This window comes from Faunimonas pinastri (assembly GCF_900110915.1).
Taxonomy (GTDB): Bacteria; Pseudomonadota; Alphaproteobacteria; order Rhizobiales; family Afifellaceae; genus Faunimonas; species Faunimonas pinastri.
The window spans coordinates 108,607-164,333 of record NZ_FOFG01000007.1; the positions used below are offsets into that span (position 1 = coordinate 108,607).

General features: G+C 66.1%; 50 protein-coding genes and 1 other annotated feature (1 of these 51 running past the window's edge). Of the genes, 23 read left to right on the top strand and 27 right to left on the bottom strand.

The genetic code is table 11. The annotated features are described in order from the left end of the window. The 6 genes from BMY25_RS10940 to BMY25_RS10965 all read right to left on the bottom strand — a co-directional run. A protein-coding gene (locus BMY25_RS10940) for an AraC family transcriptional regulator (protein WP_092496676.1) crosses the window boundary here: on the bottom strand, positions 1 to 532 show its 5' portion. The gene continues 353 nt to the left of window position 1, outside the view; only the first 532 of its 885 coding nucleotides appear in the window; it begins with the start codon at positions 530 to 532; its stop codon lies off the left edge, out of view. 305 nt (positions 533 to 837) lie between these two features. Further along, entirely contained in the window at positions 838 to 1,455 is a 618-nt protein-coding gene (locus BMY25_RS10945) for a YjbE family putative metal transport protein (RefSeq protein ID WP_092496677.1), read from the bottom strand. A gap of 95 nt (positions 1,456 to 1,550) precedes the next feature. Beyond that, entirely contained in the window at positions 1,551 to 3,179 is a 1,629-nt protein-coding gene (locus tag BMY25_RS10950; RefSeq protein ID WP_092496678.1) for an ABC transporter ATP-binding protein, read from the bottom strand. After that, positions 3,176 to 4,114, bottom strand: a complete 939-nt coding sequence (locus tag BMY25_RS10955) for an ABC transporter permease (RefSeq protein ID WP_428976956.1) — start codon at positions 4,112 to 4,114, stop codon at positions 3,176 to 3,178. Before BMY25_RS10955 ends, BMY25_RS10950 begins: the two co-directional genes overlap by 4 nt. Beyond that, the gene (locus tag BMY25_RS10960) at positions 4,111 to 5,025 is read right to left on the bottom strand and encodes an ABC transporter permease (protein ID WP_092496680.1); all 915 of its coding nucleotides are present in this window, start codon (positions 5,023 to 5,025) and stop codon (positions 4,111 to 4,113) included. Before BMY25_RS10960 ends, BMY25_RS10955 begins: the two co-directional genes overlap by 4 nt. 62 nt (positions 5,026 to 5,087) lie before the next feature. Further along, the gene (locus BMY25_RS10965; protein ID WP_092496681.1) at positions 5,088 to 6,557 is read right to left on the bottom strand and encodes an ABC transporter substrate-binding protein; all 1,470 of its coding nucleotides are present in this window, start codon (positions 6,555 to 6,557) and stop codon (positions 5,088 to 5,090) included. Positions 6,558 to 6,956: 399 nt separating this feature from the next. Here BMY25_RS10965 and BMY25_RS10970 point away from each other — a divergent pair, with 399 nt between their 5' ends. Continuing rightward, the gene (locus BMY25_RS10970; protein ID WP_092496682.1) at positions 6,957 to 8,159 is read left to right on the top strand and encodes a sialidase family protein; all 1,203 of its coding nucleotides are present in this window, start codon (positions 6,957 to 6,959) and stop codon (positions 8,157 to 8,159) included. 30 nt (positions 8,160 to 8,189) lie between these two features. Here BMY25_RS10970 and BMY25_RS10975 read toward each other — a convergent pair whose 3' ends face one another. Then, entirely contained in the window at positions 8,190 to 8,966 is a 777-nt protein-coding gene (locus BMY25_RS10975; protein WP_092496683.1) for an HpcH/HpaI aldolase family protein, read from the bottom strand. Then, on the bottom strand, positions 8,963 to 9,934 hold the full coding sequence (gene pdxA / locus BMY25_RS10980) for a 4-hydroxythreonine-4-phosphate dehydrogenase PdxA (protein WP_092496684.1): 972 nt from the start codon (positions 9,932 to 9,934) through the stop codon (positions 8,963 to 8,965). Before pdxA ends, BMY25_RS10975 begins: the two co-directional genes overlap by 4 nt. 236 nt (positions 9,935 to 10,170) lie before the next feature. Between pdxA and BMY25_RS10985 the strand changes: the two genes are divergently transcribed. Both BMY25_RS10985 and BMY25_RS10990 read left to right on the top strand, forming a co-directional pair. Next, positions 10,171 to 11,277, top strand: a complete 1,107-nt coding sequence (locus BMY25_RS10985) for a four-carbon acid sugar kinase family protein (protein ID WP_092496685.1) — start codon at positions 10,171 to 10,173, stop codon at positions 11,275 to 11,277. Then, positions 11,274 to 12,008 (top strand): FadR/GntR family transcriptional regulator, encoded by a 735-nt coding sequence (locus BMY25_RS10990; RefSeq protein ID WP_092496686.1) that lies wholly within the window; start codon positions 11,274 to 11,276, stop codon positions 12,006 to 12,008. Before BMY25_RS10985 ends, BMY25_RS10990 begins: the two co-directional genes overlap by 4 nt. Positions 12,009 to 12,031: 23 nt before the next feature. On the opposite strand, the gene BMY25_RS10995 is transcribed toward BMY25_RS10990, so the two are convergent. Genes BMY25_RS10995 through dapA form a run of 3 tightly spaced genes read right to left on the bottom strand, consistent with a single transcriptional unit; the run spans position 12,032 to position 14,966 of the window. After that, positions 12,032 to 13,081: an Ldh family oxidoreductase gene (locus BMY25_RS10995; protein ID WP_092496687.1), complete on the bottom strand. Its 1,050-nt coding sequence runs from the start codon at positions 13,079 to 13,081 to the stop codon at positions 12,032 to 12,034. Further along, positions 13,078 to 14,061 carry a phosphoglycerate dehydrogenase gene (locus BMY25_RS11000; RefSeq protein WP_092496688.1) on the bottom strand — a complete coding sequence of 328 codons (984 nt, stop codon included), beginning with the start codon at positions 14,059 to 14,061 and terminating at the stop codon, positions 13,078 to 13,080. The genes BMY25_RS10995 and BMY25_RS11000 overlap by 4 nt, the downstream gene beginning before the upstream one ends. Further along, entirely contained in the window at positions 14,058 to 14,966 is a 909-nt protein-coding gene (dapA, locus tag BMY25_RS11005; protein WP_092496689.1) for a 4-hydroxy-tetrahydrodipicolinate synthase, read from the bottom strand. The genes BMY25_RS11000 and dapA overlap by 4 nt, the downstream gene beginning before the upstream one ends. A gap of 334 nt (positions 14,967 to 15,300) precedes the next feature. Here dapA and BMY25_RS11010 point away from each other — a divergent pair, with 334 nt between their 5' ends. From BMY25_RS11010 to BMY25_RS11025, 4 genes are all read left to right on the top strand, one after another. Next, positions 15,301 to 16,425: an iron-containing alcohol dehydrogenase gene (locus tag BMY25_RS11010; RefSeq protein ID WP_092496776.1), complete on the top strand. Its 1,125-nt coding sequence runs from the start codon at positions 15,301 to 15,303 to the stop codon at positions 16,423 to 16,425. Then, on the top strand, positions 16,425 to 16,949 hold the full coding sequence (locus BMY25_RS11015; RefSeq protein ID WP_092496690.1) for an ureidoglycolate lyase: 525 nt from the start codon (positions 16,425 to 16,427) through the stop codon (positions 16,947 to 16,949). Before BMY25_RS11010 ends, BMY25_RS11015 begins: the two co-directional genes overlap by 1 nt. A 401-nt stretch (positions 16,950 to 17,350) precedes the next feature. After that, positions 17,351 to 18,511 carry a mandelate racemase/muconate lactonizing enzyme family protein gene (locus BMY25_RS11020; RefSeq protein ID WP_092496691.1) on the top strand — a complete coding sequence of 387 codons (1,161 nt, stop codon included), beginning with the start codon at positions 17,351 to 17,353 and terminating at the stop codon, positions 18,509 to 18,511. A gap of 384 nt (positions 18,512 to 18,895) precedes the next feature. Next, a complete protein-coding gene (locus BMY25_RS11025) occupies positions 18,896 to 19,411 on the top strand; it encodes a YciE/YciF ferroxidase family protein (protein ID WP_092496692.1) in 516 nt (171 codons plus the stop codon). A gap of 83 nt (positions 19,412 to 19,494) precedes the next feature. Here the strand turns inward: BMY25_RS11025 and BMY25_RS11030 are convergent, their stop codons facing one another. The 3 genes from BMY25_RS11030 to BMY25_RS11040 all read right to left on the bottom strand — a co-directional run bounded on the left by BMY25_RS11030 (position 19,495) and on the right by BMY25_RS11040 (position 23,315). Then, positions 19,495 to 19,893 carry a response regulator gene (locus BMY25_RS11030; protein WP_092496693.1) on the bottom strand — a complete coding sequence of 133 codons (399 nt, stop codon included), beginning with the start codon at positions 19,891 to 19,893 and terminating at the stop codon, positions 19,495 to 19,497. Then, a complete protein-coding gene (locus BMY25_RS11035; protein ID WP_092496694.1) occupies positions 19,844 to 22,039 on the bottom strand; it encodes a PAS domain-containing sensor histidine kinase in 2,196 nt (731 codons plus the stop codon). The genes BMY25_RS11030 and BMY25_RS11035 overlap by 50 nt, the downstream gene beginning before the upstream one ends. Positions 22,040 to 22,220: 181 nt before the next feature. After that, complete coding sequence (locus BMY25_RS11040) at positions 22,221 to 23,315, bottom strand: molybdopterin-dependent oxidoreductase (protein WP_092496695.1); 1,095 nt, start codon at positions 23,313 to 23,315, stop codon at positions 22,221 to 22,223. Between the two features lie 201 nt (positions 23,316 to 23,516). Here BMY25_RS11040 and BMY25_RS11045 point away from each other — a divergent pair, with 201 nt between their 5' ends. After that, entirely contained in the window at positions 23,517 to 24,548 is a 1,032-nt protein-coding gene (locus tag BMY25_RS11045; protein ID WP_092496696.1) for an LLM class flavin-dependent oxidoreductase, read from the top strand. A gap of 21 nt (positions 24,549 to 24,569) precedes the next feature. On the opposite strand, the gene BMY25_RS11050 is transcribed toward BMY25_RS11045, so the two are convergent. The 7 genes from BMY25_RS11050 to BMY25_RS11080 all read right to left on the bottom strand — a co-directional run bounded on the left by BMY25_RS11050 (position 24,570) and on the right by BMY25_RS11080 (position 31,923). Beyond that, complete coding sequence (locus BMY25_RS11050) at positions 24,570 to 25,331, bottom strand: SDR family NAD(P)-dependent oxidoreductase (RefSeq protein WP_092496697.1); 762 nt, start codon at positions 25,329 to 25,331, stop codon at positions 24,570 to 24,572. Then, the gene (locus tag BMY25_RS11055; RefSeq protein WP_092496698.1) at positions 25,321 to 26,814 is read right to left on the bottom strand and encodes a sulfatase family protein; all 1,494 of its coding nucleotides are present in this window, start codon (positions 26,812 to 26,814) and stop codon (positions 25,321 to 25,323) included. The genes BMY25_RS11050 and BMY25_RS11055 overlap by 11 nt, the downstream gene beginning before the upstream one ends. 62 nt (positions 26,815 to 26,876) lie before the next feature. Further along, complete coding sequence (locus BMY25_RS11060; RefSeq protein WP_092496699.1) at positions 26,877 to 27,854, bottom strand: aliphatic sulfonate ABC transporter substrate-binding protein; 978 nt, start codon at positions 27,852 to 27,854, stop codon at positions 26,877 to 26,879. A 25-nt stretch (positions 27,855 to 27,879) separates the two neighbouring features. After that, the gene (locus tag BMY25_RS11065) at positions 27,880 to 28,650 is read right to left on the bottom strand and encodes an ABC transporter ATP-binding protein (protein WP_092496700.1); all 771 of its coding nucleotides are present in this window, start codon (positions 28,648 to 28,650) and stop codon (positions 27,880 to 27,882) included. Next, entirely contained in the window at positions 28,647 to 29,414 is a 768-nt protein-coding gene (locus BMY25_RS11070) for an ABC transporter permease (protein WP_428976963.1), read from the bottom strand. The genes BMY25_RS11065 and BMY25_RS11070 overlap by 4 nt, the downstream gene beginning before the upstream one ends. A gap of 41 nt (positions 29,415 to 29,455) precedes the next feature. After that, the gene (locus BMY25_RS11075) at positions 29,456 to 30,493 is read right to left on the bottom strand and encodes a formylglycine-generating enzyme family protein (RefSeq protein ID WP_428976957.1); all 1,038 of its coding nucleotides are present in this window, start codon (positions 30,491 to 30,493) and stop codon (positions 29,456 to 29,458) included. Continuing rightward, positions 30,490 to 31,923 (bottom strand): sulfatase family protein, encoded by a 1,434-nt coding sequence (locus tag BMY25_RS11080; protein WP_092496702.1) that lies wholly within the window; start codon positions 31,921 to 31,923, stop codon positions 30,490 to 30,492. Before BMY25_RS11080 ends, BMY25_RS11075 begins: the two co-directional genes overlap by 4 nt. 236 nt (positions 31,924 to 32,159) lie before the next feature. Here BMY25_RS11080 and BMY25_RS11085 point away from each other — a divergent pair, with 236 nt between their 5' ends. Then, the gene (locus BMY25_RS11085; protein ID WP_092496703.1) at positions 32,160 to 33,245 is read left to right on the top strand and encodes a LacI family DNA-binding transcriptional regulator; all 1,086 of its coding nucleotides are present in this window, start codon (positions 32,160 to 32,162) and stop codon (positions 33,243 to 33,245) included. A gap of 19 nt (positions 33,246 to 33,264) precedes the next feature. Here BMY25_RS11085 and BMY25_RS11090 read toward each other — a convergent pair whose 3' ends face one another. Then, the gene (locus BMY25_RS11090; RefSeq protein WP_143061944.1) at positions 33,265 to 34,038 is read right to left on the bottom strand and encodes a GntR family transcriptional regulator; all 774 of its coding nucleotides are present in this window, start codon (positions 34,036 to 34,038) and stop codon (positions 33,265 to 33,267) included. Between the two features lie 180 nt (positions 34,039 to 34,218). On the opposite strand from BMY25_RS11090, the gene BMY25_RS11095 reads away from it, so the two are divergent. From BMY25_RS11095 to BMY25_RS11110, 4 genes are all read left to right on the top strand, one after another. Beyond that, on the top strand, positions 34,219 to 35,262 hold the full coding sequence (locus BMY25_RS11095) for an ABC transporter ATP-binding protein (protein WP_092496705.1): 1,044 nt from the start codon (positions 34,219 to 34,221) through the stop codon (positions 35,260 to 35,262). Between the two features lie 64 nt (positions 35,263 to 35,326). After that, positions 35,327 to 36,649, top strand: coding sequence for an ABC transporter substrate-binding protein (locus BMY25_RS11100; RefSeq protein WP_092496706.1), 1,323 nt, complete (start codon positions 35,327 to 35,329; stop codon positions 36,647 to 36,649). 66 nt (positions 36,650 to 36,715) lie between these two features. Further along, entirely contained in the window at positions 36,716 to 37,594 is an 879-nt protein-coding gene (locus BMY25_RS11105; RefSeq protein WP_092496707.1) for an ABC transporter permease, read from the top strand. A gap of 2 nt (positions 37,595 to 37,596) precedes the next feature. Beyond that, positions 37,597 to 38,499, top strand: a complete 903-nt coding sequence (locus BMY25_RS11110; RefSeq protein ID WP_092496708.1) for an ABC transporter permease — start codon at positions 37,597 to 37,599, stop codon at positions 38,497 to 38,499. 9 nt (positions 38,500 to 38,508) lie between these two features. Here BMY25_RS11110 and allB read toward each other — a convergent pair whose 3' ends face one another. Together allB and BMY25_RS11120 are read right to left on the bottom strand one after the other, a co-directional pair. Further along, positions 38,509 to 39,888, bottom strand: coding sequence for an allantoinase AllB (gene allB / locus BMY25_RS11115; protein ID WP_092496709.1), 1,380 nt, complete (start codon positions 39,886 to 39,888; stop codon positions 38,509 to 38,511). A 183-nt stretch (positions 39,889 to 40,071) separates the two neighbouring features. After that, on the bottom strand, positions 40,072 to 41,409 hold the full coding sequence (locus BMY25_RS11120) for an MFS transporter (RefSeq protein WP_092496710.1): 1,338 nt from the start codon (positions 41,407 to 41,409) through the stop codon (positions 40,072 to 40,074). A 318-nt stretch (positions 41,410 to 41,727) separates the two neighbouring features. Here BMY25_RS11120 and cyoA point away from each other — a divergent pair, with 318 nt between their 5' ends. The 10 genes from cyoA (at position 41,728) to BMY25_RS11170 (ending at position 52,625) form a co-directional block, all read left to right on the top strand. Beyond that, positions 41,728 to 42,927 (top strand): ubiquinol oxidase subunit II, encoded by a 1,200-nt coding sequence (gene cyoA, locus BMY25_RS11125; RefSeq protein ID WP_092496711.1) that lies wholly within the window; start codon positions 41,728 to 41,730, stop codon positions 42,925 to 42,927. Positions 42,928 to 42,987: 60 nt separating this feature from the next. Continuing rightward, a complete protein-coding gene (gene cyoB, locus BMY25_RS11130) occupies positions 42,988 to 44,988 on the top strand; it encodes a cytochrome o ubiquinol oxidase subunit I (RefSeq protein WP_092496712.1) in 2,001 nt (666 codons plus the stop codon). 5 nt (positions 44,989 to 44,993) lie between these two features. Next, on the top strand, positions 44,994 to 45,623 hold the full coding sequence (gene cyoC / locus BMY25_RS11135; RefSeq protein WP_238858283.1) for a cytochrome o ubiquinol oxidase subunit III: 630 nt from the start codon (positions 44,994 to 44,996) through the stop codon (positions 45,621 to 45,623). Beyond that, entirely contained in the window at positions 45,620 to 46,003 is a 384-nt protein-coding gene (gene cyoD, locus BMY25_RS11140) for a cytochrome o ubiquinol oxidase subunit IV (protein ID WP_092496713.1), read from the top strand. The genes cyoC and cyoD overlap by 4 nt, the downstream gene beginning before the upstream one ends. Positions 46,004 to 46,061: 58 nt before the next feature. After that, the gene (locus tag BMY25_RS11145) at positions 46,062 to 46,838 is read left to right on the top strand and encodes an SURF1 family protein (RefSeq protein WP_092496714.1); all 777 of its coding nucleotides are present in this window, start codon (positions 46,062 to 46,064) and stop codon (positions 46,836 to 46,838) included. A gap of 79 nt (positions 46,839 to 46,917) precedes the next feature. Then, positions 46,918 to 48,273, top strand: a complete 1,356-nt coding sequence (locus BMY25_RS11150) for an ATP-binding protein (protein ID WP_428976958.1) — start codon at positions 46,918 to 46,920, stop codon at positions 48,271 to 48,273. After that, the gene (locus BMY25_RS11155; RefSeq protein ID WP_092496715.1) at positions 48,263 to 48,796 is read left to right on the top strand and encodes a response regulator transcription factor; all 534 of its coding nucleotides are present in this window, start codon (positions 48,263 to 48,265) and stop codon (positions 48,794 to 48,796) included. The genes BMY25_RS11150 and BMY25_RS11155 overlap by 11 nt, the downstream gene beginning before the upstream one ends. 111 nt (positions 48,797 to 48,907) lie before the next feature. Then, positions 48,908 to 50,257, top strand: a complete 1,350-nt coding sequence (locus tag BMY25_RS11160; RefSeq protein WP_092496716.1) for an MFS transporter — start codon at positions 48,908 to 48,910, stop codon at positions 50,255 to 50,257. Positions 50,258 to 50,385: 128 nt separating this feature from the next. After that, positions 50,386 to 50,958 carry a hydrolase gene (locus tag BMY25_RS11165; protein ID WP_092496717.1) on the top strand — a complete coding sequence of 191 codons (573 nt, stop codon included), beginning with the start codon at positions 50,386 to 50,388 and terminating at the stop codon, positions 50,956 to 50,958. A gap of 81 nt (positions 50,959 to 51,039) precedes the next feature. Continuing rightward, positions 51,040 to 51,095: a sequence feature (sul1 is cis-regulatory element that is thought to sense ions involved in sulfur or methionine metabolism; They are found in Alphaproteobacteria), on the top strand. Between the two features lie 51 nt (positions 51,096 to 51,146). Continuing rightward, positions 51,147 to 52,625, top strand: coding sequence for a SulP family inorganic anion transporter (locus tag BMY25_RS11170; RefSeq protein ID WP_092496718.1), 1,479 nt, complete (start codon positions 51,147 to 51,149; stop codon positions 52,623 to 52,625). Between the two features lie 51 nt (positions 52,626 to 52,676). On the opposite strand, the gene acs is transcribed toward BMY25_RS11170, so the two are convergent. The 3 genes from acs to BMY25_RS11185 form a co-directional block, all read right to left on the bottom strand. Next, positions 52,677 to 54,650: an acetate--CoA ligase gene (gene acs, locus BMY25_RS11175; RefSeq protein ID WP_092496719.1), complete on the bottom strand. Its 1,974-nt coding sequence runs from the start codon at positions 54,648 to 54,650 to the stop codon at positions 52,677 to 52,679. 97 nt (positions 54,651 to 54,747) lie between these two features. Beyond that, positions 54,748 to 55,425, bottom strand: coding sequence for a class I SAM-dependent methyltransferase (locus BMY25_RS11180; RefSeq protein WP_092496720.1), 678 nt, complete (start codon positions 55,423 to 55,425; stop codon positions 54,748 to 54,750). A 25-nt stretch (positions 55,426 to 55,450) separates the two neighbouring features. Then, positions 55,451 to 55,672, bottom strand: a complete 222-nt coding sequence (locus BMY25_RS11185; protein WP_177176820.1) for a DUF3072 domain-containing protein — start codon at positions 55,670 to 55,672, stop codon at positions 55,451 to 55,453. Positions 55,673 to 55,727: the final 55 nt, after the last annotated feature.

Below are 55,727 nucleotides of genomic sequence, written 5' to 3' on the forward strand. Positions count from 1 at the left end.
AGGCGGAGGGATCGGGCTGGTAGCCGCAGCCGACCAGGGTCGCGGGGCGTGGGCCATGCAGCAGCGCATCGAGGATGCCCATGAACAGCGCGATCCGCCTCGGTCCCTGCGCGTCGATCAGTTCCGCCAGCCACGGCTTCACGATCTCGGCCGTCGCGGGGGAAAAGAGCAGCCCGCGCCGGCTGCGCTCCAGCATGCCTTCGAAGCAGGCGAGTTCGGGAAACGCCGCCATGCACGTCTGGATGAAGGCTTCGGGAAACTGGAGGATCAGCCCGCGCCGCTCGATGGTCGTGCCCTCCGGCACGTTGCTCACCCAGTTGTGCGGCAGGTTGGGCCCGGTCATCAGCAAATTGCCGGGCTCGAAATCGCCGATGAAGTCGCCGACGAAATAGCGGCCCGACGTCTCCACCACGAGGTGAATCTCGTATTCCGGATGGAAATGCCAGCGCACCGTGCGAAAGGGATAGCCATGCGACCAGGCCTTGAAGGACTCGCCCGGGCTGAGCTGAACCACCTCCAGATCGGGCTTCATGCTTCCCTCCCCCGATATGCGTTTTGTAACGTTCTTGGCCGGCCCTTCTTCTGGCCGACGCTTCTTTCGGGAAAGGATTAAGGATGCGGCGGCTGCCCCGCTACCGCGTTTCCGCTGTGGGGCCGATGGTTTTTTGATCTTCCGGGCCGCGAAATCCGCAAGCGTTCGGTTTCGTGCAGATCAGCCATGCTGCCGGTTCGAGACATGGCCATGAGGCGCGGCATTCACCGCGCCCCGGGGCGGTCGGGTTCAGGTGGCGAAAAGGCCATCCGGAACCGTGTCCGACGCTGCGGCTGGAGACTGGCTTAGCCTCCGCCGAAAAGAGCCATCTGCGTCGCGACTTCGTGGCTGCCGCGCCAGATCATCTCAAGCGCGACGAAAAGGATGATCGCCAGCCCGATCCAGGCGATGAAGCGGAAGCGCTGGAGGAGCCGGGCGATCAGGGTTGCCGCCGTGCCCATCAGGGCCACGGAGATCAGCAATCCTACGACGAGGACCTCGACGTGCTCCCGCGCGGCTCCGGCTACGGCGAGGACATTGTCGAGCGACATGGAAACATCGGCGAGGATGATCTGGAGGAGCGCGCGGCCGAACGTCTTTCGCCCCGCCTGGGCGTCGGCGTCCGCCTGCGCGTCCGCCGATGCGCCGCTCCCCGCCCGGATTTCCCGGTACATGCTCCAGCAGACGAAGAGCAGCAGAAGCCCGCCCGCGAGCGTCAGCCCGACGATGTCGAGGAGCTTCACGGCAACCACGGCCAGCAGGATGCGGAGGACGACGGCGCCGGCAATCCCCCACAGGATGACCTTGCGCCGGATCGAGGAATCCACCCCGGCGGCCGCCATGCCGACGGCGACGGCATTGTCGCCGGCCAGGACGATGTCGATGAAGAGCACCTGCAGGAGGGCGGAAAATTCCGCCAGCATGAACGACTGGGACAATCGTGGTTCCTTCCGCTCGGGACGCGGGTCAGGACTTCAGGGCGTCAGGCAGCGGCCGCGCGGTGGCGGTCCGCCTCACCTCAGAGCAGTGCGAGCGCCGGGGCCGCCCGGGTTTTGCGGCGGCTGGCCTGCACGTCCGGATCGGGATCGAGACCGGCCGCCAGCAGCGCGCGGGTATAGGGCTCCTTCGGCGTGTCGAAGATCTGCCGCACGGTGCCTTTTTCCACCAGCCGGCCGCCCTGCATGACGACGACGTGGTCGGCGAAATCGCGCACCACCGGCAGATCGTGGGCGATGAAGAGGAAGGCGATGCCCAGGTCGCGGCGAAGCTGGTCGAGGAGGGCGATAACCTGCGCCTGGATGGAGACGTCGAGCGCGGAAACCGCCTCGTCGCAGACGATGAGGTCCGGCTCCAGCGCCAAGGCGCGGGCGATGGCGATGCGTTGCCGCTGCCCCCCCGAGAACTGGTGCGGATAGCGGCGCGCGTGGTCGGGCGAGAGCCCCACCTGCGTCAGCAATTCCGCCACGCGCTCCCGCCAGCGCGCCTTGGGCAGGATGTCGGGATGGATCGCCCAGGCTTCGGAAATCAGCTGGAACACCGACATGCGCGGGTTCAGCGACTGGCTCGGGTCCTGGAACACCATCTGGATCTGCCGGCGAAGCGCGAACATGTCCCGGGTCGACATGGCGAGCAGGTCGCGGCCCTTCCAGAGCGCCCGGCCCCCGCTGGCATCCTCCAGCCGCAGCAGCGTGCGCGCAAGCGTGGATTTGCCGGAGCCGCTTTCGCCGACCACCGCCACGGTTTCTCCCGGCAGGAGATCGAAGCTGATGCCCTTCAGCGCTTCCACGGCGCCGTAGGATTTGGTGAGGTTCTCGATGCGGAGCAGCGGCTCGCCGGTGGCGACCGGCTCGTGCATGGCGCCCTTGCCGGGCGCGGCGCCGATCAGCCGGCGCGTATAGGGGTGGGCTGGATTGTGGTAGACGTCCCGCGCCGTGCCGGTCTCGACCACCTTGCCGGCATTCATCACGACCACCCGGTCGGCCACTTCCGCCACCACGCCGAGATCGTGGGTGATCAGCAGGAGGCCCATGCCGGTCTCCTTCTGCAACTCCTTGAGCAGCGCCAGCACCTCCGCCTGCACCGTCACGTCCAGCGCCGTGGTCGGCTCGTCGGCGATCAGGATGTCGGGCTTCATGGCGAGCGCCATGGCGATCATCAGGCGCTGCCGCTGGCCGCCGGAGAACTGGTGCGGATAGCGGCCGAGCGCGCCTTCCGGATCGGGAATGCCGACGCGGCGGAGAAGCTCCAGCGCTCGCTGGCCGGCGGCCGCGCGGGAGATCCCGTGGGCCGTCATCATCTCCGAGATCTGCCAGCCGACCGAATAGGTCGGGTTCAGATGCGCCAGCGGATCCTGGAAGATCATCGCGATGCGCTTGCCGTGGATGCGGCGGCGTTCCTCGCGGCTAAGCTTCAGCAGGTCGCGTCCCTCGAACAGCACGCTGCCGCGCGCGATCTCGCCCGGCGGGATATCGATGAGGTCCATCACCGCGCTGGCCGAAACGGACTTGCCGGAGCCGCTTTCGCCGAGGATCGCCAGCGTCTCGCCGCGGTCCAGATACCAGCTGACACCGTCCACGGCGGTCACCGGCCCGGCCGCCGTGTGGAAGCGGACGACGAGGTCGCGGACTTCGATCAGGTGTTCGCTCATGCTTCGGTTTTCCGCATTTCCAGGCGCCAGCGCTGCACGGGATCGAGTACGACCCGCATCCAGTTCGACAGGAGGTTGAGGGAAAGCGTGGTCAGGATGATCGCGAGACCCGGCCAGAAGGCGAGCCACCATGCGTTCGCCAGGTAGGAGCGGCCCTGGCTCACCATCAGGCCCCAGGTGATCTGCGGCGGCTGGATGCCGATGCCGAGAAAGGAAAGCGAGCTTTCCGCCAGCATCACGAAGGCGAAGTCCAGCGTGGCGATGGTGACGATGGTGGGAATCACGATCGGCAGGATGTGGCGAAGCACGATCCGCATGCGCGAGGCGCCCATCACGGTCGCCGCCTGCACGAACATGCGTTCGCGGATCTCCAGGACCTCGGCGCGAGTGGTGCGGAGATAGACGGGGATGCGGGTGATCGCGAGCACCACGATCAGGTTTCCGACCGAGGGCGCCAGCATGTAGAGGACGATCACGGCGAGCAGCAGCGAGGGAAACGACATGATGATGTCGGCCAGCCGCATGATGATCTGGCCGCCGCGTCCGCGCGAATAGCCGGCGACGAGGCCGAGCACCGCGCCGACGAGCGCCGAGCAGGCGACCGCCCCGCAGGCGACTGCCATGGTGTTCTGCGAAGCGACGATGATGCGCGCGAGCAGCGGCCGGCCGAGCGCGTCGGCGCCCAGCACCGCCAGCCAGCCATGCGCCAGGCTGAAGGGCGGCGCGTTGCGGGCGCGCAAATTCGGTCGGGTCGCGATGTCGTTGAGGAGGTACGGCCCGAACAGGGCGCAGGTAATCACGATCAGCAGGAAGATCCCGGCGCAGAGCGCGAGCTTGTCGCGGTACAGCATCCTGAGGACGCGGGTTGCCGCAGTGCCTCGGGGAACGGCGATCGCTTCGGGAGTTCCGACGATTTCGGTGCTCAGCATGGTCAATACCGGATGCGCGGATCGAGCAGGGCATAGCCGAGGTCGATCAGGATGTTCATGACGAAGATTGCCAGCGCGGTGACCATGATCGCGGCCAGGATGACGTTGAAGTCGCGCTGCAGGATGGAATCGATCATCAGCTTGCCGACGCCGGGAAAGCCGAAGATCGTTTCCACGACAACCGCGCCATTGAGGAGCGACGCGGCCTGATCGCCGATCACGGTGATGACCGGCAGCAGCGCATTGCGCAGCGTGTGGACGAAGATGATCGACTTGGTCCTGACGCCCTTGGCCCGCGCGGTCTTCACATAGGCCGAGCCGAGGGTGGAGAGCATGGACCCGCGCACCACCTGCAGGATCAGGCCGAAGGGGCGGATGAAGAGCACGCCGATCGGCATGATCCAGTGCCACAATGTCCCGGTGCCGGAGGTCGGCAGCCAAGACAGCTTCACCGCCAGCAGGGTGATCGCGACGATGGCGACCCAGAAGTCGGGCGCCGCCGCGCCGATCAGCGACAGAAGCGAGACGAAGCGGTCGAAAAGGCCGCCGGCATTGAAGGCGGCGAGCGAGCCGCAGACCACCGCCGCCAGCGTCACCAGCACCATGGTGATGACGGCGAGCTGGAAGGTCCAGACAAAGGCCTGCAGCACGACGTTGATGGCGGGGCGGGCCTGGCGGATGGACTCGCCGAAATCGAGGTGCAGCAGGTCCCAGACATAACGGCCGAACTGCACGATCAGCGGATCGTTCAGGCCGTGAAGCTGACGGAACTGCTCGCGCATCTGGTCGCTGGCATCGATGGGGAGGAAGAGATTGGTCGGATCGCCGGTCAGCCGGGACAGAAAGAACACCAGGACGATCAGGCCCACGAGCGAGATCAGGCTGGCGGTAACGCGTTGCCGCACGAATCTGAGCACGGGTTCCTCCCTTCAAACGCAATCACGGGGCGACAGCGCCGAAGCGCCGCCGCACCGCGCTTTTACTTGAACTTGATCTCGGAGAGCTGGAGCTGTCCGTTCAGCGCGATCGAGGGCTTGTAGTCGAGCTTCGGCGAGATCCGGGCGAAGCTCACCATGTGGAAGAGCTGGACATCGGCCACCACGTCGTCATGGAGGTAGGTGAAGAGCTCCGACCAGAGCTGGTTGCGCTTGTCGCCGGTGGCTGCCGTCGCCTGCTTGATCAGGTCGTCCACATGCGGGTCGGAGAGCGTCGACTGGCGACCGTCCGAAGCGTATTTCCAGAACATGGAGAAGACCGGATCGCCGCGGGCATTGTCGTGCTGGGCGGCGACGAGCTGGGGCGCGCGGCCCTTCTGGAAGGGCTTGGAGTAGATGCCCTCGAACTCGGCGACCTCGTGCATCTTGAGATCGACGTTGAAGCCCGCGTCCTTCAGCATTCCAAGCGTCGCTTCCATCACTTCCGTGACGTTGGGGAAGAGGTTGGTCCGGCCCACGAGTTCGAGCTTGGTATCGACGGGAACGCCGTCGGCCTTGGCTTCCGCCAGAAGCTTCTTCGCGCCTTCCGGATCGTAGGGGAACGGCTTCAGGTCCTTGGGCACGCCGGCCGTCGTGGAGGGCACCACGGTGGTGGCGATCTCCGTGCCCTCCGGCAGCAGCGAGCCGATAAAGGACTGGCGGTCGATCGCCATGTTCAGCGCCTTGCGCACCCGCTTGTCGTTGAGCGGCGGCATGGAGTCATCCGGCCGGATATAGAGCGTTTCCGAGTTCGGATAGGAGAAGTCGATGCTCTTGTCGGTCGCGTCCTCGGCGGAGATCGCCGGCGCGATATCGGCTTCGCCGGTCTTCACCATGGCCGCGCGGACGGCGGAATCGGAGCGGAACACGTAGGTCGCCTTCGCCACGGCGGGCTTGTCGCCCCAGTAGCCGTCTCGCTGCGTCAGCACGATGCGCTGACCGGGCGTCCATTCCGCGAGCTTGTAGGGACCCGTTCCGATCGGATTGCGCGTGAACTCGACCGGCGTTTCCGACGGTACGATCGTCAACAGCGACATCAGCAGCGGCAGCACGGGCTCTGCCGGGTCGGTCTTGATATCGATCGTGTGGTCGTCGACCACCGAGGGGGTGATCTTGGTGTCGCCGAAGTAGCGGGACGTTTCGCACGTGATCTTCGAGCTCATGCTGCGCTCGATGGAGTGCTTCACGTCCTCCGCGTCGAAGGTCGAGCCATCGGAGAAGGTCACGTTCTGGCGCAGGTGGAAGCGCCATGTCGTGGGATCGACCTGCTCCCAGCTCGTCGCAAGCCGGGGCTTCAGCGTGCTGTTGTTGCGCACGTCGATCTCGGTGAGCGTCTCCGAGATGTTTTGCAGGATGACCCGGCCGATATTCGACCGTGTCGCCATGCAGGGCTCGAGGAGATCGGTCTGTTCTCCCAGCACGATGGTCACGTCGCTCTTGCCCTGCGCCATCGCCGCGCCGGACCAGGCCAGCATCGACACGAACGCAATCCCGGCCAGTTGTTTCGCCTGTTTCAAAGGCACCTCCCGTTTCGACCGTCGTTCTTGATGCCGGCCTGGCAGGAGCCGAGCCGGCATTGCGGATGCGCAGGGCCCGGCGGTCGGCGGGCCTGCTGTTCTGCACCGGACATTGCGACCGGCAAGCCGCTCCCGAGGGGCGACCTTTGATCCGAGCTTGTCCCAGCCCCGGGATCTTGTCAACAGGTGTCAAATGATGGTCGGATATAGAGGGAATCACATCAATATTTGTTATCACAACTTATTGCAGATAAAGGGAAATCCTCCGAAATAGGCCTGCGGCAATCGAGTCGTGAACTTGCCAAATCGAATTGACCGTCGATGCTGCGCCGGGTGATGCGGGGCGGAAGAGTGTCGATGAATCCGGAAGAGATCGCCGCGGCCATGACGGGTCGGGTAGCCCCTGACGGGGAAGGGCGATCCGCTGCCTTCCTGCCCTCGCCGATGATCCAGAACCACGCGGCATTCCTGGCGTTCCTGCCGGCCGGGGTCTCTGACGGGGCGCTCGCCTGCGCATGGTTCGGCGGCACGCTGGAGGGGAAATCCGATATTTCGATCTTCGCCTCGGTCCTCTCGGCAGACGGCACGCAATGGTCGAAGCCGACGCAGCTGACGGACGATCCGGCGCGTTCCGAGCAGAACCCGGTCATATCGGTCAGTCCAGCGGGGGCGATCACGCTGTTTCATACGGCCCAGCCCGCAGGAAACCAGGACGAGTGTCTGCTGCGGCAGCGGCCCTTGTCACAGGCCGGGGAAGGGCTGGTTTCCGGCCCTTCGCACGACCTCGGCCTGCCGCGCGGGACATTCGTGCGCGCGCCGCTGCGGTTGCGCGACGATGGCGCATGGATGCTGCCGGTTTTCTTCTGCAACGCCCGGCCGGGCTGGCGCTGGACCGGCAGACACGACACGGCGGGCGTTGCCGTTTCGGCGGATGCGGGCGAAACATGGTCGCTCGCGCAGGTGCCGGGCTCGCTGGGCTGCGTCCACATGACGATCGTTCCGCTCGGTGACGGCTGGCTCGCGGCCTTCTTCCGCCGGCGTAAGGCCGATTCCGTGTTCCGCACCGAGAGCGGCGACGGTGGGCGCAGCTGGTCGATACCAGCACCCACGGATGTGCCGAACAACAATTCCTCCCTCGCCGCTATTGCGCTGGCGGATGGGCGCGTGGCTCTGCTCTGCAATCCGGTCTCCGCCGCCGATACGCCGGACCGGCGGCAGTCGCTCTATGACGAGCTCGACGAGGAGAACACTCGGCCGGACACTCGGTCGGATACGGGGCCAGACACCGGGCCAGATAGGGGCGGCGAGGCGATCTGGGGCGTGCCGCGCGCGCCGCTGGCGCTCTGCCTGTCCGAGGATGGCGGCCTGACTTTCCCGCTCAGGCGGATCGTCGAGGACGGGCCGGGCACGTGCCTTTCCAACAACTCGCTGGATGGCCGCAACCGTGAGCTCTCCTATCCGTCGATGGTGGAAGGCCCGGATGGGGCGTTGCACATGGCCTTCACCTTTCACCGCCGGGCGATCAAGTATGTCCGCCTGGCGCCGGGCTGGGCCGGTTGAGCCGCTCCTGCCGCTGAGGTCGGTGTCGGGTCAGGCGCGCGCGTCGCGGAGATGGCCGGCGGCGGCCTTATCCAGATGGTTCAGGTCGGAGGAGATCGAGGCGAAGGTGTAGCCTTGCGCCAGCCGCCGCGCGGCGACGGTGCCCTCATTGGTATGGATGCCGGCAGCGATGCCGGCCCGCTCCGCCACCTCGGCGATGCGGGCGAGCGTCGCCTCGAATTCATCCGCAAGCGCTTCGTCATTGGCCGTGCGACCGCCCAGCGAGAGCATCAGGTCGGCGGGGCCGACATAAAGCCCATCGACGCCTTCGACGGCGGCGATGGCTTCCAGATTGGCGAGCCCCTCGCGGGTTTCGATCATCACGACACAGGCGACCTCGTCGTTCATGTCGGCGGTGACCGGGCCGGAACGCAGGCTTGCGCGCATCGGGCCATAGGAGCGCACGCCCTTGGGCGGAAAGCGGCAGGCTTCCACGGCGGCCCGCGCCTGCTCCGGCGTATCCACCAGCGGCACGATCACCCCTTCCGCGCCGGCATCGAGTGCCTGGCCGATCACGCCGACATTGTTGGCGATCACCCGCACCAGCCCCGCGCACCCCGATTTGGAGAGGGCGGCGCCGGCATCCACGGCGATCAGCCCGTCCAGCAGCGCGCGATAGTCGAGAAAGCCGTGCTGTGCGTCGAAGCAGACATAGTCGTAGCCGTGGCGCGCCACCCGCTCCTGCACCGCCGGGACCGGCAGCTGGGACCAATAGCCGACGAGAGACTCGCGGGCGCGGAGCCGGCGGGCGAAGGTGCGGGAAATCATTGGGCTTCCTCCAGTTCCAGGCGACGCCCAGCCAGCCGCGATGCGTAATCGAGCGCGGACAGCATGTTGACGTGATTGGCCTTGCCAGTGCCCGCGATGTCGAAGGCGGTGCCGTGATCCACCGAGGTGCGGTCGATCGGCAGGCCCAGCGAGACGTTCACCGCCGTATCGAAGGCAACCAGCTTGATCGGAATGTGCCCCTGGTCGTGATACTGCGCCACGACGAGATCGAAGCCGCCCTGGAAGGCGCGGTGATAGACCGTGTCGGCGGAAATCGGCCCGACCACGTCGATGCCCTCTGCCTTTGCCGTTTCCACGCCCGGCCGCACGTAGTCGTCGTCTTCCGTGCCGAACAGGCCGCTTTCGCCGCAATGCGGATTGATGCCGGCGACCGCGATGCGGGGCTTTTCATAGCCGATGCGCTTCAGATGGTCGTTGCCGGCCCTGATCGTGGCGAGGATCCGTTCGGGCCGGGCGCGATCGATCGCGCCCTTCAGCGATATATGGGTGGAAACGTGGATCACCTTCAGCCGCTCGGAAGCCAGCAGCATGAAGGAGGATTTCGCGCCGGTAAGCGCCGCCAGCATGCCGGTATGGCCGTCATAATGATGGCCGGCGGAGTTCAGCGCCTCCTTGTTGATCGGCGCGGTGACGATCCCTGCGGCGGCGCCCGACTGGGCCATCTCCACGGCGGTCCTGATATATTGGAAGCACGCCTCGCCGCAGCGCGGGCTGAGGACGCCGAAGCGGTCCGGCAGGCCCTCCACCGGCACATGGACGAGGGCGACGCTACCTTCTCTGGAAAGTGTGCCGAGATCGTGGAACCCGAGGTCGATCGAGGTCGCTTCAGCGGCGCGTTCGAGAGTGTTGCGGTCGCCGACCACCACAAAGCCGGAACGCGAGGCGGCAGAGCAGCGGGCCAGCGCCTTCACAGTCACCTCGGCGCCGACGCCGGACGGATCGCCCATGGTGATGGCGATGGGGGCATGGTCCCGGTTTGGAGCGCTCACGGGTTCCTCCTCATGTTTTGGTGCGGTTTTGACTATGATCTTGGAAAGTTGTCAAATACAATCTCTTCCGAGACGATCGGGCAGCCCTTCGGTGGCCGTGAAAGATCAGGGAAATCGCGCCTTTGAGGAGCGGAAAGAAACGTGGGGAAGGAAGATGACAGATTGACCGGCTTCGTGCGGCGGGGGCTATCCACATGATCAGGGCCTTGCTGGTCGCGGACGATCTGACGGGCGCGCTGGACTCCGCCGTCGCCTTCGCAGAGCGCGGCCTGCGCACCGTTGTCGCCCGCCGCCCGTCCGGCCTGCGAGAGGCGTTGTGGGCGGCCCCGGACGTCCTCGCCGTCAGCACGGCCACGCGGGAGGGGAGCCGGGAAGCTGCCATCGAGGCCGTCCGGTCCGTGGTGTCGGCCCTGGAAGGCTCCCTGCCGCCGGTCATCTTCAAGAAGGTCGATTCCCGTCTCAAGGGTCACGTCGCGGCGGAAAGCGAGGCGCTGGCCCGCGCCACCGGCCGCGAAACCCTGCTGATCGCGCCCGCCATTCCCGATCTCGGGCGGATCGTACGGGAGAAGGCGGTTTCCGGTCACGGGATAGACGCGCCGATTTCCATTCCCGCAATCATGGGTTCGTGCGGGCTCGCCTGCGAGATCCCCGATGCGATGTGCGATGCGGATCACGAGGCGGCGCTGGCCGCGGCCCCGCCCTCCACGCTGCTGGTCGGCGCGCGCGGCCTTGCGATTGCGCTTGCGCACCGGCTATCGGGCACCGCGCCGGAAGCTCCTGCGCTTTTGTCCGCTCCGGTGGTGCTGGCGATCGGCTCGCGCGATCCGGTCACGCTGGAACAGGTGGCGGAGCTGCGACGGGAACGGGGAGTGCGCGAGATTCCGGCCCCCAACGGTCGCGTTCCGCCGCTTGGGGCAGACGTGAGCCGGGAAGCCGGCGGCGTGCTGCTGGTGCGGATGGTGCCGGGCCCTGTCGCCGTGACTGCGGGCGAGGCGGCCTCTGTCTTCGCAGTCAGCCTCGCCGATGCGCTTCGCCGGAACCCACCCGCGACGCTGCTTGCCTGCGGCGGCGAAACGGCGGATGCCCTCCTTGGCGAACTCGGCGTCGCCACGCTCACGATATCGGGCGAAATCCTGCCGGGCGTTCCGGTCTCCACCGGCCGGGTGGGCGGCCGGGAGGTCGCATTCGTGACGAAATCGGGTGGGTTCGGAACGCCGGACGTGTTTTCGCAACTTGTCAGCTTGATCGACAGGGCCGCAAAGGAGCGCCTCGATCCGACTGGAGCCATGGAAGTCCAATGACGACGGAAGATCTAGACCGGGAGAAGCCTGAGAGGCCGAGGAAATCGCTCGCCGATCGGACCTATCACCTCCTCTACGGCCGCATCACCAACGGCAATTACACGCCGAACCAGAAGCTGCCGCCGGAAACCCAGCTATCGCGCGAGTTCAACGTGTCGCGCCCGGTGCTGCGGGCAGCCCTGGAGCGCCTGCGCAACGAGGGGCTGATCTATTCCCGGCAGGGGGCCGGCAGCTATGTCCGGGCGGCGCAGGCCCAGGCGCTCGGCTTCGCGCGGGTCGAGACCATCGCCGATATCCAGCGCTGCTACGAATTCCGGCTGACCATCGAAACCGACGCCGCCTTTCTGGCGGCGCAGCGACGTAACGAGGCCCGGCTAAAAGAGATGGAAGAGGCGCTCGACCTCCTGAACACCGCGACGGGCTCCATGACGCATCGCGAGGACGCCGATTACGCCTTTCATCTCGCGATCACGCGGGCGGCGAACAACCAGTATTACGAGGCGTCGATGCGCGCGCTTCGCGAGCACATCCATGTCGGCATGAAGATGCACGGCCAGTCGCTGATGTCGGATGGGCCGAAGGGGCTGCGTGAAGTCTTCGAGGAGCACGGGGCGATCTTCGAGGCGATCCGGAACAGGGAGCCGGAGACGGCGCGACAGCTCATGCGCCAGCACATCGTCAATTCCCGCGACCGCCTGTTCGGTGGAGGCCTGATCGACCTGTCTTCCTGATCGTGGCGGGTCCCCGCCGTCGCTCAGAGCGGCGACGGCAGGGTAACACCCAGCCGGTCGGCATGCGGCTTCAGCCCATCCACGATGCCGGGATGCAACGTCACGCCGTCGGACAGCGCCTCGCGCTTGCGCCGCAGCGCCGCCTCGCCTGGCAGCCGGACGCGCTCGATGCCGGGGCGCGGTGGGTTGGCGCGACAGGCATCCGCCAGCCAGCCGGTCTGCCGCAGAAAGGCGTCGCGACCGCCGAAGGCTTCGGGATCGTAGACCTGCACGGTCACGGCGGCGTTGGTTCCCTTGGGTGCATCGGCGCGACCGTAGCCGGCGAGCCCCTGCGTCACCGCCTCGGCATGGAGCGCCATGCCGTAGCCCTTCTGGCCGTGGTCGTAGCCGCCGGTCGGCAGCAGCGTGCCGCCCTCCTGGATCGCCCTGGGGTCGCGGGTGGGTTTGCCATCCTTGTCCATCAGCCAGTCGTGCGGGAACTCCTGACCTTCGCGGATCAGCCGCTGGCTCATGTTCACCGTGGTAATGGAGGCGGAGATGTCGATCAGGATCGGCTCGCCCGGCGTGGGAATTCCATGGGCGACCGGATCGGGCGTGTAGAGGCCCTTCGTTCCGCCGAAGGGAGCGACCTGCGCGCCGGACGGGCTGGAACTCGCGACCGTCACCATCATCCCGCGATCGGTGGCGATCGGCAGGTAGGCGGCGAGACAGCCGACATGGTGGCTGTCGCCAATGACGACCGTTGCAGCCCCATGCGTGGCGGCGCGGTCGCAGGCGAGCTTCACCGCTTCGGACGTCAGATAGGCCCCGGGCAGGCGCCGCCCGCGCCAGGTGATTACCGCGCCCCGGTCGGCCACCACCTCCGGCTCGCCGGTCGTGGTCATCACGCCGTCAGCGATGCTGTCGAGGTACCACGCCGCCAGCGCCAGGCCATGCGTCGTGTGGCCCATCAGGTCGGCTTCGACGAGATAGCGGGCGACCGCGCGCGCCTTGTCGGCCTCCAGTCCGGCGGCCGCGAAAAGCTCCTCCGCCGCCCGTTCCAGCGCGGCGGGCTCATACCTGAAATCCGTCATGCGTGTTCAACCGATTCCGTCTGGAAGATTTCCGGATTGAGGACGCGCGTGGGCCGGCCGCCGGCGATCAGTTCCTCGATGTCGGCGATGTTCATCAGCCCGATCCGCTCCACCGCTTCCAGCGTGTCGCCGCCTGAATGCGGGGTGAAGACGACCTTCGGGTGCCGGAAGACCCGATGCGAGGTGTTCGGTGGTTCCTGCTCGAAGGCGTCGATAGCCGCGCCGCCCAAGCGTCCGGCATCCAGCGCGTCGGCCAACGCATCGAGGTCCACGATCTCGCCGCGCGCGAGGTTGAGGAGGCAGGCCGACGGCTTCATCAGCGCGAGCTTCGCGGCATCGATCAGCGCGGCATTCGATTTGCCGCCGAAAATGTGGAGCGAGACGAAATCGGAGTGCCGGAGCAGGTCGTCCAGTTCAGCGAGTTCGACGCCGTGTTCCCGGACGAAAGCGAGGTCCGGGTAGAGGTCTGACGCGATGACCGAAAGGCCGAGGGCGGAGGCCTTGCGTGCGAGAATGCGGCCGATATTGCCGAGGCCGACGATGCCGAGCGTCTTGCCCTCGATCTCCGACCCGACCTGCCGGTCCCAGCCGCCGGCGACGACGCTCTTGTGCCCTCCGGGAATGTTGCGCGCCCAGCCGAGCATCAGGCCGAGCGCCAGTTCCGCCACGGCGTTGGCATTGGCGCCCGGCGTGTTGAGGACGGGGATGCCGCGCGCGGTGCAGGCGGGAACGTCGATATTGTCGATGCCGACACCATGCTTCAGCACGGCCTTCAGCTTCGGCGCTGCGGCCAGCGTCTCCTCCGTAACCGGGACGAGACCCGCGACGAGGTAGTCGATCCGTCCGAGGTGCTCGGACAGACCTCCATCCGGCAGCGCCTTGTCGGCGCAGCGGATGAACTCCCATCCGGTTTCGCGAAGTCGGGCGGGAACGCGACCATGCAGGCCGAAGCCCGGCGATGTCGTCGCGACGATCGTCACGCAGGAACCCCGGCGTTTTGGAGGAGGTCGTGCTTTCGGAGTATCTCGCGGATAACGGCGTCCTGCTGGTCGTTCGGCAGCAAGGCCGGCTGGCGGCTGGCGCCGACGCTCGGATCCATCAGGCAGAGCGCGCGCTTCACCAGTGCCGGCGGGTAGCCAAGGGCGTAGAGATCGACCCGAAGCGCCGTGAAGCGCTCCTGCAGGCGCTCGGCCTCGGGGATGTCGCCCTCGTTCACGGCGCGGCAAATGCCGGCAAGCACGTCGGGCATCACGTTGCCGAGGCCGGAAATGCAGCCCTTGGCGCCGTTCTGCATGGACCAGAGCACCAGCGAATCCGGCCCGGAATAGACGGCGAAATCCTTTTCGGCGTCCCGCGACACCTGGAGATACGCCTCCAGCGTTTCCTGCGCGCCGCCGCTATCCTTGATGCCGGCAATGTTGCCGTGCCGGGCGAGGGTGGCGGCCGTTTCCGGCTCGATGTGGTTCTGGGTGCGGGCGGGAATGTCGTAGAGATAGACCGGCGTGGCAACCGCGTCGGCGACGGTGGCGAAGTGCCGGACCAGCCCTTCCTGCGTGCAGGCGATGAAATAGGGGGTGATCACCGCGATGCCGTCGACGCCGATGCGGTCGAACTCGCGGGCGAGCAGCACCGTTTCGTGGGTGGCCGGCATGCCGGCATTCACGATCACCCGCGCCCGTCCGTTCACCTCGTCGACGACTTCTTCCGTCAGGCGGACCTTTTCCTCGAAGGTGAGCGCGGTGAAATCGCCGTTGGTTCCGGCGCACAGGATGTTGTTGCCGGCCTGAACCTGCCGCCGTACCTGCCGCCGCGTCGCCTCGAAATTGATGCTCTCGTCCGCGTTGAAGCAGGTAACAAGCGCCACGAAGGTCTCATGCGTGCTCATGCGATGTCGGCGCTCCCTCTGCTTCGGTGACCGCATCTCCGGCGGCTTCGGTGCCGATCATCGGCAAATTGGTCTGGATGTCAACACGCGTACGGCTACTCGGCCTATGTCTGGCCGGGGGCACTTTTCGGAATAAACGGAAATCTGCGGAACTCCGCCATCTTCCCGTTCCCGAGCGTCGCAACTCCGACGAAAACTGCCGATCAGCACGGGTTATCATCAGTTGACAAGTTGTGCTTCCGCTCACTATCGCTTGAACAAGGCCGAACGAAAGGCCGCCGCTTTCGGTCCGGGCGGCGAAGCTGACAAATGCCGGCCGAAAGGGAGGAATGGCATGACCCGTCTCGATCATCCGCTGGAAATGCTTCGCCCGCCCTGCGTGCGCTTCGGCACGGGGCAGGTGGGCACCCTGGCGGACTGGCTCGCCGCGGCAGGCTGCTCCCGCCCTTTCATCGTCGCCGATGCCTTCAATGCCTCCCGCCTGAGTGCGCTCGGTCTGGGCGAGCCGCGGCTTTTCGGGGAGGTCAAGCCGGAACCCGATCTGCCGAACCTCCAGAAGGCCGTCGCGGCGGCGGAAGCGGCGGATCCCGATGCGGTGATCGGCTTCGGCGGCGGCAGCGCCATGGATCTCGCCAAGCTGGTGGCGGTGATGGTCGGGTCCGGCAAGGGGCTGAAGGACATATCCGGGCCGAACCGCGCGCCGGCGCGCCGCGTCCGGCTGGTGCAGGTCCCGACCACCGCCGGCACCGGCAGCGAAGTGGGAACCCGGGCTCTGGTGACCGATCCCGAGACGCATAACAAGATCGCGACCGAAAGCCCGCACATGCTGGCCGATCTCGCCATCGTCGATCCGGAGCTGACGGCCAGCGTGCCCTCATCGGTGACGGCGGCGACCGGAATCGATGCCATGGCGCATTGCGTGGAGGCCTTCACCAGTCGGCGCTCCCATCCGATCATCGACGCCTATGCCCTGCAGGGGATCGAACTGGTGGGCAGGTTCCTGCCCCGCGCGGTGCAGGACGGCAGCGACATGGAAGCGCGCGCGGGGCTCAGTCTCGCCGCGCTTTACGGCGGCGTCTGCCTGGGGCCAGTCAACACGACGGCGGGACACGCGATTTCCTACCCGCTCGGCTCCCGCCACGAGATCGCCCACGGCATCGCCAACGCCATGATCTTTCCGCATGTGCTGGCGGCGAACGCCTCCGCCGTTCCGCAGAAGACGCGACTCGTCGGCCGCGCACTGGGCTTCGACGCATCGAGCGACAACGCGACCTTCAACGGCGGCTTCGCCTTTTGCGAAGCGCTGGGCCTCGACATGGCGCTGTCCGCGCACGGCGTGCCACAAGACGACCTGCCGGCCATGGCGCGGGAGGCGCATGCGATCCGTCGCCTGCTAGACTTCAATCCTCGCGATCTCAGCGAAGCCGACATTCTTGCAATCTACGAGGCCGCTTACTGATGCCCTGGACACTGCTCCCATCCGCCCTTGGCGATGACGAGGAACTCGCGCCCTTCGCCACTCCGATCCGGGGGCAGGAAGGCGAGCGAGCCTTCTTCCCCGTGGCTTCCGAAAAGGACGACGCGCCGGGCCGGTCCGTGCTGTCGGTCTTTCGTCACCCGGAAGCGTCGGTGGATGCGGCAGGCTTTATCCGCATCGGCAAGATGGAGCGGCATCCGCACAGCAGCCAGAGCTTCCTGCCGCTGAAGGTCGGGCGCTGGCTGGTGATCGCGGCGCCGGCGTTGGCCGACGGTAGTCCCGACGTCGAGCGGGCGGTCGCACGCCTTGCCGGGCCGGGCGAGGGCATCTGCTACCATCGCGATATGTGGCACGCGCCCATGACCGTGCTGGACGGGCCCGCCGACATGGCGATGCTGATGTGGAGCACCGGCACGGCCGCCGACACGGTGAAGGTCGACCTGCCGGAGGAACTCATCATCGATCTCACCGGCCCCGGACTTGGGAGCTCTCAGGCGCGGCGCTGAGCCTCGCCATTGCCTTCACCCATCTCAGGCCCGGCGATCGGCGGCCACAATGTCCTCGCAGCCGAGAGGCGTCGTGCGGAGTGCCGCCGAGAGCCGTGAGGCGAAGGCCGCTTCCAGCGCGACTTCGCAACCGGGCGCAGCGCGTGGTGGCGACCACACCGCGGAGTCGGAGTCCTTGCTAAAGCGGGATAGAGCGCCAACTCGCCTTCCGGAAGCGGGCTATGACGCGCGTGCCGTTCGCCTCTACGGCCCGCGCCGCCTCCCATCCCTTTGGGGGGGGCAGAGAGCGCTTCCGTCACCGCCGGGTGGAATGCGGCGCCCACCCTGTCCTCCAGCACACGGATGTGCCGTCTGGAAGCGGGCTTTAGTCCGGCGCGATGAGATCTGATGGAGGGAGCGGAATGCGCATTGTGGACATCCGGGAAGTCACGGCCCCGATCGCTTCGGCCATCGCGAACGCCTATATCGATTTTTCCAAGATGACGCTTTCGCTGGTCGCGGTGGTCACCGACGTGGTGCGGGACGGTCGCCCCGTCGTGGGCTACGGCTTCAATTCCAACGGGCGCTACGGCCAGGGCGGCCTGATCCGCGAGCGCTTCGCACCGCGCCTGATGGAAGCCGACCCGAAGACGCTTCTCAACGACCAGGGCGACAATCTCGACCCGGATCGCATCTGGGCGACCCTGATGAAGAACGAGAAACCGGGCGGTCACGGCGAACGTTCCGTCGCGGTCGGCACCATCGACATGGCGGTCTGGGACGCGGTGGCCAAGATCGCCGGCAAGCCGCTGTTCCGGCTCCTGGCCGAGCGTCATGGCCGCGAGGCCGATCCGCGCGTGTTCGTCTATGCGGCCGGTGGCTATTACCATCCGGGCAAGGGCGTGGAGCAGCTGCGCGCGGAAATGCGCGGCTATCTCGATCGCGGCTACAACGTCGTGAAGATGAAGATCGGCAACGGCCTCGCCGAGGATCGCCCGCGCATTGAGGGCGTCCTGAAGGAGCTGGACGGCAAGGCGCAACTGGCCGTGGACGCCAATGGCCGGCTTAACCTCGAGGATGCCATCGCCTACGCCAGGATGCTGCGGGACTATCCCCTGTTCTGGTACGAGGAAGCTGGCGACCCGCTGGATTACGCGCTGCAGGCGGCACTGGCGGAGTTCTATCCCGGGGCGATGGCGACCGGTGAGAACCTTTTCAGCCATCAGGACGCGCGCAACCTGCTTCGATATGGCGGCATGCGGCCGGATCGCGACTGGCTGCAGTTCGACTGCGCCCTTTCCTATGGCCTCTGCGAGTACGAGCGCACCCTGAAGGTGCTCCAGGTGGCGGGGTGGTCGCCCAGCCGCTGCATTCCGCATGGCGGCCACCAGATGTCGCTCAACATCGCGGCCGGCCTGGGCCTTGGCGGCAACGAGAGCTATCCCGATCTCTTCCAGCCCTATGGCGGCTTCCCCGATGGCGTTCGGGTGGAGGACGGTCACATCACCATGCCGGAGCTTCCGGGTATCGGTTTCGATGGCAAGTCCGCCCTGATCAAGGTCATGCGCGCGCTGGCGGAGTGAGGAACACCGGCAGCACACAGGGCCGGGAAAGGCTGCCCGGTGGGGAGTGCATGTCCCGCCGGGGCGGGCTTGACGGCTGGTGTCGGTCCGCTGACCGCAGGTGCTCGCGGCGTTCGTCCCCGGCGCGCTGATCGCATGTATTTTCCCACACCGGGGCGGCGCTTCGGCCGCTGGGCAACGGCTGCGTCCGGCTGACCTGCACGGCCGCTCATCGGGGCTTCACCGGCGCGGCGCGCGCCATCACCGACCATCATCTGCAACGGGCGATAAGCGCCTGCGGACCACCCTTCCCGAGGAACGGGAGCTCTCCGAGTCCGTTGATTCCGTAATCATGCGGTCGCTGCCGCAATGGATCTTGCAATCCGGAAAAGAGGAGAAAGCCCCATGGGCCTGTTCACCAAGGACATAAAGACGCTGAACGATCTCTTCGTTCATGGTCTCCAGACGGTCTACTATGCCGAGCGGCAGATCACCGAGACCCTGCCGAAGATGATCGAGCTGGCCACCAGCCCGGATCTGCGAAACGGGTTCGAGAAGCACCTCAGGGAAACCGAGGGGCATCGCCGCCGACTGGAGCAGGTCTTCCAGATGCATGGGGTGGAGGCCGAGGAGGCGACTTGCCCGGCCATCGACGGCATCATCAAGGCTGCCAATTCCACCGCCGGCAATATCGACGACAAGCAGGTGCTGGATGCGGCCCTGGCCTTCGGCGCGCAGATGGTCGAGCATTATGAGATCGCGCAATACGGCACACTAGTCGCCTGGGTGCGCGAACTGGGCCGGGACGACTGCGCTTCCGTGCTGAGCGAGACGCTGGCGGAGGAAAAGGCCACGGACGAGAAGCTTACGCAGCTTGCAGAAGCGCGGATCAACGCGGCCGCGGAGCGGAAATCCGCCTGAACTCTCCATTGTCGCCGGGCTGTGCCTTCAGCAGTCCGGCGGTTTCCGGCGAACTCGGTCCTGGCGGCACCATGCGGTGCTGATCAGGGACAAACGGCCTCGAAAGCCGCCTTAAGTTCGTCGGTTTGGAAGGGTTTGTTGAGCGTCAGCGTGCCCTCGAAGGCCGGGTTCAGGCCCTTGGAGCCGTAGCCCGTGGCGAAGAAGAAGGGCAGGTTCCGGCTCTTCAGCACTTCGGCGATCGGGAAGGATTCCTTGCCGTCGAGATTGACATCGAGGATCGCGACATCGGCATCGACGACGCGCGCGGCGGCGAGACCCTGCTCCAGCCGCATGGCCATGCCGACCACGACATAGCCGAGGTCGATCAGCATCTCCTCGATCAGCATGGCGACGAGCATGTCGTCCTCGACGACGAGAACCCGCTTGGGTTGACTAGGCGTGTTGATGATTTTGTCCTCTGTCTTCGCTGGGGAGCGGCGCATCGACGGTGCAGGCCAGCCCCTCCGGGTGGTATTCTATGGTGACGGTGCCCCCGAGTTCGGCCGCCAGCCCCCGTTCGATCAGGCGGGAGCCGAAGCCGCGGCGCGTCGGCGGCAGGACGGTGGGGCCGCCGCTTTCACGCCATGTGAGATGCAGATGCCTCGCCTGCTCGGTGACCGCAACGGACCATGCGATCTCGATCCGGCCGAAATCGTTTGAGAGCGCGCCGTATTTCACTGCGTTGGTGGCCAGTTCATGGAACGCCATGGAAAGCGACAGGGCAGTCTTCGGCGTCAGCCGGACCGACGGACCCGAGATTCGGAACCGCTCCTCGTCGCCGCCGATATGGGATTCCATCGTCCGGGATACAACCTCCCGGAGATCCGTCCCCTCCCAGTTCTCGCTGGTCAGGAGATCGTGCGCCTTGGCGAGGCTGATCAGGCGGGCGGTGAAGCTGTCGCGCGCCTCCGCTAGGGAATCGGTGCTGCGCAGCGTCTGCGCCGCGACGGCCTGCACCATGGCGAGCGAGTTCTTGACCCGGTGGTTGAGCTCGTTGACCAGCAGGCGGAGATGCTCCTCGGAGCGCTTTTTCTCCGTGATGTCGAGCACGGTGCCGATCACCCGGCCTATCTCAGACCCGGTCTCCCCATCGACGAAGGCGCGGGCGCGCGCCACCACCCAGCGCTGGGGACCGCCCTCGCGGTCGAGGATCCGGAATTCGATGTTCAAGTCCTCACGGAGTTCCGGGTTCAGCATCCGCGCGAAGGCGGCGCGGGTCGCCGGCACGTCTTCCGGATGCAGCGTCTCATAGACGGTTTCGGCCGTGATGCGGCTGTCGGCAGGCGTTCCCAGAATCAGGCGGGTCCGGTCGGACCAGACGATCTCGCCGGTGGAGAGGTCGATCTCCCACATGCCGAGTTCCGTCGCCTCGATGGCGAGCGACAGGTTGGTCGCGACCTCCGACAGGCGAGCTTCCGCCCGCTTCCGGTCGGTGATGTCGCGGAAATAGACGGAGAGGCCGGTGGCGGAGGGAAAGATGCTGAGATCGATCCAGCTGCCGCTGAGCATGGAACGGGCCTCGCATCGGACGACCTTGCGATTCCGCGCCGCCTCGAGATGCGCCTGATAGGGCAGGCTGCCCACGGCCTGCGGGAATTCGTCCCAGTAGACCTTGCCCAGAAGGTCCTCGCGCCGCCGACCCAAAAGCTTTTCGGCGCGGGCATTGATGTAGGTGAAGCGCCAGTCGGTACCGACGGCATAGAAAGCATCGCTGATGCTTTCCAGAACCGTGCGGTTGAAGCTCTCGCTTTGCGCCAGAGCCTGTTCCGTGATCTTCCGGTCGGTGATGTCGATGGCCGCCCCGGGAAACTGGACGGGATTTCCGGCCGGATCGTACTGGCAGCGTCCGCGCGCCAACAGCCAGCGCTCCGCCCGGCCGGGAGCGCAGAGCCGATACTCCGCGGAAAGCTCGGTCCGGTCCTCGATGGCCCTGCGGATCGCTTCGCTCACCCCCGGCCGGTCCTCGGGGTGGATGCTCGCCATGAAGTCGTCGATCGGCACGCCTTCCTTCGCCTGCCGGGGATCGACGGAGAAGGAGAGCGCGAAGCGCTCGTCGGTGATCACGCGGTTGGCCCGGATATCCCAGTTCCAGAGACCGATCACTTCGACCGCATCGAGGGCAAGCTTCAGCTTCTCCTCGCTGCGACGGAGCGCGTCCTGGGCGCGGACGTTTTCCTGGCGGAGCATCTCCTGCTCCGTCCGGTCCCGAAGGATCTTGAGATAGCCTTCGAACGCCTGCGTTTCCGGGTCGATTAGGGGCATCATCTCCCCATTCGCCCAGAAAACGCTGCCGTCCTTGCGCTGGTGCCAGCGTTCGTCGGAGGCGCGGCCCCGGGTGCGCGCCTGCTCCATCTCGGTGGCGGGAACGCCCCTGGTGCGCTCCTCCGGCGTGAAGATCACTTCCGCGCTCTGGCCGAGGATCTCCTCCGGCTCCCAACCGAGGAGCCGCGTCGCTCCGCGATTCCAGCTGGTGATCCGCCCCTCGATGTCCAGCGTCAGGACGGCATAGTCGACCGCGCTTTGCAGGATCGCTTCCAGATGCCGTTCATGGGCGCGGCTGGACAGGTTCGAAAGCTTGTTTTCCGGCATTCTGGGGTACGTCTTGGATCATCCAGGGTAGCGGGACCTAGCCAGAGGGGGGCTCCGGCTGTCAACAAACGCGCGCCACGGCGTCCATTAACCGCAGAGCCTCGCCCGGGTTCCGCGCAAAGAGGCAATCGCTGCGCGGCGGCAGGATGATGCGGCCGGGCCGGCGGGGCTCCGCCGGTTCCTAGTCGACGCGGACGCGAATGCGGTGCCACGCGGCGCTGAGATAGCCCTTGAAGTTCCAGACATCGTCGGGACGGGAAGGCTGCGTCTGCCCGGCGGCATCCCAGGCGCGGACGACCAGTTCGTGTTCGCCCTTCCAGAGATCCACGGCGATGTGCCAGAAGGTCCAGCTCCAGGGCTGGTCGCCCTTCTCTTCAAGCGTCGCCTGCTGCCAGTCGCGTCCGCCATTGACGGAGACGTCGACGCGGACGATCGGTCGCCCGGTGGCGATCGCGTAGCCGCGCACGGTGGTGCTGCCGGCCGGCAGCGTGGTTTCCGGCCCGGGTTCGCAGATCGCGGAGTTGAGCGGCATCTCGTAGATGGCGGTGCCGCGCGCCGGGTCCTGCGTCTCCGGGCTCATGTCCGGCGGAAAGAGCAGGTAGTCGTGCCGCTGCTGGAAGGCGTTGGACGGTTTCGGCTGCACCCGGATCGCCGAGACCCACTTCACGCTGCGCACCCCGGCATAACCGGGTACGACGATGCGAAGCGGCGCGCCATGCTCGCGGCGAAGCGACGAGCCGTTCATCCCCCAGGCGAGGATCACCTCGCCGGACATCGCCTTCTCCAGCGGGATGGAGGCCCCGTAGGGCGCGTCCTTCGCTCCCTCGTTCCGGGCGATATCGAGCGCTTCGAAGGCGACATGCAGGCCCGGCCGTTCCCGCACGTCGGCTTCGCGCAGGACGTCGGCCAAAGACGCGCCGATCCATTCGGCGTTGCCGATCGCGCCCGGCGCCCAGGGATCGCCCGTGGTGGCGCGGACTTCCTGCAGGTCGGCGCGGCGATTGCCCGCGCATTGCATCACCGCCGTGACCGTCCGCGTCTCGAACCGGCCCTGCAGGTCGCGCAGCGTCCATGTGCGCTCGCGGGCTACATCGCCCTTCACCGTCACCCGATGCTTTTCCGCGTCCGGCTCGGGCATGTTCCCATGCGTGCGGATGTAGAAGTCGGCGGTGTCCGTCAGGAAACGGCTGCGCAGGCGAGCCAGCGGCGGCTCGGCGTTCAGCGGATCCCGGCTGTGGACGATCAGGTCGGGCTTGTCCTGGAAAAGGCCGAGCATGGGGAGTTCTCCGGTTTCGGCTTAAACCCGGTGGGCCGAGCGACGTTGCATCGGGCGGGAAGGCGAGTGCCGATCCCCTTGCCCGCGGGCGCAAGGGCACGATCCGTTGCCGGACTGTCCGGGATCGCTGCCCTTTCGGTCCGCATGGTCCGGGTTTATCTGCTCCCCGTCGGCCCGTGAGCCGATGGTGGACAGGACGGCATGGCACAGGATCTGGAACTCGGACTCGATACATTCGGCGACGTCACGAACGACGCGGCCGGAAATGCGCTGCCGCACGCGCAGGTGATCCGAAACCTCGTGGAAGAGGCGGTCCTCGCTGATCAGGTCGGCATCGACTTCATCGGCGTGGGCGAACATCATCGCGAGGATTTCGCGGTCTCCGCGCCCGAGGTGCTGCTGGGCGCAATCGCCGCGAGGACCAGCCGCATCCGGCTGGGCTCCGCCGTCACGGTGCTGAGCTCCGACGACCCGATCCGCGTCTTCCAGCGTTTCGCGACGCTAGACGCGGTGTCCAACGGACGCGCCGAAGTGATCCTCGGTCGTGGCTCCTTCACCGAATCCTTCCCGCTTTTCGGTTTCGACCTTGCTGACTACAGCGTGCTGTTCGAGGAAAAGCTCGACCTCTTTGCAGCGCTCTTGCCGCAGGAGCCGGTGAACTGGCAGGGCTCGACGCGGCCGCCGCTTTCCAGCCAGCTCGTCTATCCGCCGGTTGAAAACGGTCGGCTGAAGACCTGGATCGGCGTCGGCGGCAGCCCGGAATCCGTCGTCCGCGCGGCGCGTTATAATCTACCCATGATGCTGGCGATCATCGGCGGCGATCCGCAGCGCTTCGTTCCCTATGTCGATCTCTACAAGCGCGCCTTCGCGCAGATGGGCACGCCGGTGCAGCCGGTCGGCGTGCATTCGCCGGGCTATGTCGCGGAGACCGACGAGCAGGCGCAGGCGGAGTTCTGGCCGGACTACAAGAAGATGCACGACCGCATCGGCGCGCAGCGCGGCTGGCCGGCGCTCGCCCGCGCTTCCTTCGATCACGAGGTGCGGAACGGCTCGCTCTATGTCGGCTCGCCGGACACGGTGGCGCGCAAGATCGCCGCGACGGCCAAGGCGCTCGGGGCTGCTCGCTTCGACCTGAAATACAGCGCCGGGCCGCTGGGGCACGAGAAGATGATGCGCTGCATCGAGCTCTACGGCACGAAGGTGGCGCCGACCGTGCGCGAACTGCTCGCCTGAGCTTTCAGGACGGATGCGGGCTCAGGTAAGGCCCGCATCCACCAGAAACTGAGCGCCGGTGCAGCCGCCGGCATCCTCGGAAGCGAGGAAGAGCGCCATGCGTGCGACATGCGTGGCGTCGAGGCGCACCTTGAGAGCCTGCGCTGCCAGGATTTCCGCTTCCGATTCCGGCGTCTGCCACAGCGCCGCCTGCCGCTCCGTCAGGATAGCGCCGGGAACGATGCAATTGACCCGGATGCCGTGGCCGCCCAGTTCGCGCGACAGGGTGCGGGTCAGGCCGACGATGGCGGCCTTCGCGGTCGTATAGGCGACCATGCCCGGCCGGCCCTTGATCCAGGAGGTCGAACTCATGGTGAGGATCGAGCCGGAGCCCTGCGCCTTCATCTTTTCCGCGACCGCCTGCGAGGCGAAGAACTGGTGGTCTAGATTGAGCGCCAGCCGCCCGCGCCAATAATCGGGCTCGACATCGGCCATGTCGTGCCGGTCGTCGTTTCCGGCATTGTTGACGAGCACGTCCACCGCGCCCTCGGCGCCCTCGATCTCCGCGATGGCGGAGCGGAGCGCGGCTATGTCGGTGAGGTCGCAGACGTGGAAGGTTGCGCCGGGCAGGGACGCGGCCAGCGCCTCGCCGGTCTCGCGCCGGATATCCAGGAAATGCACCCGGCTTGCCTGCGTCGCGAATGCGTGCACCAACTCCGCGCCGATGCCGGAAGCGCCGCCGGTGATGACGACGACCTTGCCGGCAAGGCTCGCGTAGCGGGTATAGGCGGCGTCAGGCGCCATGCTGCCGGCCCCGGTTCGGCGGCGTGCGAGCGGGGCCGGAGCCTTCGTTGACGCCTTCGGTCCAGCCCTGCGTGACGAGATCGCTGCGGATCCGCCATTTCAGGATCTCGGCGATCAGTCGCTGCTGCGTCGCCCCGTGTTCCGGATCGTCCCAGAGGCTGTTCACCTCACGCGGGTCGGCCTGGAGATCGAAGAGCTGGCCCTCGTCGCTGTCGACGAAATGCACGAGCTTCCAGCGGGCGTCCCGGATCATCGTCATGAACCGGGTGCCGCTGAGGATGCGGTCGCCCGCATGCTCGGAGAAGACGAAGTCGCGCGCCTGCGTCTCCTCGCCCGTGAGGTAAGGCAGCAGCGACTGTGCCTCCATCCAGCGCGGCGGCGTGATGCCCGCAAGCTCGAGGATCGTCGGGCCGAAATCGAAGAGCGCGACGAGATCGTCGACGCGGCGGGGCTGCACCCGGCCCGGCGACCAGACGATGGCCGGCACGCGCACGCTCTGCTCGTACATGGTCCATTTCTGGCTGTGGCCGTGATCGTTCAGGCAGTCGCCATGGTCGGAGGTGAAGACGATCACCGTGTCATCCAGCACGCCGCGCCGGTCCAGCGCCTCGATGAGCTTGCCCATCTGCGTGTCGATGATGGAGACGTTGGCGAAGTAATGCTCACGCTGGCGGCGAAGCTGCTCGGGCGTGGGATCGGCGAGATGCACCACCGCGTCGTGATCGACCGCCAGGTGCTGCTCGCGAAGCTTCTTCAGAGCGGTCGGCTGACGCTCGATCGCTTCCCGGTCGAGGATCGCCTCCGGCAGGTCGCGGTTCCGGTATTTGTCGATATAGTCCTGCGTCGGGTCATAGGGCGGATGCGGGCCGGGAATGCCGATCTGCAGGAAGAAGGGCTCGTCGCCGCCGTAGCTGTCGAGCCACATGGCTGCGAATTCCGGGACGAAATTGTCGGAGTGCAGGTCCGCCGGCAGCTCCCAGACGAAGGCGCCCAGCCGCTCGCGATAATCGGCGAGCCGGCGATAGGTGACGCGGCTTGGCTTTTCCAGCCCGCGCGCCCAGAAGGCCTTGTCCCAATGATCGAGGAAGAAGGGCAGGCGCGCCGTCGCGCGGTCCTTGTTCTCCACCACGTGACGCTCGTGGAAGCCGAACGCGTCCTCGAAGGGCGAGGTGTGCATCTTGCCGACATTCACGCAGCGATAGCCGGCGGCCGAAAGCTGCTGCACCCAGCTATGCGTCCACGGTTCGTCGTTGCGGTAGACGCCGTTGGTATGGGGATAGAGGCCGGTGAAGAGGCTCGCCCGCGACGGCGCGCAGGAGGGCGACGTCACATACATGTGGGTGAAGCAGACGCCCTCCCGCGCCATGCGGTCGAGATTGGGCGTGTCCATATAGTCGAAACCGGCGGCGGCGATCGTGTCGAAGCGCTGCTGGTCGGTGATGACGAAGACGATGTTCGGCTGCTTCCGGCTTCCCAAAGGCATTCCTTCCGCGATGGCCGCCGCAGAGGGGCGGCGGCCGGGTTCAGTTCGCTCGAAGGGGCCGATCAGGCCTGGATGAACAGGTCGTTGGCGTTGTACTGCGCGGGCGGCAGCGGGTTCGGCAGCATGCCGAATTCCTTGAACATCGTGTTGAACTGCGTCAGCCACTTGTCGACCGTGCCGTCCTTGGCGAAGCCTTCGAGCTCCTTGCTGGTCAGCATCTTGCGGCTGTGCGCGACATTGGAGGTCGCCTGCAGCGGCGCGTTCAGGAACTTGGCCGTCAGCTCGACGGACCGGTCGATATTGGCGACGCGGTAGTCCATCGCCTTCTTCATCACGCGGATGAAGCTCGTGACGAGCTTGGGATCCTGCGCGACGATCTCGTTGCGCGCGACATAGGTGTTGATGAACGAGGTGTCGGGATAAAAATCCTTGTTGCCGATCAGTTCCTTGAGATTGGGCACTCGGGCCTTGATCACGTCGATCAGCGGGTACCACAGACCGGCGGCGTCGATCTGCTTGGACGAGAAGGCCGCAACGACCGTGCTCGGGTCCATCGGCACGATCTGCACGTCGGAGAGCTTCAGCCCCGCCTTGGCCAGACCGAGGCGCAGGATCATGTCGCCGGAGGTGCCTTGCGGCACACCGATCTTCTTGCCCTTGAGGTCGGCGATGGAGCCGATCTCCGGCTGCGCGATGATGCGGTCGCTGAAGCCGATATCGTTGACGCCGATCACCTTGGCGCGGCCGCTGGCCGGCAGCCACAGCGCGCCCGGCCCGATCGTGCCGAAGTTCAGGCTGCCCGCGCCCATGGCCTGGATCTGGATGGGGCCGTTGGTGAAGACCTTGAGGTCCGGCTTCAGCCCCTCCGCATCCCAGAGCTTCTGGTCCTCGGCGATGGCGAAGACGCTGGCATTCGGGAAGTCGGCGATATAGCCGATGGTGAGGTCGCCGGAAGCGGCTTTCGCCGGGCGGGCGAAGGGCAGCGTGCCGACAGCTGCGGCAGCGGCGGTGGTCGCCATGAAGGCGCGTCTGGAAAGCATGTCGTTCCTCCTGAGTTTTTGGCGTCTAATGCTCGGCCGGGTGGTAGACCGAACGCCATACTTCGTTTCTGAGCGCCGCGAATTCCGGTGACAGCCGCATCTCTTCCGTGCGGGGATAGGGCAGGTCGACCGGGATGATCCGGTGCAGGCGGCCGGGACGGGAGGCCATCACGATGACCCGGCTGGCGAGGTAGACCGCCTCGTCGACGTCGTGGGTGATGAACATGACCGTCCTTCGTTCCTGGCTCCAGGTTTGCAGGAGTTGATCCTGCAACTGGACGCGCGTCAAAGCATCGAGCGCTCCGAAAGGCTCGTCCATGAGAAGGATTTTCGGGTTCACCGCGTAGGCGCGCGCGATCGCGCACCGCTGCTTCATGCCGCCGGAAAGCGTTTTGGGCAGCGAATTGGCGAAATCCCCGAGGCCCACCAGCTGGATGAAGCGATCGGCGATCTCCCGCCGCTTCGCGCGCGGCATGCCGGTGATCTGCAGGCCGAACTCGACGTTCTGGCGTACGGTCAGCCAGGGGAACAGCGCGTATTGCTGGAAGATGACGCCGCGCTCGGGACCCGGCCCCGTCACTTCCGCACCATCCACGAGGACGCTGCCGGACGAGGGCGTGATCAGGCCGGCCGCGATGTTCATCGCCGTGGACTTGCCGCAGCCGGACGGGCCGACCACGGTGACGAACTCGCCGTCCTCGATGTCGAGCGACAGCTTGTCGAGCGCGAGGAAGCTCTTCTGGCCGGCAAGCTCGAAGCTGCGCGAGACGTCCTGGAACGAGATCTTGGGTATCATGCCTTTTCCTGCCAGGAGGTCAGCGCGCGATCGATGGCGATGATGATGCGGTCCATGAGGAGACCCAGGATGCCGATGGCGATCAGGCTCACGAAGATGGTGGGCAGATCGTAATAAAGCTGCGCCTGCTGCATGCGGAAGCCGAGGCCGGACTGCGCCGCGATCAGCTCCGCCGCCACCACCGTCGCCCAGGAGGAGCCGAGGCCGATACGCACGCCCACCATGATGAAGGGCGTGGAAGCCGGGATCACCACGCGGCGGAAGATCGTCATGTCCTTTGCGCCGAGCACGCGCGCGGCATTGACCAGTGTCCGGTCCACCGTGATCACGCCCTGATAGGTCGCGACCACGCTGGTGAGGAAGGCGGCCAGGAAGATCACGAAGATCTTGGGCGTTTCGCCGATGCCCATGGTGACGATCGCCAGCGGAATGATCGCCAGCGGCGGAATGGTGCGGAAGAACTGCACGTAGGGCTCGATCAGCCCGCGCGCGATCCGGTACCAGCCCATGAGAAAGCCGACGGGGATGGCCACCGCGATGCCGAGCAGAAAGCCGGACAGCACGCGGCCGAGGCTGGCCAGCGCGTCGGACAGGAGCAGCGCGCTGCCGGCCAGTTCCACCCCCTTGCGCAGCACCTCCATCGGGCCGGGAAGGCCGACGACGCCGAGCGACGTGATGGCCGCCCAGATCGCGATGCCGAGGACGACGGCGACGATGTTGATGCCGAGCATCGCGCTGCCGGAGCCGAGCAGGCGACCGGTCAGGAAGCCGCCGGGGCGGGGTGGCGCGGCGCTGTCGGTGGAACTCATGCGTTGTCTCCGGCGCTGGCCTGGTTGAACTTCATCGGGCCGGCGCCCCGGCGCACGCAGCGGAAGCCGATATGGATCGTGGCGCTGTCGATCATCTCGGGATGGCGGGCAGCCGGCCGGTAGCGCCGGCAATAATTGGGGGCGCAGAGATGCGAGCCGCCCTTCAGCACCTTGCGGGGGATGCGGATCTGCGGCTGCTGCGGGTCGTAGCTCCGCGCCTCGTCGGCGACGCGCGGATTGCGGGCCGAGCAGCAGGACTTTTCGCCCGCCTCAACGTGGCGTCCGCTCCAGAAATCGTCGGTCCATTCCCAGACATTGCCGATCATGTCGAGAAGGCCGAAGCCATTCCCGGGATAATTGCCGACCGGCGACGTGCCGAAATCTCCGGGAAGATCCGGCGCGCGCATCGGGAACTCGCCGCTCCACGTATTCGCCATGCGCCGGCCGTCCGGCGTGAATTCGTCGCCCCAGGCATAGGGTCTGGCGTCCAGCCCGCCGCGCGCGGCATATTCCCATTCCGCTTCCGTGGGCAGGCACTTGCCGGCCCAGCGGGCATAGGCTTCCGCATCGGCGAATGCGATGTGGACCACAGGGTGGTCCATCCTGTCGTCGGCGAGGTCGTTCACCCCGTCCGGCCGTCCCCAGAAGGCACCGGGCACGAAGCCCCACCAGTCGCCCCAGAAGCGGAGGTCGACCGGGCGCGACGGCGAGGTGAAGACGATGGAGCCGGCCTTCAGGAGCTCCGGTTTCGCGCCGGGATAAAGCGCCGGATCGGGCTGGCGCTCCGCGATCGTGCGGTAGCCGGTGGCGGCGACGAAATCGGCGAACTGCCGGTTGGTGACCGGCGTCCGGTCCATCCAGAAGCCGTCGACGCGGACCTGGTGGGCCGGGCCTTCCTCCGGATAGTGCTCGTCGGAGCCCATGCGAAAGGCGCCGCCCTCGATCCACACCATGCCATCGGCGGCACGCGGCGCATCGCCCGTGGCGGCCGCCGCGCTCCCGAGGTCCTGCGCCGCTTCAGCCGCCGGGTTCATCGCGCCCCCACATTGATGTCGCGGGTCCGGTAATTGGACTCGATCAGCCAGTCGCGGATGACGTCCAGGAGCTCGCGTCGCTTGTCGATATGGGCCGGATCGCTCCAGAGATTGTGCACTTCCTTCGGATCGTTCTGGAGGTCGAAAAGCTGGCCTTCCTCCGAACCCTTGAAATGCACGAGCTTCCAGCGCTCGTCGCGCACGCCGGTGATGAACTCCGTGCCGGACAGTGCGACGTCGCCGGCCTGTTCGCAGAAGACGTAGCGGCGCGGCGTCCAGTCCCGGCCTTCCAGCGCCGGCACGAGGCTCTTCGCCTCGAAGTCGGCCGGCGGGGTGATGCCGGCGAATTCCAGGATCGTAGGCCCGAGATCGAAGAACTGGCAGAGCCCGTCCACCGTGCGGCCGCCCTCGAAACGGTTGGCGGTGGACCAGATGATCGTCGGCACGCGGGTGACCACGTCGTACATCGACCATTTCTGGATCAGGCCGTGATCGCCCAGGCATTCACCGTGATCGGAGGTGAAGATGACGATGGCGTCCTCGAGATAGCCGCGCTCGCGAAGCGCATCCAGGAGTTCGCCCACCTTCTGGTCGATCAGTGTGACGTTGCCGAGATAGTGCGCCCAGAGCCGCTGCATCTGCTCGCGCGTCGGATCGAGGTTCCAGACGACGGAATCGTGGTCCACGTCCACGTCGTGCTGGCGTTTTTCCTTCAGCGCGGAGGGGAGTTCGTCCATCTCCTGCTTCGTCGGTTGCGGCAGCGGCAGGTCGTCCCTGTCGAGATAGGGCTCGGAATAGCGCGCCGGCGGATCGTAGGGCGGATGCGGCCCGGGCATGCCGACCTGCAGGAACAGCGGCTCGGTCTGCGGATAGGTGTTCACCCACCATTTCGCCATGTCGCAGACGAAGGCGTCGGAATGGAGGTGCTCCGGCAGCTCCCAGTCGAAGGCGCCCAGGCGCTCGCGATAATCGTCGCGCTTGCGGTATTCCTCGCGCTGCTGCTTGACGAGGCCGTTGGCGGCCAGCGCCTTGTCCCATTCGTCGAAATACCAGCGCCCCTCCATGTAGCGATCCTTGTTTTCCACGACGTAGCGCTCGTGGAAGCCGGAATCGGAATCGTAGGGGATGGTGTGCATCTTGCCGACATTGACGCAGCGGTAGCCGGTGTCGCGCAGGCGCTCCACCCAGGTCCGCTGCCACGGCTGGCCGTTGGCGAGGATGCCGGTCGTGTGCGGGTAATAGCCGGTGAAGAGGCTTGCCCGGGACGGCACGCAGGACGGCGCGGTGATGTGGCATTCGGTGAGGGCCACGCCTTCCTGCACCATGCGGTCGAGGTTCGGCGTGACGGCATAGGGAAAGCCCAGCGCGGCGATGGAATCGTAGCGCTGCTGGTCCGTCATGATCAGGATGATGTTCGGCTTGTCAGCCATGGCGAGGTCCTGTGTCTCTGGCCTGTCGGGCGTCACGAAGCCAGCCGGCTCGGCCTTGTGGGAGCAGAGCGGGTCTTCCGGACAATCGTGGCTGCGGATAGCATGTCGTTTCCTCTCCTGGCCATCGCGTTGACCGCGACTGTTCTTGGCTTGGCGAGCAGGCTGGCATAAAGTGAGCGCTCACGCAACGTTCACTCCGAGCGTCCGATGTCCGACGCGGCTTGAAGGGGAGGCCAATGGCCCGCAACAGCGACGAGGCGCCGTCGGCGACCGTTCCCGATCCGGACGAAGTCGGTGCTCGCCCAGGTGCCCGGCCGGAACGGCGGGGCACGACGACGCTCGCCATGGTGGCGAGCCGCGTCGGCGTCTCCCTCAACACCGTTTCGCGCGCGCTGCGGGCGCCTCATACGGTTCGCCCGGAGCTGAAGCGGCGCATCGATCAGGCCCTGCAGGACCTGAACTACGTGCCGAACCGGCTGGCCGGGGGACTGGCGGGCACCCGATCCGACATCGTCGGCGTGGTCATCACCTCGCTGTTCCATTCCGAATTCGCCGCCGTCGTCGACACGCTGCAGGCGCAGCTCCTCGACCGCAACCTGCAGGTGATGCTCGGCAATTCGCGCTACGACCCGGAAGAAGAGCGTCGCCTCGTCCGCTCCATCCTGAGCTGGCGCCCGGCCGCCGTGGCGATCGTCGGCTGCGACCACCATCCCGAGGCGACCGAGCTCCTCGCCTCCTGCGGTGCGCCTATCGTGGAGATGTGGGACGTCGGCGGCGACATCATCGATTCCGCGGTGGGCATGGATCACGAGGCGATCGGCCGGGCGCAGGCGGAGCATCTGCTGTCGCGAGGCTATCGCCGACTGGCCTTTCTCGGCAGTCTTCGCGAGGCGGATGCGCGCGCCCGCAAGCGTGCTTCCGGCATGGCGGCGACGCTCGCCGAAGCGGGGCTGCCGCCGCTCGTCCGGATGACGCGGCCTGAGGGCGGCCATCCCGACCTCGGCGAAAGCCTGCTCCACGAGCTTCTGGCCGCCCACCGGGACGTGGACGGTATCGTCTGCAACAGCGACGCGGTGGCCTTCGGCGTCCTTCGCGGCCTGCGTCGCGTCGGTCAGAACGTGCCGGGCGATCGTGGCGTGGTCGGCTTCGGCGACGTGGATGCCGGCAGTTGCATCAGTCCGACGCTCACGTCGGTGCGTCCGGCGCGCCACGCCATCGGTCGGCTCACGGCGGAGACGATCCTCGCCCGCATCGCCGGGGAGGAACCGCGGCGGATCACCGTGGACTGGGAGCTGCTGGAGCGGGAAAGCACCGCCCGCTAGGTCACCGGGCGGGGCAGCCTCATTCCTTTCCGGCCAGTTCGAGCGCCGCCGGCGCGTGTCCGCGCGCGGTCTCGCCATCGCCGTGCCGGTGGTCCACGATCCGCGACAGCGCCCTGAGATGGCCGAGCATCAGGTCGACGGCGCATTCGTCGCCGTCGCGGATCGCGCGGACGATGCCGATATGCTCTTCAGGGGCGCAATCGTTGTCCTGCTGCGTGCCGTGGGCGGCGAGGCCCAGCGCGGTGCGGCTGACGAGATCGCCGAGGATTTCGTGCAGCACGGGATTGCGCGAGAGTTCGGCCAGTACGGTATGAAACTCCCCGGCGAGGCGGATGATGCGGCCGTTGTCGCCGACCTGTCGCGCCGCCACTTCCGCCGCGAGATGAGCCTCCAGCCTCCTGACCGCCTCCCGTTGCATCTCGCCGTCGAGACTGCGGATCGCCGCGATCACCGTGGGTTCCAGCGCGCGGCGGACGGCGAACGCGGCCTCCGTTTCCGCGATGCTGGGGGAGGCGATGAAGGCGCCGCGATTGGGTTCGAGCTGCACGACATGGCGCTGCGCCAGGAGCCCCAGGACCTTGCGGATGCGCGCGCGGGTCACGCCGAAGATCTCCGCCAGCGCCTCTTCCGTCAGCTTGGTGCCGGGGGCGAGCCGCTGCTCCGCGATGGAATTCAGGATGTGATCGAAGATTTCACGCTCGGTATTCGGCCCTTCCGGCCGCGCCGGGGATGGGGCCGGGGATGGGGCCGGGGATGGGGCCGGGGATGGGGAAGTCCAGTCGGCCCGCTGCATCGTCTCTGCCAGGATGTCCGTCGCGGGGGCGGACGATAGAGTTTTCGGATTAAAACTGCAATCCGGCGTAATTGCCCAAAAAACCATCACTATATGACTATAAAACAAGCTGTGAACACGGCGGGTTTTACTTCAGTCTTTGACCGGGATGATTGTCGACAATCCTGATGTGAGGGCTGGATGGCGTTGGGCGAGGACGGCGAGGCACGGGGCAAGGTCGAGTTCGTCCGCGTCAGCAAGGCGTATGACGGAGCGATCGCCGTCCATGACGTGGACCTGCGGATTCCCGCCGGGTGCTATTGCTGCCTTCTCGGCCCGTCCGGCTGCGGCAAGAGCACGTCGCTCCGGATGCTTGCCGGCCACGAGATCGCGACCTCGGGCGATATCCTGCTCGACGACCGTAACGTGACGCTGCTGCCACCGGCCCGGCGCAGCACATCCATGATGTTCCAGAGCTACGCGCTCTTTCCGCATCTGACGGTGGCGGAGAACGTCGCCTTCGCCCTGCGCATGCGCGGCGTCGGCAAGGCGGAGCGGCTCGGCCGCGCCCGCGAGATGCTGAAGCTCGTCGATCTCTCCGCGCTGTCGGAGCGGCGCCCGGCACAGCTTTCCGGCGGCCAGCAGCAGCGCGTGGCACTGGCCCGCGCCCTCATCACCAGCCCATCCGTCCTGCTCCTCGACGAGCCGCTTTCCGCGCTCGACCCGTTCCTGCGCCTGCGTGTGCGCGCGGAGTTGAAGCGCCTGCAGAAGGCCCTCGGCATCTCCTTCGTCCATGTCACGCACAGCCAGGACGAGGCGTTGGCGCTGTCCGATCTCGTGGTTCTGATGAATGCCGGGCGCATCGAGCAGCAGGGCACGGCGGAGGATCTGTTCAGCCGACCGCGCACGGCCTTCGTCGCCCGCTTCATCGGCGCCCACAACGTCATCGATCTCGGCGACCGGGCGGTCGCGGTCCGTACCGACCGGACCGCCGTGCTGCCGGCCAGCGGCGTCTCCCGGTTCGCCGATGGCGACGTCGGTCGCATGGCCCGGCCCGCCGTCGTGCGGGCCGTGGAATATGCCGGAACAGGCTTTGCCGTCCATCTCGTGGACGAGGGAGGCGCCGAGCTTTCGGCGCTGATGAGCGAAGGGGATTTCCACCGTGCGGCGATCGGGGAGGGGGAGAGCGTGGTCGCATCCTGGGCTCCCGCCGACGCGCACGCGCTGGAAGGGGGAGCAATCTGACGGAACGCCACCGCATCCAGCGGTCCCGTTCGGGAAGACGCCAAACTTGAGAGGGGAATGGGAAATGACGAAGGACAACACGGATATGGGTCAGGCGGCAGGAACGGCTTCCGGCCTGTCTCGCCGCAGCTTTCTGAAAACCGGCGCGGCGCTGGCCGGCGTCGCGGCGGGCGCGGGCGTCGGCAGCGGCGTGATCACCGGCTTCCCGGCCGTGATCGCGGCCGAGCCGGTGACGCTGCGCTACCTGTCCACGGCGACCAACCAGGCTCCCGCGATCGCCGAGCAGGCCTTCAAAGATATCGGCATCAAGATCGAATACGTGACGGTCACCACCGACGACGTGACCAAGCGCATCATCACGCAGCCGAATTCGTTCGACCTCGTGGATACGGAGTATTTCAGCCTCCGGAACCTGATCCCGTCGGGCAACCTGATGGGTCTCGACGCCAAGAAGATCAAGCTGGCCGACAAGATCGCCCCGGTCATCACCAAGGGGCAGGTCGACGGCAAGACGATCGGCGACCAGGGCACGGCGCCCAAGAAGGTCTTCTACCTGGAGAGCCAGTTCTCCAAGAAATTCGCGTCCGAACCGACCGAATGGATCACGCTGATCCCGACCACCTACAACGCCGATACGCTGGGCATTCGTCCCGATCTCATCGGGCGGCCGATCGACAGCTGGGCGGAACTGCTCAACCCGCAATTCAAGGGCAAGGCCTCGATCCTCAACATCCCGTCCATCGGCATCATGGACGCCGCGATGGTCATGGAAGCCAGCGGCAAGCACAAATATGCCGACAAGGGCAACATGACCAAGGAGGAGATCGACCTGACGATCGCCGCCCTGATCGAAGCCAAGAAGGCCGGCCAGTTCCGCGCCTTCTGGACCGACTTCAACGAGAGCGTCAACCTGATGGCATCGGGCGAGACGGTGATCCAGTCCATGTGGTCGCCGGCCGTCACCGCCGTCCGGCTGAAGGGCATTCCCTGCAAGTTCCAGCCGCTCAAGGAAGGCTATCGCGCCTGGGCGTCCGGCTTCGGCCTGCCCAAGACGCTGAAGGGCAAGCAACTCGACGGCGCCTACGAGTTCGTCAATTGGTTCCTCTCCGGCTGGGCCGGCGCGTACCTGAACCGGCAGGGCTACTATTCCGCCGTGCTGGAGACGGCAAAGGAGCACATGGCGCCGTACGAATGGGCCTACTGGATGGAAGGCAAGCCGGCCGAGCAGGACATTCACGGCCCGGACGGCGGCCTTCTGGAAAAGGCTGGCGCCACCCGCGACGGCGGTTCCTATACCGAGCGCATGGGTGCGGTCGCCTGCTGGAACGCCATCATGGACGAGAACGCCTACATGGTCCGCAAGTGGAACGAGTTCATCGCGGCCTGACGATATCCGGCCGGGGGACATCGCCGTCCCCCGGTTCTCTTCCGACCCACGAGAGATGATCCGCAAATGACAATCCGGGCGCGCTGGACGTCCTACTGGCAGGCGACCCCGCTCGTCGTGGTGCTCGGCATCTTCTTCGTGCTGCCGCTCCTGGTGATGCTGGCAGTCAGCTTCTGGACCTATACCGGCTATTCCATCGCGCCGGCCTTCGTCACCGACAATTACCGCGACGCCTTCGATGGCTGCGCCTCGCAGTTCCCGACGCTCTGCACCACGTTCCGGACCTATGCATCGACGCTGAAGTTCTGCGTGATCGTCTGGGCGCTGACGCTCGTGATCGGCTTTGCCATCGCCTACTACCTGACCTTCATGATCCGCTCCAACACGGTGCGGCTGATGCTGGCGCTGCTCTGTACGATCCCGTTCTGGACCTCCAACGTCATCCGCATGATCTCGTGGATTCCGCTTCTGGGACGAAACGGCCTCGTCAACCAGGCGCTGGTCGGCGCGGGTTTCATCCACCAGCCGCTGGACTGGCTGCTTTATTCCGACTTTTCGGTGATCCTCGCCTTCGTGCACATCAACACGGTCTTCATGATCGTGCCGATCGCCAATTCCATGGCGCGCATCGACCGTTCGCTGGTGGAGGCCGCCTATGATTCCGGCGCGACGGGCTGGCAGACGCTGCGGCACGTCATCATCCCGCTGGCGAAATCCGGCATCGCCATCGGCTCGATCTTCGTCATCACCGTGGTGATGGGCGATTTCATCACGATCGGCCTGATGGGCGGGCAGCAGATCGCCTCGGCCGGCAAGGTCATCCAGACGCAGATCAGCGCCCTGCAGTTCCCGATCGCGGCCGCCAACGCCATCGTGCTGCTCGCGGTCGTGCTGATGATCATCGCGCTGCTGGTGCGCTTCATCGACATCCGCAAGGAACTCTGACCATGGGCGAGCGGCGCTCCCTCTCCTTTTACGTCCTTTCGGTCGTCTTCGCGCTCTACGTGCTGTTTCTGTACGGGCCGACGATTACCATCGTGCTCCTGTCCTTCCAGGGCCCGCGGGGCGGCATGACTTTCCCCATGAACGGCTTTTCGCTGCACTGGTTTTCCAACCTCTGGCAGGGGATCGGCGTGCCCTATGTCGTGGACGCGTTGTGGAATTCGTTCCGGCTGGGGATCACCGCGACGATCCTGACGGTGGTCATCTCCGTGCTGGCGGGGCTCGCCTTCCGCCGCCGCTTCATCGGCCAGAACCTCGTCTTCTACGCCACCATCGCCAGCCTGATCCTGCCCTCCATCGTGGTTTCGCTGGGCATCGCGCTGGAATTCCAGGTGTTCGACCAGGCGATAAAGTCGGTGGGCGACGCCTACGGGATCGAGGCGATCCAGGCGAACTACCAGACCGCGATGGGCCTGATGACCTCCGGTCTCGGCGCCCACCTCACCTGGACGCTGCCCTTCGGCGTGCTGATCATGTTCGCCGTCTTCAACCGCTTCAACCCGGCCTTCGAGGAAGCCGCGCGCGATCTCGGCGCCTCCTCGTGGCAGACCTTCCGCTATGTCGTGCTGCCGCTCATCGCGCCGTCGCTGGTGGGGGTCGCGCTCTTCGGCTTCACGCTGTCATGGGACGAAATCGCCCGCTCCAGCCAGGCCGTCGGCGCCGACAACACGCTGCCCCTGATGCTGCAGGGCCTGACCACATCCGTCACCACGCCGGTTATCTATGCGCTGGGCACGGTGACGACCGGCATCTCGTTCGCCGTGATCCTGATCGCGCTGGGAACCGTGCTGCTGGTTCAGCGGCGGCGGCTGCGGCATGGATCGGACGCCGGCAAGGGGCTGGTCTGACCGCCTGGCTCAGCCGTTTTCCGGCAAGCCGGGGCCGCGGAGAAGCTGGCCGAAGCCGGGTTCGGCGACGATCCGGCGATCCGCATAGACCGCGCGGCCGCGCACCCAGGTCCTGAGCACGCGCCCGCGCATCTCCTGCCCGACATAGGCGCTGTGCGGATTCTTGTAGAAGAGATCCTCCGACCTCAGCACCGAGACCGCGTCGGGATCGACCAGCGTCAGGTCGGCATCGGAGCCGGCCGCAAGCGCGCCCTTGCGGGGGTAGAGGCCGAAGAGCCGGGCCGGATTGGCCGAAATCATGCGGACGAGATCGGTCCACGCAAGGCCGCGCCGCGCGACACCGGCGGTGATGAGGGCGGGCAGGGTGGATTGCAGGCCGCTGATGCCGCCCCAGGCCTTGAAGATATCCTCGCAGCCAGCCTCCTTTTCCTCGCGCAGGCAGGGGGAATGGTCGGAGCCGATCACATCGACCGCGCCCGCAAGCACACGGTCCCACAGCGCCTCGACCCGTTCAGGCGAGCGGAGCGGCGGCGCGCACTTGGCTTCCGGGCCGATGCGGACGAGATCTTCCTCGCTGAAGAAGAGGTAATGCGGGCAGGTCTCCGCCGTGACGCGCACGCCCTCCGCCTTCGCATTCGAGATCAGGTCGATACCCTCGGCTGTAGAGACATGCACGACATGGAGCCGGCTTCCGGTTCTGCCGGTCAAGGCCAGCGCCGCGCGGATGGCGGAAAGCTCAACCTCCGGCGGTCGCGCCTCGCCCCAGGCCCGCCGGTCGGTTCTTCCCCGATCGCGAAGCTCGGCCATGAGCTTCTGGCTCATCTCCTCGTCTTCGGCATGGACCGCGACGAAGGAACCGAACTCGCGGGCCCTGATGAGGCCCACCTGGAGGATCACGTCGTCGACGCGCGGAAAATCCGTGGAACTGGCGCACATGAACGCCTTGAAACCGGCCACGCCGCCGGCCTGCAGATCGGCGAGATCGGCCCTGTTGTCGTCGACCAGCCCGCCCCAGAGTGCGTAATCCACCAGTGCGGACCGCGCCGCCGCCTGCTGCTTCAGGAGGAGCGCTTCGGCATTCACGGTGGGCGGCGATGCGTTGAGCGGCATTTCCACGACGGTGGTGATGCCGCCGGCGGCGGCCGCCTGCGTGCCCGTCAGAAAGCCTTCCCAATGCGTGCGGCCCGGCTCGCTGAAATGGACGTGGGCGTCGACAAGGCCGGGGAGCAGCAGCATGCCGCCGGCATCGAACGTCTCGCTCGCCCCGTGCTCCGGCTCGCCCTCGACGAGCGCGACGATGCGGCCGTTCTCGACCAGAACGCCGCCGCGAAACGTATCGGTTTCGGTCACGATCTGGGCGTTGCGGATATAGAGTTCAGCGGAGAGCATCCGGCATCTCGCCCGATCTGAGAGGAATGCCCGATGCTATGCATGGCCTCCTTCCGACGCAACTCGGGAACGTTGTCCGGCCTGGCAACCCACCGGAACTTCGCCCGCGAAAAAGCCCTGCCGTGCGGGACGCGGCAGGGCTGATGAAGGTGGCTTCTTGCCGGATGCGGGAGGCCCGGAAGACTACCTGTCGGTGATCTCCAGGCGACGGTTCACGCTGAGTGCCAGCAGCGTGCAGACCGCGCCCGACAGGAGGTAGGCACCCGTCATGTAGAGGCCGACATGGGTGGAAAGCCAGAGCGCCACGAGCGGAGCGAAGCCCGCGCCGACGAGCCAGGAGAAATCCGAGGTCAGCGCCGCGCCCGTGTAGCGATATTCGCTGGGGAAGCGCGAGGTTACCGCGCCGGCGGCCTGGCTGAAGGAAAGGCCCAGCAGGCCGAAGCCGAGGATCACGAAAGCCGACTGGCCGACTTCACCGCCGCCCAGGAGCAGCGGCGTGACGAAGCTGAAGATCGCGATCAGCACGGCGCAAATGGCGAGCATCCTGCGACGGCCGATGCGGTCGGCGATGACCCCGGCGATCACGATGGTGATCGCACCCAGCACTGCACCGGCGAATTCGGTGCCCAGGAAGGCGCCGGCCGAGCGATGCGCGAACAGCGTGACCCAGCTCAGCGGGAAGATCGTGACGAGATGGAACAACGCGAAGGTCGCCAGCGGCACGAAGGCGCCGATGATCAGCGGATTGCGGTGGTTGTGCCACAGATCGGAGATGCTGCAGGGCTCCAGGTCGTGGTTTTCGAGAAGCCGGGCGAACTCTTCCGTCACGACGAGGCGGAGCCGGGCGAACAGGGCCACCACGTTGATCGCGAAAGCGACGAAGAACGGATAGCGCCAGCCAAATTCCAGCAGGTCGTCGGTGCTGAGATTGCTGACGAAGAACCAGAACAGGCCGCTGGCCAGCATGAAGCCCAGCGGCGCGCCGAGCTGCGGCATCATCGCGTACCAGGCGCGCTTGTTCTGCGGGGCGTTGAGGGCGAGCAGCGAAGCCAGTCCGTCCCAGGCGCCGCCGAGCGCGAAACCCTGACCGAGCCGGCAGATCGCCAGCAGGTAGATGGAAAGCGGACCGATCTGGTCATAGCCCGGCAGGAAGGCGATCACCGCCGTGGAGCCGCCCAGAAGGAACATGGCGATCGTCAGCTTGGTGCCGCGGCCGTAGGCCCGGTCCACCGCCATGAAGATGACGGAGCCGACGGGGCGCGAGAGAAAAGCGAGGGCGAAGATCGCGAAGGAGTAGAGCGTTCCCGTCGGCGCATCGACCATCGGAAAAAATACGCGCGGGAAGATCAGGACCGAAGCGATGCCGTAGACGAAGAAATCGAAGAATTCGGCCGTGCGCCCGATGACGACGCCCAGGGCGATCTCGCCCGGCGCGATGCGCGCGTCGGACGAAACCAGCCTGGCGTCCCGTTCCAATGGCGATGACGATGGACCGGCATATGCGACCCGATTGCTGCTCATGTCGTCTTCCCGTTCTGGTTGCCGCCGACACACTAAGACGGCCCAGCTAGCCAAACGCAAGTTGGACCAAACCGGTCTGCGGCATGGTGCCGCGCCCGGTGCGAGATCCTTCGCATGGGCAAATTCATCAGGTGCAACATCGCGACCGTCGAAGCCATTGGATTCAGCCGATTCGCCGCCCTGCGCGAGAGGGGTGGCGGCGGCGTTTCCGCATGACCGGCGCAAAATTGTTCCCGGTGGGGCGAAACGTCCACTAGGAAGCCGGCCGGCTCTGCTTTACCGCAAGTGCGAGAACGGACAGGTCCCGAACGCAGCGGTATGTCTTTTAAAAACCTACGCCCCCTCCTTTTTTCGCCCCTCGCTCTTCTTCTGGGCGGCTGCAACATGGTTTTGATGCAGCCCTCCGGGGATATTGCGGTGCAGCAACGCAATCTCATCGTGGTGTCCACGGTGCTGATGCTGCTGATCATCATCCCGGTGATGTTTCTGACAGTGCTGTTCGCCTGGCGCTATCGCCGGTCCAACACGGACGCCCACTACGATCCTGACTGGCACCACTCCACGCGCCTGGAAGTCGCGATCTGGTCGGCGCCGCTCTGCATCATCATCGCGCTGGGCGCGATCACCTGGCTGAGCACGCATACGCTCGACCCGTATCGCCCGGTCAGCCGACTGGACGGGACGCACGCCGTTCCCGCCGGCGTGAAGCCGCTGACCGTCGAGGTCGTGGCGCTCGACTGGAAGTGGCTGTTCTTCTATCCCGACCAGGGCATCGCCACCGTCAACGAACTCGCCGCCCCGGTGAACGTGCCGATCGAGTTCCGGATCACCTCCGCGACGGTGATGAACTCGTTCTTCGTTCCCGCGCTGGCCGGCCAGATCTATGCGATGGCCGGCATGGAGACCAAACTCCACGCGGTGATCAACAAAGAGGGCGAGTATAACGGCTTCTCCGCCAATTACAGCGGCGCCGGCTTCTCGCACATGAACTTCAAGTTCCACGGGCTGACCCAGGATGGGTTCGACCAGTGGGTGCAGAAGGCCAAGTCGCAGGGCGGCAAGCTCGGTCGCAACGAGTACCTGCAACTGGAGAAGCCCAGCGAGGCCGAGCCGGTCCATTACTACAACTCCGTCGATCCGCAGCTCTATTCGGCGATCCTCAACATGTGCGCCCAGCCGGGCAAGATGTGCATGAGCGAGATGAACCAGATCGACGCCAATGGCGGCGCGGGCAAGGAGAGCGAAGCCAACAAGGCCAAGCTCCAGTATGACGGCCATCGCGCCCAGGAAGGCGTCGAGGAGCCGGGTGCGACGTTCCCGGCTTCCGGCCGCCCGCCGAACACCAACGTGCAGCCGGAAGGCATGAAGCCCGACGCGCTGTCTCCCAAGGTGAACGGGCAGGGGCCGAAGCCGGGCGAAAGCCAGGGACAAGAGCACGACATGCCGGGCATGGACCCGAACATGCCGGGGATGAAGCCCAGCTCACCCGCGCCGAACCAGTTGAATCAGCAAGATTAAGCCTGTCGCTGCGCGCTTCCGGCGCGCGGCGTCACTCCAGACAGTTGGACGAGTGTCTCAATGCTTAACTCAGACCTCCTGAAGTTCATCTTTGGACGGTTGACGATCGAGGCGATCCCCTACCACGAGCCGATCCTGATCGTGACGTTCGTGGGAGTCGCCATCGGCGGACTCGCGCTCCTCGGCGCCATCACGTATTTCCGGCTCTGGAATTACCTCTGGACGGAATGGTTCACGAGCGTCGATCACAAGAAGATCGGCATCATGTACGTGATCCTTGCGATCGTGATGCTGATCCGTGGTTTCTCGGACGCCATCATGATGCGCGCCCAGCAGGCCATCGCCTTCGGCAGCAACAACGGCTATCTGCCGCCGCACCACTACGACCAGGTCTTCACCGCCCACGGCGTGATCATGATCTTCTTCATGGCCATGCCGCTGGTGACGGGCCTGATGAACTTCGTGGTGCCGCTGCAGATCGGCGCGCGCGACGTGTCCTTCCCCTTCCTGAACAACTTCTCGTTCTGGATGACGGTGGGCGGCGCGGTCATCGTCATGATGTCGCTGTTCGTCGGCGAATACGCGCGGACCGGCTGGCTCGCCTACCCGCCGCTGTCGGAGGCCGCCTACAGCCCCGGCGTCGGCGTCGACTATTACATCTGGGGCCTGCAGATCGCCGGTGTCGGCACGACGCTGTCGGGCATCAACCTGATCGCGACCATCGTGAAGATGCGCGCGCCGGGCATGACCATGATGAAGATGCCGGTGTTCTGCTGGACCTCGCTCTGCACCAACGTGCTGATCGTGGCCGCATTCCCGGTTCTGACCGCCGTTCTCGCGCTGCTGACGCTCGACCGCTATGTCGGTACGAACTTCTTCACCAACGATCTTGGCGGCAACCCGATGATGTACATCAACCTCATCTGGATCTGGGGCCATCCGGAGGTCTACATCCTCGTCCTGCCGGCCTTCGGCATCTTCTCCGAAGTCGTCTCGACTTTCTGCGGCAAGCGCCTCTTCGGCTATGCCTCGATGGTCTACGCCACGATCGTCATCACCATCCTGTCCTACCTTGTGTGGCTGCACCACTTCTTCACGATGGGTTCGGGCGCGAGCGTGAACTCCTTCTTCGGCATCACCACGATGATCATCTCGATCCCGACGGGCGCGAAGATGTTCAACTGGCTCTTCACGATGTACCGGGGCCGGATCCGCTTCGAAGTGCCGATGCTGTGGACGATCGGCTTCATGTTCACCTTCGTGATCGGCGGCATGACGGGCGTGCTCCTGGCGGTGCCCCCGGCCGACTTCGTGCTGCACAACTCGCTGTTCCTGATCGCCCACTTCCATAACGTGATCATCGGCGGCGTGGTGTTCGGCCTCTTCGCCGGCATCAACTACTGGTTCCCGAAGGCCTTCGGCTTCCGGCTGGACCCGTTCTGGGGCAAGATGTCGTTCTGGTTCTGGCTGGTCGGCTTCTACTTCGCCTTCATGCCGCTCTACGTGCTCGGCCTGATGGGCGTGACCCGTCGCCTCAACCACTTCGACGATCCGTCGCTGCAGATCTGGTTCATCATCGCGGCTTTCGGCGCGTTCCTGATCGCGCTCGGGATCGCCTCGTTCATCGTGCAGATCGCGGTCAGCATCCGGAACCGGGAGAAGCTTCGCGACTTCACGGGCGATCCGTGGGACGGGCGTACGCTGGAATGGTCCACGGCCTCCCCGCCGCCGGACTACAACTACGCCTTCACGCCGGTTATCCATGACCACGATGCGTTCGCGGACATGAAGAAGCGCGGCTACAAGCGTCCGCTTGAAGGCTACCGCCCGATCCATATGCCCAGGAACACCGGGGCGGGCGTGATCCTGGCCGCCTTCAGCGTGATCTTCGGCTTCTCGATGATCTGGTACATCTGGTGGCTGGCGGCGCTGAGCTTCGCGGCGATCCTGATCGGCGCGATCGTCCACACCTTCAACTACAAGCGCGACTTCTACATCCCCGCGGAAGACGTCGTGCAAGCTGAGAACGCCCGCACCACGCTGCTGGCCGGAGGCGTCTGACACCCGTGACTACCAAGACCGACCTTACCGCACCGGGAACCGTCCCCGTCTTCTTCGTCGAGGAAGAGCATGGCCATGCCGAAGGCAGCACCATGCTCGGCTTCTGGATCTATCTGATGAGCGACTGCCTCATCTTTGCGGTCCTGTTCGCCACCTACGCCGTGCTCGGCCACAGCTATGCGGCAGGTCCTTCCGGGAAGGACCTGTTCGAGCTGCCGACCGTCGCGATCAACACCTCGATGCTGCTCCTGTCCTCCATCACCTATGGCTTCGCCATGCTGGCGATGGACAAGGAACGGCAGGGCCAGATGCTGTTCTGGCTGGTGATCACCGGGCTCTTCGGCCTGGCTTTCGTCGGCCTGGAACTGACGGAATTCGCCAGCCTCATCCGTGAGGGTGCCACCCCGCAGCGCAGCGCCTTCCTGTCCTCGTTCTTCACCCTCGTCGGCACGCACGGCCTGCATGTCAGCGTCGGCATCATCTGGCTGGTGACGCTGATGGTGCAGGTGATGAAGCACGGGCTGATCCCCGAGAACCGCCGCCGTCTTCTTTGCCTGAGCATGTTCTGGCACTTCCTGGACGTGATCTGGATCGGCGTCTTCTCCTTTGTCTACCTGATGGGAGTTCTCGTATGAGTTCGCAGCCGCACGACGCCCGGCTGGTGGGCCACGACAGCGACACCAGCGGTCATGGCTCCATGGGGGGCTATGTCACCGGCTTCATCCTGTCGGTGATCCTGACGGCAATCCCGTTCTGGCTGGTGATGGGGAACGTCCTGAACGATTCCCGCCTGACCGCCATCGCGGTCATGGGCCTCGCCGTGGTGCAGATCGTGGTTCACATGATCTGCTTTCTGCACATGAACACGAAATCGGAGGGCGGCTGGACGCTGCTCTCGCTGATCTTCACGCTGGTCATCCTTGTGATCGCGCTGAGCGGCTCGCTCTGGGTCATGTATCACCTGAATACGAACATGATGCAGATGACGCCCGGCGATGCGATGAACATGCCGTAACGCTTCCGGCCGGGGCGGCAGCGATGTCGCCCCGGCCGACTTTCTTCAGGGTTGCAGAGTGACCGTTTCCGAGCCCGCCGCCGAGAAGACCCGCCCGCGCTCGCCTCTGACCCTCGTGTTCCTGGGAACACTGACCCTCCTGCTCTTCGCGGCATTCATCGCCCTCGGCACCTGGCAGATCGAGCGCCGGGCCTGGAAGCTGGACCTGATCGCCCGTACCAACGAGCGGGTCGCCGCCCCGGCCGCTTCGCTTCCCCCGCCTTCCGACTGGCCAGCCGTTACCGCCGAACGGGATGCCTACCGGCATGTCCGCGCCAGCGGCGCCTTCCTCAACGACCGCGAGACCCTGGTGCAGGCCGTCACCGAGAAGGGCAGCGGCTTCTGGGTGCTGACCCCGCTGCAAACGGCGGACGGCACGACTGTCCTGATCAATCGCGGCTTCGTCCCGCCGGAGCGGCGCGACCCCGCGACGCGCGCGCAAGGGCAGATCGCGGGACCGGTCACGGTCACCGGCCTCCTCCGCGTCACCGAGCCGAAAGGCGCGTTCCTGCGCTCCAACGATCCCAAGGGTGATCGCTGGTATTCGCGCGACGTCGCGGCCATCGCCACGTCGCGCGGGCTCGACCGGGTCGCGCCATTCTTCATCGATGCCGACGCCACGCCCAATCCCGGCGGCTATCCCGTGGGCGGGCTGACGGTGATCGCCTTCCACAACAGCCATCTCGTCTATGTCTTCACCTGGTACGCGCTGGCACTGATGGTGGTGGGGGCAGCGTTCTACGTGGTGCGTGACGAGCGGCGGCTTCGTCGGGGTGCGGAGCCCGGGAGGAGCTGAGGGGCTCTTCCAGCCCGTCGTCCGGCGATGATATGAAGGCTTCCGCAGTTCGCTGCGGAGAGGGCGCGCGCAGGGCGGCATGATCGAGAGAGTGCAGGAGCGGGGCCAGGGGCGGAGCGAGAGCCAAGGCGAGGAACGGGTCCATGATCGGGGGCTCCGTCCGGAGGACTCCGCCCGTCGGCAGAACATGCTGCTGCTGGTGCAGCTTCGCTGGCTCGCGGTCGCGGGCCAGGTCGTCACGATCCTTACGGTGAACCTGGGGCTCGGCATTCCGCTGCCGGCCCGGGCGATGTTCCTGGTCGCGCTGGCGCTGGTGGCCCTCAATCTCGTTTCGTTGCTGCGGCTTCGCCGGCCTCGTGCGGTCACCAATGCCGGCCTGTTCATGGCTCTCCTGCTGGATGTCGCGGCCCTGACAGCGCAGCTTTACCTCAGCGGCGGCGCCAGCAATCCTTTCGCTTTCCTCTATCTTCTGCAGATCGCATTGGGCGCGGTGCTCCTCGATGCCTGGTCCATCTGGGCGCTGGTGCTGGTGGCACTTGCCTGCTTCGCCGGGCTGACCGAATTCTCCCGGCCCATCGTCTTTCCGTTGGCTGTGTCAGCGGATCCGATGAAGCTGCAGGTGGAAGGCATGCTGGTGTGCTTCGTGCTGGAAGCCATCCTGCTCGTCGTCTTCGGCACCCGGATCGGCGCCAACCTCCGGATGCGCGACGCACGACTGGCCGAACTCCGCCAGCAGGCGGCGGAGGAAGATCATATCGTCCGCATGGGACTTCTGGCGTCCGGCGCGGCGCACGAACTCGGGACGCCGCTGGCCACCCTCTCCGTCATACTCAGCGACTGGAAGCGCATGCCGGCGCTTGCCGCCGACGCCGAACTGGCGCAGGAAATCGGGGAGATGCAGGCCGAGGTCCAGCGCTGCAAGGCGATCGTCACCGGAATACTTCTCTCCGCCGGAGAAGCGCGGGGGGAGGCTCCCGCCGTCACCACCGTGAACGGCTTCCTGGACGAGCTCGTCGAGGATTGGACTGGCGCCCACGCCGCCACGCACCTCGCCTACGACAACGACTTCGGGGAGGACCTGCCGATCGTCTCGGACGCCGCGTTGAAAAAGATGATCGTCAACGTGATGGACAACGCCTCCGAGGCCTCGCCGGGCTGGATCGGGCTCAGCGCGACCCGGGAGGCGAATGCGCTGGTGCTGGAGGTCGTGGACCGTGGTCCCGGCTTCGGGCCGGGCGTTCTCGCCCAGTTCGGCCGGCCCTACAACTCAACCAAGGGACGGGCCGGCGCCGGGCTCGGGATCTTTCTGGTGGTGAACGCGCTTCGCAAGCTCGGCGGCGGCGTCGCCGCGCGCAACCGCGCCGAGGGGGGAGCGAGCGTCACGCTGACCCTGCCGCTGGCGGCGCTGTCGATCGGAGGTGGCAATGGCGGATGACCGGCTTCTCCTGATCGTCGACGACGACGTCGCCTTCGTCCGGACGCTGCGCCGCTCCTTCGAGCGCCGGGGCTACAGCGTCGTGACGGCTGCCAGCGGAGCGGAGCTGGAGGCGCTCCTGACGGAACACCGGCCGAACTTCGCGGTGGTCGATCTTCGCCTGGACGGCGCCTCGGGGCTTGCCTCCGTGGAAACCCTGCATCGGAGCGACCCTGAGATGCGAATCGTGGTGCTCACCGGCTTCGCCAGCATCGCGACGGCAGTCGAGGCGATCAAGCTCGGGGCCTGCCATTACCTCGCCAAGCCCTCCAACAGCGACGACATCGAGGCGGCCTTCGCCAAGGCCGGCGGAGATGTCTCCGTTCCGCTGACGGAGACGCCGACCTCGATCAAGACGCTGGAATGGGAACGCATCCACCAGACGCTGGCCGAGACCGGCTTCAACATCTCCGAGACCGCGCGCCGTCTCGGTATGCACCGGCGCACGCTCGCCCGGAAGCTGGAAAAGCAGCACATCAAGTAGAACTGCCGGCAAGCATCTGGCGGGCGAGCCGTTTGGCGCGAGTTGTTCGGCCTCATGAATGTTTGTAAGTCTGGCTGACTTCAGCTAAGGCCACGGCTGTAACAGACATCCATGTCTTTTCCGAAAGCTCTTCCCGTGCCTTCATCAGCCAGCCAGACCGTTCCCGGCAATTCTCCGCGACGCATCCTTCTTGCAAGCCTTGCCGGCACCACCATCGAGTTCTTCGATTTCTACATCTACGCCACGGCGGCAGTGCTGGTATTTCCGAAGCTGTTCTTCCCGAACAGCGATGCTACGACGGCGACGCTCCAGTCTTTCGTGACCTTTGCCATCGCCTTCTTCGCCCGCCCGATCGGGGCGGCGATCTTCGGCCATTTCGGCGACCGGATCGGCCGCAAGGCGACGCTCGTCGCGGCGCTGATGACCATGGGGCTCTCCACCGTCGCGATCGGCCTCCTGCCGGGCTATGCCTCGGTCGGGGTGCTGGCGCCGCTGCTCCTCGCGGTCTGCCGCCTCGGACAGGGTCTCGGGCTTGGCGGCGAATGGGGCGGCGCGGTGTTGCTCGCCACGGAGAACGCGCCGCGCGGCAAGGAAGCCTGGTACGGCATGTTCCCGCAGCTCGGCGCGCCCGTCGGCTTCATCTTCGCGGCCGGCAGCTTCTTCATCCTGACGGAAGCGTTGACGGACCAGCAGTTCTTCGCCTGGGGCTGGCGGATTCCGTTCATCGTCAGCGCCGTGCTGGTCTTCATGGGGCTCTACGTCCGCCTCAGGATCGCTGAAACGCCGGCCTTCAAGCGCGTCGTGGAAAAGCACGAGCGGGTTCGGGTGCCCTTCATGAGCGTCGTGACGGAGCATCCCGGCGCGCTGTTCCTCGGCACCTTCGCGGCCATGGCGACGTTCGTGATCTTCTACATCATGACGGTTTTCGCGCTGAGCTACGGCACCACGGCGCTCGGTTATACGCGTGGCCAGTTCCTGCCGATCCAGATGCTGGGCGTCATCTTCTTCGGCCTGACGATCCCGGTGGCCGCCGTCCTCGCCGACCGCTACGGCCGGCGCACGACGCTGCTCTGGACCACCTTCGCCATCGGCATCTTCGGGCTGACCTTCACCATGCTGTTCGGCTCAGGCCATCTCGGCTCGGTGATCGCGTTCTTCATCATCGGCCTCGGCCTAATGGGCTTCACCTATGGCCCGCTCGGGACGGCCCTCGCCGAGATCTTCCCGACCTCGGTGCGCTACACCGGCGCGTCGCTGACCTTCAACCTTGGCGGCATCGTCGGCGCGTCGCTCGCTCCCTACATCGCCAGCCGCCTCGCCTCGACCTACGGCCTTGCCTATGTCGGCTATTATCTCACGGCTGCGGCGGCGATCACCTTCCTGGCGCTGCTGGGCTTCGCCATGCTGCAGCGGCACGACGCCGTCGACACCACGGCGGCGGGGCTTCGCTCCGGCGCGTAACGGCCGCAGCCTGACGCGCGGCCACCGACGCAGCACAAGGTCGCACGCGCCGTTCGCCCGTTCAGCTCGACCCGCAGATAGGATAGGGAGGGGATCATTCCCCTCCCTTATCTTTTTCGAGGCTCGCGATGGATCGTCTGGACCCCAAGAAAACCGCGCTCGTGCTGATCGATCTCCAGAAGGGGATTCTCGCCATGAACACCGCCCCGCTGACGACCGATGCGGTGCTGGCGGCGGGCAAGCGGCTCGCCGAAGCTTTTCGCAAGGCCGGGGGCACCGTCGTGCTTGTCCATGTCGGCTGGTCCAAGGACATGGGCGACGCGATGAAGCAGCAGGTCGACGCCCCCATGCAGCGGCCGGCCGGTGGCTTGCCGGCGGATTGGTTGGAGTTCGCCGAAGGCCTGGTGATGGATGGCGATCTCTGCATCCTGAAGCGCCAGTGGGGCGCCTTCCACGGCACCGAGCTCGACCTGCAGCTTCGCCGCCGCGGCGTGGATACTATCGTGCTCGGCGGCATCGCGACAAATTTCGGCGTGGAATCTACGGGCAGGGCCGCCTGGGAGCATGGCTACAACGTCGTGTTCGCCGAGGATGCGATGGCGTCGCCGGCCGCCGAGATGCACGACTTCGCCGTGCAGAAGATCTTCCCGCGCCTTGGCCGGATACGCTCGACCCGGGAAATCCTCGAAGCGATCGGCTGATCCCTTCCGCCCCGCTGAAGGGGCCTCGACACGAATTTGCCCTTGCGCCTTCCGGCGCAAGGTGCTCGTTAGGGTCATTCGACTGGACCCGGTGAAAATCCGGGTGGCTCTTCCGGCCGCCGATCCGCCGGACAACGCATTCGACCCCGTCTCGTCCAGATGAGACGCTCGTCCCTTGCGAGTTCCACATGACAGTTTCGCCACTCCGTCAGGAATGGCTGACGAACCCGGTCCGCGAAATGCTGGCCGGTGCCGTCGCCACCTTCGCCCTGATCCCGGAAGTCATCGCCTTTTCCTTTGCCGCCGGCGTCGATCCGCAGGTGGGCCTTTTCGCTTCCTTCGTGATCGGGATCGTCATCGCCTTTGCCGGCGCGCGCCCGGCGATGATCTCCGCCGCCGCGGGCTCTGTCGCCCTGGTCGCCGCGCCGCTCGTCCATTCGCACGGGCTGCCTTACCTGTTCGCCGCGGGCATTCTCGCCGGCCTCATGCAGATCGCCTTCGGCCTGCTCCGGCTCGGCACGCTGATGCGCTTCGTCTCCGCCTCGGTGCGGACCGGGTTCGTCAACGCGCTGGCGATCCTGATCTTCTCCGCGCAGGTGCCGCAGGTGCTCGGTGCTGACTGGATCACCTACGCGGTGCTGGCAGCCGGGCTGGTCATCATCTATCTGGTGCCACGCATCACCACGGCGATCCCGTCGCCGCTGATCTGCATCGTCGTCCTGACGGTTGCGAATATCTGGCTCGGCCTGCCCTTGAAGACGGTCGCCGATCTCGGCCGCCTGCCGGAATCGCTGCCGATCTTCTCGCTTCCCGCCGTGCCGCTCGGCCTCGACACGCTCCGCATCATCGCGCTGCCGGCTCTCGCGATCGCCATGGTCGGCATGCTGGAATCCATGATGACGGCCAGCGTCGTGGACGAACTGACGGACACGCCGAGCAACAAGAACCGCGAATGCTCCGGTCTCGGCCTCGCCAACATCGCGGCGAGCCTCTTCGGCGGCATCGCCGGCTGCGGCATGATCGGCCAGACCGTTTCCAACGTGAAATATGGCGGGCGCGGCCGGCTCTCCACGCTTTTCGCGGGGGCGTTCCTGCTGATCCTGATGGTGCTGCTGCGCCGGTGGGTCTCGCAGGTTCCCGTTGCTGCGCTGGTCGCCATCATGGTGATGGTGTCCATCGACACCTTCGACTGGTCGTCCCTCCGCGCCCTTGTCCGCCATCCCCGCACGTCGAGCTTCGTCATGCTGGCGACCGTGCTGGTGACGGTGGCGAGCCACAATCTGGCGCTCGGCGTCACGGTCGGCGTGCTCCTGAGCGGCGTTTTCTTCACCTCGAAGGTCGCACGCCTGCTCAATATCGCGCGCGAAGTGGACGCGGGTGCCGGCCGCATCGCCTACCGTGTCAGGGGGCAGGTCTTCTTCGCCTCCGCCGACATGTTCGTGGACGCCTTCGACTTTCGGGAGGCGCTCGGATCGTCGGTGCTGATCGACGTTTCCGCCGCCCATTTCTGGGACATCACGGCCGTGTCGGCGCTGGAGAAGGTCGTGGCCCGCTTCCGCAGCCACGAGGTGCCAGTGGAGGTCGTCGGCCTGAACCGGGCGAGCGCGACGCTGATCGAGCAACTCGACAAATCCGTGGCGGCCGTCGAGACCGCCGAGTTTCGGTAGGGGCCGGACGCTCTTTCACCGTCCGGCCGCTGTCGCCCTGGCGCCCTGGCGTCAGGCTTTCTCGGTCGTGCGGCGGTTCTGGCGGTTGCCGACGAGGTTGTCGACCACGCCGGGATCGGCCAGCGTCGAGGTGTCGCCGAGGTTGGAATAGTCATCCTCGGCGATCTTGCGCAGGATGCGGCGCATGATCTTGCCTGAGCGCGTCTTGGGCAGGCCCGGCGAGAACTGGATCTGGTCCGGCGATGCGATCGGGCCGATGTCGCGGCGCACCCAGTCGCGAAGCTCCTTCTTCAGCTCGTCCGACGGCTCCTCGCCCTCCATCAGCGTCACGTAGCAATAGATGCCCTGCCCCTTCAGGTCGTGAGGGTAGCCGACCACCGCCGCTTCCGACACCTTGGGATGGGCGACCAGCGAGGATTCCACCTCCGCGGTACCGAGTCGGTGGCCGGAAACGTTCAGCACGTCGTCGACGCGACCGGTGATCCAGTAATAGCCGTCGGCGTCGCGGCGACAGCCGTCGCCGGTGAAGTACTTGCCCTTGTAGAGCGCGAAATAGGTTTCCACGAAGCGCTTGTGATCGCCATAGACGGTGCGCATCTGCCCGGGCCAGGAATCGGCGATGCAGAGATTGCCGTCGCCGGCGCCTTCAAGCGCGTGGCCTTCGCCGTCGACCAGCACGGGCCGGATGCCGAAGAAGGGCAGGGTCGCCGAGCCCGGCTTCAGCGCCGTCGCGCCCGGCAGCGGCGTGATCATGTGACCGCCCGTTTCCGTCTGCCACCACGTATCCATGATCGGGCACCGGTCCTCGCCGACCACGTGGTGGTACCAGTGCCAGGCTTCGGGATTGATCGGCTCGCCCACCGTGCCGAGGAGGCGCAGGCTCTTGCGCGAGGTCTGCTGGACGTAATCGTTGCCGGCGCCCATCAGCGAGCGGATCGCGGTCGGCGCGGTGTACAGCGTGTTGACGCCGTGGCGGTCGACGACCTCCCAGATGCGGGCCGGGGTCGGCCAGTTCGGCACGCCCTCGAACATCAGCGTCGTCGCGCCGTTCGCCAGCGGCCCGTAGACGACATAGGAATGGCCGGTGACCCAGCCGACATCGGCGGCGCACCAGTAGACGTTGCCGTCATGGTAGTCGAAGACGATGCGGTGCGTCATGGCGGCGTAGAGCAGATACCCGCCGGTCGTGTGCAGCACGCCCTTGGGCTTGCCGGTCGAGCCGGAGGTATAAAGGATGAAGAGCGGGTCTTCCGCGCCCATCTCCACCGGCGGGCAATCGGCGGAAGCCCTGGCGACCTCCTCATGGAACCAGAGGTCGCGGCCCTCCTTCATTTCCACGGTGCCGCCGGTGCGGCGAACGACCAGCACCGATTTCACGTTGACGCCTTCGGCCGCCGCGCGTTCGACCGCCTTGTCGGCATTGGCCTTCAGCGGCACCGGCTTGCCGCCGCGCAGGCCCTCGTCGGCGGTGATCAGGAAGGTGGAGCGGCAATCCTCGATGCGGCCGGCCAGCGAATCCGGCGAGAAGCCGCCGAAGACGACGGAGTGCGTCGCGCCGATGCGGGCGCAGGCGAGCATCGCGAAGGCCGCTTCGGGGATCATCGGCAGGTAGATCGTGACGCGGTCGCCGCGTCGTACGCCGCGCTCCTTCAGGACGTTCGCCAGCCGGCTCACCTGGTCGTGCAACTCCCGGTACGTGATGTGGCGGGGCGTCTCGTCGGGGCTGTCCGGCTCGAAAATGATCGCGGTCTGCTCGGCGCGGTCGGCGAGATGCCGGTCGATGCAGTTGGCGCTGACATTCAGCGTGCCGTCCTCGAACCATTTGATGGTGATGTCGGGATAGGCGAAGGAGGTGTTCTTGACCTTCGTGAAGCGGCGGATCCAGTCGAGTCGGTCAGCCTGCTCGCCCCAGAAGCCGTCGGGATCGTCCAGGCTCTTCCGATACCATTCGGCATACCGATCCGCGTCGATATAGGCGCGCTCGGCCCAGCGTTCCGGTACGGGATAAAGGGTCTGGTCGGTCATGGCGTTCTCCCTGATGGCGGTAGCCGCAACGAATGCGGTCTCTGTTGGGGCCATTATGGAAGCGCGAGATGCGCTCGTCCATCAGGCAAGGCGCGTCTCAGGCGGGTGGAGCGTCGCTTTCCAGCACCCAGACGGTGGTTTTCTTGATCTCCGAATCCTCCAGCGCGCGGGTGACCGGCACGGAGTACGTGGCGCGGGCGGACAAGCGTTCGCGCGGCAGGTAGGAGCGGCCGGGATCGCCGATCAGCACCGTCGCGCCGCGACGCACCAGGGTTGAAAGCCAAAGGACGAGGCGATCCGCCAAGGGCTTCTCGTAGAAGACGTCGCCGGCGAGGATGACGTCCCAGCCGTCGTCGCGGCCGATCAGGTCCTCGTGCGCGATGGGCAGGTCCACCCCGTTCGCCTCGGCATTGGCGGCCATCGCGCGCACCGCGAAGTCGTCGATCTCGGCGGCGACCACGCTGCCCGCGCCCGCCTTCAGCGCGGCGATGCCGACGAGCCCGGATCCCGACGCGAAATCGAGGACGGAGCGACCGGCGACCTGGTCGGGATTGTCGAGGATATAGCGGGAAAGCGCCTGCCCGCCGGCCCAGGCGAACGCCCAGTAAGGCGGGGGCAGCCCGGCTTCGCCGAGTTCCTCCTCCGTCTTTTCCCAGAGCGGCAGGGCCTCGTGGGCGAGGAGAAGGGTGATCTCCGGGACAAGCGGCGGCGTCATCGCCAGCGTGTTGTCCCGGATGAAGCGTCCGGCCTCGGCCGGCGCGATGGGCGGCGTCATGATGCCGCCGGGGCGAAAGATGGGGTCAGCTGCCGCTGACCCGCTTGGACTGGCTCTTCAATTCGTCGATCTTCTTGGAAGCGTCGGCCTTGGAGAGCTTGTCGTCGAATTCCCCGCCGGTCTCTTCCGACAGCGTCTTGAGATAGAAAGCCTGCGCGCCCGTCATCGGCTCGTCGCCCGTGACCCAGTCGTCCGGGTCTTTCTCTGTATTGGAACTCGTATCCGTCTTCGGGTTCTGCTCGGACATGATCGTCACCTGCTGAAACAGCGTTCTGTTCCGATAATGTTCTCATGCCCAAGCC

What these genes read in the sequence shown, in the direction of transcription:
- BMY25_RS11165 (WP_092496717.1), top strand. Translation starts at nt 50,386, where the DNA reads ATGGATCGTCTGGACCCCAAGAAAACCGCGCTCGTGCTGATCGATCTC.
- BMY25_RS10995 (WP_092496687.1), bottom strand. Translation starts at nt 13,081, where the DNA reads ATGACGGATTTCAGGTATGAGCCCGCCGCGCTGGAACGGGCGGCGGAG.
- BMY25_RS11110 (WP_092496708.1), top strand. Translation starts at nt 37,597, where the DNA reads ATGGGCGAGCGGCGCTCCCTCTCCTTTTACGTCCTTTCGGTCGTCTTC.
- BMY25_RS10970 (WP_092496682.1), top strand. Translation starts at nt 6,957, where the DNA reads ATGAATCCGGAAGAGATCGCCGCGGCCATGACGGGTCGGGTAGCCCCT.
- BMY25_RS11055 (WP_092496698.1), bottom strand. Translation starts at nt 26,814, where the DNA reads ATGCCTTTGGGAAGCCGGAAGCAGCCGAACATCGTCTTCGTCATCACC.
- BMY25_RS11035 (WP_092496694.1), bottom strand. Translation starts at nt 22,039, where the DNA reads ATGCCGGAAAACAAGCTTTCGAACCTGTCCAGCCGCGCCCATGAACGG.
- cyoA (WP_092496711.1), top strand. Translation starts at nt 41,728, where the DNA reads ATGTCTTTTAAAAACCTACGCCCCCTCCTTTTTTCGCCCCTCGCTCTT.
- cyoB (WP_092496712.1), top strand. Translation starts at nt 42,988, where the DNA reads ATGCTTAACTCAGACCTCCTGAAGTTCATCTTTGGACGGTTGACGATC.
- BMY25_RS11100 (WP_092496706.1), top strand. Translation starts at nt 35,327, where the DNA reads ATGACGAAGGACAACACGGATATGGGTCAGGCGGCAGGAACGGCTTCC.
- BMY25_RS11050 (WP_092496697.1), bottom strand. Translation starts at nt 25,331, where the DNA reads ATGGCGCCTGACGCCGCCTATACCCGCTACGCGAGCCTTGCCGGCAAG.
- BMY25_RS11160 (WP_092496716.1), top strand. Translation starts at nt 48,908, where the DNA reads ATGTCTTTTCCGAAAGCTCTTCCCGTGCCTTCATCAGCCAGCCAGACC.
- BMY25_RS11170 (WP_092496718.1), top strand. Translation starts at nt 51,147, where the DNA reads ATGACAGTTTCGCCACTCCGTCAGGAATGGCTGACGAACCCGGTCCGC.
- BMY25_RS11015 (WP_092496690.1), top strand. Translation starts at nt 16,425, where the DNA reads ATGCCCTGGACACTGCTCCCATCCGCCCTTGGCGATGACGAGGAACTC.
- BMY25_RS11010 (WP_092496776.1), top strand. Translation starts at nt 15,301, where the DNA reads ATGACCCGTCTCGATCATCCGCTGGAAATGCTTCGCCCGCCCTGCGTG.
- pdxA (WP_092496684.1), bottom strand. Translation starts at nt 9,934, where the DNA reads ATGGGCGATCCGTCCGGCGTCGGCGCCGAGGTGACTGTGAAGGCGCTG.
- acs (WP_092496719.1), bottom strand. Translation starts at nt 54,650, where the DNA reads ATGACCGACCAGACCCTTTATCCCGTACCGGAACGCTGGGCCGAGCGC.
- BMY25_RS11045 (WP_092496696.1), top strand. Translation starts at nt 23,517, where the DNA reads ATGGCACAGGATCTGGAACTCGGACTCGATACATTCGGCGACGTCACG.
- BMY25_RS11060 (WP_092496699.1), bottom strand. Translation starts at nt 27,854, where the DNA reads ATGCTTTCCAGACGCGCCTTCATGGCGACCACCGCCGCTGCCGCAGCT.
- BMY25_RS11120 (WP_092496710.1), bottom strand. Translation starts at nt 41,409, where the DNA reads ATGAGCAGCAATCGGGTCGCATATGCCGGTCCATCGTCATCGCCATTG.
- BMY25_RS11085 (WP_092496703.1), top strand. Translation starts at nt 32,160, where the DNA reads ATGGCCCGCAACAGCGACGAGGCGCCGTCGGCGACCGTTCCCGATCCG.
- BMY25_RS11020 (WP_092496691.1), top strand. Translation starts at nt 17,351, where the DNA reads ATGCGCATTGTGGACATCCGGGAAGTCACGGCCCCGATCGCTTCGGCC.
- BMY25_RS11150 (WP_428976958.1), top strand. Translation starts at nt 46,918, where the DNA reads ATGATCGAGAGAGTGCAGGAGCGGGGCCAGGGGCGGAGCGAGAGCCAA.
- BMY25_RS11080 (WP_092496702.1), bottom strand. Translation starts at nt 31,923, where the DNA reads ATGGCTGACAAGCCGAACATCATCCTGATCATGACGGACCAGCAGCGC.
- BMY25_RS11095 (WP_092496705.1), top strand. Translation starts at nt 34,219, where the DNA reads ATGGCGTTGGGCGAGGACGGCGAGGCACGGGGCAAGGTCGAGTTCGTC.
- BMY25_RS10945 (WP_092496677.1), bottom strand. Translation starts at nt 1,455, where the DNA reads ATGCTGGCGGAATTTTCCGCCCTCCTGCAGGTGCTCTTCATCGACATC.
- allB (WP_092496709.1), bottom strand. Translation starts at nt 39,888, where the DNA reads ATGCTCTCCGCTGAACTCTATATCCGCAACGCCCAGATCGTGACCGAA.
- BMY25_RS11090 (WP_143061944.1), bottom strand. Translation starts at nt 34,038, where the DNA reads ATGCAGCGGGCCGACTGGACTTCCCCATCCCCGGCCCCATCCCCGGCC.
- BMY25_RS11030 (WP_092496693.1), bottom strand. Translation starts at nt 19,893, where the DNA reads ATGCGCCGCTCCCCAGCGAAGACAGAGGACAAAATCATCAACACGCCT.
- BMY25_RS11065 (WP_092496700.1), bottom strand. Translation starts at nt 28,650, where the DNA reads ATGATACCCAAGATCTCGTTCCAGGACGTCTCGCGCAGCTTCGAGCTT.
- BMY25_RS10965 (WP_092496681.1), bottom strand. Translation starts at nt 6,557, where the DNA reads ATGCTGGCCTGGTCCGGCGCGGCGATGGCGCAGGGCAAGAGCGACGTG.
- BMY25_RS11025 (WP_092496692.1), top strand. Translation starts at nt 18,896, where the DNA reads ATGGGCCTGTTCACCAAGGACATAAAGACGCTGAACGATCTCTTCGTT.
- BMY25_RS11185 (WP_177176820.1), bottom strand. Translation starts at nt 55,672, where the DNA reads ATGTCCGAGCAGAACCCGAAGACGGATACGAGTTCCAATACAGAGAAA.
- BMY25_RS11075 (WP_428976957.1), bottom strand. Translation starts at nt 30,493, where the DNA reads ATGAACCCGGCGGCTGAAGCGGCGCAGGACCTCGGGAGCGCGGCGGCC.
- BMY25_RS11180 (WP_092496720.1), bottom strand. Translation starts at nt 55,425, where the DNA reads ATGACGCCGCCCATCGCGCCGGCCGAGGCCGGACGCTTCATCCGGGAC.
- BMY25_RS10950 (WP_092496678.1), bottom strand. Translation starts at nt 3,179, where the DNA reads ATGAGCGAACACCTGATCGAAGTCCGCGACCTCGTCGTCCGCTTCCAC.
- BMY25_RS11105 (WP_092496707.1), top strand. Translation starts at nt 36,716, where the DNA reads ATGACAATCCGGGCGCGCTGGACGTCCTACTGGCAGGCGACCCCGCTC.
- BMY25_RS10990 (WP_092496686.1), top strand. Translation starts at nt 11,274, where the DNA reads ATGACGACGGAAGATCTAGACCGGGAGAAGCCTGAGAGGCCGAGGAAA.
- cyoD (WP_092496713.1), top strand. Translation starts at nt 45,620, where the DNA reads ATGAGTTCGCAGCCGCACGACGCCCGGCTGGTGGGCCACGACAGCGAC.
- dapA (WP_092496689.1), bottom strand. Translation starts at nt 14,966, where the DNA reads ATGAGCACGCATGAGACCTTCGTGGCGCTTGTTACCTGCTTCAACGCG.
- BMY25_RS10985 (WP_092496685.1), top strand. Translation starts at nt 10,171, where the DNA reads ATGATCAGGGCCTTGCTGGTCGCGGACGATCTGACGGGCGCGCTGGAC.
- BMY25_RS11155 (WP_092496715.1), top strand. Translation starts at nt 48,263, where the DNA reads ATGGCGGATGACCGGCTTCTCCTGATCGTCGACGACGACGTCGCCTTC.
- BMY25_RS11040 (WP_092496695.1), bottom strand. Translation starts at nt 23,315, where the DNA reads ATGCTCGGCCTTTTCCAGGACAAGCCCGACCTGATCGTCCACAGCCGG.
- BMY25_RS10975 (WP_092496683.1), bottom strand. Translation starts at nt 8,966, where the DNA reads ATGATTTCCCGCACCTTCGCCCGCCGGCTCCGCGCCCGCGAGTCTCTC.